Raw genomic sequence first — 56,576 nt, 5'->3', positions numbered from 1 at the left:
GCACCCTCGGCCGCACCCGCCCCCAGCCCGTCCCGGCCGGCGGAGGAACCGCATGTCTACGGTGCCGGGCCGCGCCGCCTTCCAGTCCACCCGCCCCGCCCCGGCCGCCGCCGGGGCGCGGGCCAGACCAGGGGATCGCCATGACCGACTCCGCCCTGCCCGAGAACACCGCCGATCACCCCGATCACCCCGATCACCCCGATCACGCCGGCGCCGCCGTGGTCGACCCCGAACTGCGCGGCCGCGCCCTCGACGGGATCATGCTGCTGCTGCCCCGGGTGCTCAAGCGCGAGCTGCCCCAAGTCGGCGAGAACGCCTGCCTGTTCGACGAGGTCGGGCTGACCTCCGCCGCCACCCTGGAACTCATCCTCGAACTGGAGGACCACCTCGACGTGCAGATCGACGTCGAGGGCATCGACCCGGAGGACCTGCGCTCGATCGGCACCCTCGCCGGCTTCGTCGCCGGACACGTGATCGCCGAGGACTGACGACCGTGCGCGTCCGCGGACCGCTCCCCGCCACCACCCTGCCGCGCACCGCCTCCCCGCTGCGCCTGACCGCCGCCCACGCCCTCGACCTGCCCGGCCACTCCCCGCTCGCCGCCGACCCCGACCTGCGCACCTTCACCGCCGACCTGGCCCGCCCGTACGGGGTCGAACTCGACGAGGACGCGCTGGCCGGGGCCCGCGGCCACTCCTACGACGCGCTGGCCGAACACGCCATCCGCGCCCTGACCGACCCGGCCCGCCCGGTCGACCTGCTGGTCCTGGTGTACGCCGTGCCCGACGTCCGCCCCGGGCAGGCCGTCGCGCTGCGCCTCGCCGAGAGCTGCCCGGGCGAACCGCTGTCCTTCGCGATCTGCGACGAGGGCGCCGGCGCCGCGTTCAGCGCCCTGCTGATCGCCGACGCCTACGCCCGCACCGCGGGCGCCCGGCGCGCCCTGCTGATCGCCGTCGAACAGGCCGACCTGCACCACCGCCCGCACCGCCCGGCCCGGCTCCCCGACCGGCACTCCGCCGCCGCCCTGCTCTGGGAGGCCGACGGCGGCGGCCGGCCGCTGCTCGGCACCGACAGCAGACCCGGTACGACCGACGACCAAGTCGCTCACACGCTAAAGGAGTTGTGCGCCGAGCTGCCCGCGGACGCGTTGCTGCTGCTCGGCCCGGGGCTGACCGGAGCGGTCGGCGCCCGCCCGCACGACGGCCGCACCGCCCGCCCCGGCAACCCGTACACCGGCGGCTGGGCCGCCCTCGCCGCCGCCCTCGCCGACCCCCGGTACGCCGGCCGGCCGCTCGCGCTCGCCGACCGCGAACCGGAGACCGGCCGGATCGACCTCGCCCACTGGGCCGCCGCGGAGCCCGCCCGGTGACCGACGTCTGGCTGATCCGCACCGACATCCTGCTGCCCCGGGGCCCCGCCCTGCTCGACCCGGAGGAACGCGCCCGCGCCGCCCGCCACCCCGAAGGACCCCAGCGCCACCGCTTCGTCACCGCGCACGCCGTCGCCCGGCTGCTCACCGCCGAAGCCGCCGGCCTGCCCCCGGAACGGATCCGCTGGCGCCGCGGCCCGCACGGACGCCCCGAACCCGAGGGCCTCCGGGCCGAGTTGAGCGTCAACCTGAGCACCGCCGGGCCCTGGGCGCTGTTCGCCGTGCAGCACCGGGAGGAGGAGGGGGACGGCGACATCGGCGTCGACCTGGAACCCGTCCCCACCGACCGGGCCGCCGCCCGGCTCGCCGCCCGCTACTACCCGGAAGTCGAATCCGCGTGCGACGCCGAGGAGTTCACCCTCCGCTGGACCCGCAAGGAGGCGTACACCAAGGCCCACGGCGGACGCCTCGCCGACGGGCTGCGCACCCACGCCGGCCCGCCCGGCGACCCGTCCGAACCGCCGGGCCCGCACCGGATGCACGGCCCGCTCGGCCCGTGCACCGTCCACGACCTGCCCGCACCCCCCGGCTACCGGGCCGCCGTCGCCCGCACCGGCACCCACCCGGTCCGGCCGCGGCTGCGCCCCTACCCGGACCCGCGCCCGCGCCCGGAACCGGACGCGGTGCGACCCGCCGCCGACCGCCGACCCCGACCCTGACTGAGGCAACCGAGCCATGAACACCCGCCACCCCGAGGACGCCACCCCGCTGCCCACCGCCGCGCCCGGCGTCCAACTCCAGCCCGCCGCCTACGAGAAGCTGCTCGACGCGCTGCGCGGGTCGATCGCCCGGCTGGCCGCCGACGAACCCTTCGAACGGCTGGTCGTCCCGCCGGTGATCTCCCGCGCCACCATCGAACGCGCCGGATTCGCCGCCTCCTTCCCGCAGCTGCTCGGCACCGTGCACAGCTACGGCGGCAGCCCCGCCGAGTGGCGCCGGCTCTCCCCGCTGATCGCCGAGGACGGCCCCTGGCACGCCCGGCAGGAGATCTCCGACCTGGTGCTGCTCCCCGCCGCCTGCTACCCCGTGTACGCGGGTCTGGTCGGACGGGAGCTGGCCGAGCCCGTCCGCTACAGCGTCGAGGCGCAGTGCTTCCGGCAGGAGGCCACCGCCGAGCCCGGGCGGCTGCGCAGCTTCCGGATGGCCGAACTCGTCACCGCGGGCACCCCCGAGCACTGCCAGGACTGGCGCGAGCACTGGCTGCGGAAGGTCGCCGGCTGGCTGGACGGCCTCGGCCTCAAGGCCGCGGTCGAACTCGCCGACGACCCGTTCTTCGGCGGTGGCCGCAAGCTCTACCAAGCCGCCCAGCGCGCCCAGGAGTTGAAGTTCGAACTGCGCGTCCCGGTGGCCGACGGACTGGTCCAGGCGATCGCCTCCGCCAACATCCACAAGGACCACTTCGGCGAGGTCTTCGAGTTCACCGCCGACGGCGCGACCGGCCACACCGCCTGCACCGCCTTCGGCCTCGACCGGATCGCGCTCGCCCTGCTGCACGCCCACGGCACCCGCCCCGCCGACTGGCCCGAGCAGATCGGCGACGCCCTGCACAACGGCACCGCCCCGAACGGAGACTGACGACGTGTCGAACACCCGAGCCGTCACGCTGCGGTTCCTGGCCGAAGCGCCCGGAGCCGAGGGGCCGGTCACCCTCGGCCAGGACAACGTGCTCCGCTGCCTGCGCAACGAGCAGCCCTCGCGGGAGAAGAACGAACCCTCCTCGCTGAACAAGCAGGCGACCTGGATCATCCCCGACGGCGCCGACGAGGCCCGCTGCCTCGACGCCCTGCGCACCCTCGCCGAACGGCACGCCGCCCTGCGCACGGTCTTCCCCGGCACCGGCGGCGACCAGCTCCCCGAGACCCAACGGCAGAACACGGAAGGGGAGTTCACCGTCCAGGTGATCGCCCTCGATCCGGACGAGGACCCCGCCGCCCGGGCCGAGGCGTTCTGCTGGGACGAGCGCTGCCACCCGTTCGACCTCACCGCCGAATTCCCGCTCCGGCTCGGCCTGCTCACCCGCGACGGCCGCCCGGTGCTGCTCGCCGTGGTCGTCAGCCACGCCCAACTCGACGGCGTGGCAACGGGACTGCTGTTCAAGGAGTGGATGGCGCTGACCTCCGGCGACGAACTGCCGCCGCCCGCCGGACCCACCCCGATCGAGGTCGCCGAACAGGAGCGCTCCAGCAGCGGACAGCGCCGCGGCCGCGCCGCCCTGCGCCACTGGGAGCGCATCCTGGCGGAGGAGCCCTCCGCCGTCTTCGCCGACGACCGGATCCGCTCCCCCGAGAACCTGCTGCACACCCTCGGCATCCGCACCCCGGCCGGCGCCGCCGCCCTGGACCGGGCCGTCCGGCGCACCGCCAGCTCCAAGTCCGCCGTCCTGACCGCCTGTTACGCCGCCCTCGCGGCCCACCGCGCGGCCCGCTCCACCGTGGTGATGGCCGCGCTGTCCGCCAACCGGCACCGCTCCGTCCTCGCCGAGCACATTGGCACCCTCGCCCAGGACGCGCTGCTCGTCCTGGACACCGACTGCCCCGACCTCGACACCCTGATCGCCCGCACCCAGGCCCAGGCGCTCTCCGGCTACTGGCACGCCACCTTCGAGACCGAGCGGCTCTGGAAGATCCTCGACGACTCCTCGCTCGGCCGCGGCGCCCGCTTCGTGCGGGACGTCGTGCTCAACGACGTCAGCGGCACCGTCCCCGAGGAGATCGCCGCGCTGCGCCCCGACCCCGCCGCCGACCCCGACCTGAGCTGGTACCCCACCGAACCGCTCCCCACCCGGCTGATGATCAACATCTGGCGGACCAGCGGCTGCCTGGAGATCAGCCTGCACGCCCACCCCGACGTCCTCGACCGCGAGGAGACCGAGCACTTCGCCCGCGCCCTGCTCCGTCTGATCGACCTCGCCGGACAGCGCAACGTCACCCTCGGCCCCGACGGCGAACTCGCCGCCCTCAGCAACCTGCCCGTCGGCCGCCGCGAGAAGGGCCGCTGGCAGCAGGTCGGCACCAACTGGGTCGACCTGGACGCCCTGGCCGACCGGCTGCGCACCGTCCTGGACGTCAAGGACGTCGAAGTGACCTGGCAGAACGAGGAGTTGACGGCCGTGGTGCGCGAAGGCTGCACCCTCACCCCGACCGAGGCGCACACCGCCGTGGTCGACGCGCTCTCCTGGCGCGACACCCTGATGGCCCCGCAGCGCTACGTCCTGCCCGCCGGCGCCGGCACCGGACGCGACTGAGCCCCCCGGGCACCGGACCGCCCGGCCCGGTGCCCGCCCGTTCACCCGGCGAGCCGGGACTCCAGCCGGCGCAGCCGGTCCCGCTGCCGGCGGTCCAGGACGAACATCGTCGGAAGCCAGCCCAGCAGGAGCACCAGCACGACCGTCCCCACCAGCGGGCCGTGCCGCACCCAGGAGAAGGCCGCCAACCACAGCTCGGACACGCAGATCACCACCCACACCAGCCACCCGCGCCGCCGCTGCTCCCGGTCGGCCCGGATCAGCGTGCGCAGCGCCGCCAGCTGCGCCGGGTCCTCGGGGATCCGCTCCTCCTGGACGGCGCGGCCCAGCTCCACCAGGTCGGAGGCGTCCCGCAGGCCCAGCCGCCGGGCCCGGCGGCGCTGCCCCCAGTGGACGATCGGCAGGAGCAGCAGGGTGCAGAGCACCCCGGAGCAGACCGCGACCGGCCACGGCCTGCTGCTCGTCAGGTACATGGCGGCACTCCAGGCCGTCCCGGAGACCACCGCCACCGCCCACACCCGTGACTGCGCCGGCCACGACCCACCCGTCCGCCGTTCCTCCGTGTCCGTCATGTCCGCCGGGTGCCCGCCCCCGGCCGTTCAACTCCCCCGCGCAGAAGGAAGAACGCGGACGCCCGCCCGGCCCGGGCGGTTGCGCCACCGGGCCCGGGGCACACGGCCGGGCATGACGAAGGACGAGGCGCGCGGCGCACGGACGGACAGCCCGAAAACGGACGGCCCACACACGGGTGGTCCCCAGACGGACGGCCTGGAGCCGGACGGCCCGGGGGACGACGGCGAGACCAGGGGAACGGTGCTGATCGCCCTGGTGGCCAACCTGGTGATCGCCCTGGCGAAGATCGCGGGCGGCCTGGTCGCCGCCTCACCCGCACTGCTGTCCGAGGCGGCGCACTCCGTCGCCGACAGCCTCAACGAGGTGTTCCTGCTGGCCTCGCTGAGCCGCAGCCGCCGCCGCCCGGACGCCCGCCACCCCTTCGGCTACGGCAAGGAACGGTTCTTCTGGTCGATGCTGGCCGCCGTCGGCATCTTCGTCACCGGCGGCTGCTTCTCCTGCTACCAGGGCCTGCACACCCTGCTGAACCCGGAGGCCGAGGAGACCGGCGGTTACCTCGTCGTCTACCTGGTGCTCCTGGTGTCGCTGCTCGCCGAGGGCGCCTCACTGACCAGGGCCGTCCTCCAGGTGCGCCGACAGGCCCGGCAGGCCGGACGCGGCCTGGCGGCCCAACTGCGACGGGGCGACGACCCCACGGTGCGGACGGTGTTCGCGGAGGACGCGGCCGCGGTGCTCGGCGTCCTGCTGGCCCTGGTGGGCGCCGGGCTGCACCAGTGGACCGGCCGGCCCCAGTGGGAGGCCGCCGCGGCCCTGGCCATCGCGGCACTGCTGATGTACGTCGCCTACCGGCTCGGCCGCGACGCCAAGGACCGCCTGGTCGGTCAGGCCGTCGACCCGGCCGTCCAGCAGAAGGCGCTGGACGTGCTCACCGAACGGCCCGAGGTCGACACCGTGACCCGGCTGCTGACCATGCAACTCGGCCCCCGCTCCGCCCTGCTGGCCGCCCGGATCGACCTGGTCGACGGACTGGACAGCAGCGGGGTCGAGGAACTCTGCGTCCGGCTCAAGCAGCGGATCAGGGCCACCTGCCCCGACATCGACCAGGTCTTCCTCGACATCACCGCGGCCGACGAGGACGAACGCCGCCGGGCGGCCGAACGCCGCCGCAAACTGCGCGAGACGGTGCGGCGGCAGGCGGCCGCCGGCAACTGAACGCCCGCCCCGGCACCCTGACGGGAGACCGGTTCGCGGCAGCGGAAAATTCCTCCGCATATCTGCCGGTTCCCGGGGCAGCAGAGGCCGCGACAACGAATCCCAGGAGGTCACGATGGTTCCCCTGTTGCTGGTCCTGCTCCTCGCCCTGCTGCTGTTCGGCGCCGGTTTCGCGGTGAAGGTGCTGTGGTGGGTCGCCATCCTCGTCCTGGCGGTCTGGCTGATCGGCTTCGTGGCCCGCGGTACCCACCCCTCCGGCGGCCGCCACCGCTGGTACCGCTGGTAGGGCGGACGGCCGAGCCGACCGGCGCACCGAACTCCGGCGGGGCCCGCGGACACCACCTGTCCGCGGGCCCCGCCGTTTCGTCGTCCGGTCCGACCGGCCGGGCCGAAATATCCCACCGGTAGCCGGAGTTCGGACGACGGCCGCCTGCGGGCCACCCGCGGGCCGCTCGGGTCTCACACAGCTGGGGCTTCATGGTCCCCGCCCGTCCCCGCCCGTCCCCGCCCGTCCCCGTCCGCCCGTCCGTCCGGCCGCACCCCCGTCCCGTCCCGCCGGGAGCGGCCGACCGCCAGCGCCCCGGAGGTCCCGTTGCACCCGTCCCGCAGCACCGCCGCCCGCCTCGCCGCCGCCGTCCTCGCCGTCGGCGCCGTCCTGCCGCTCGCCGCCCTGCCCGCGCAGGCCGCGCAGGCGGTGCCCGCCGTCGCGGCGGCCACCGCGCCCGCCGCCGTGCCGTTCACCGCGGCCACCGTCACCCTGAACGCCGACGGCAGCCACACCGTCAGTTGGGCCTCGCCCGCCACCGCCGTCACCGTCACCGCCGTGGACTCCGCCGACGCCGCCCCCGGCACCGGCACCCCGGTCGGCCAGGGCCCGGGCAGCGGGACGCTCACCGTTCCGGCCGGCCGCCTCACCGCCGGCACCCACTGGTTCTTCCGCCTCACCCCGGACTCCGGCACCGAACTGACCGTCGCCGACCGCTCGCTCCACTTGCCGGACGCCGCCAACTTCCGCGACGCGGGCGGTTACCGCACCACCGACGGCCACTGGGTGCGGACGGGCCGGGTCTACCGCTCCGGCAAGCTCAGCGGGCTCACCCCCGCCGAACAGCAGCAGCTCACCGCCGCCGGGATCACCCGCGACGTGGACCTGCGCAACGCGAGCGAGCGCAGCGGCGCCCCCGACGCGATCCCCGCCGGCACCGCCTACCAGGTGGCCGACGTGACCTCGCTCGCGCACGGCATCTCCTTCCACAGCAACGCCGTCACCACGCTGCTGGCCGCGCTCGCCGCCGGCCTGTTCAACGGCTCCTCCGACCTCGGCCAGTCCATCGGCTATCCCTTCATGGTCGACTTCACCGGCTCCGACTGGGCCTTCCACGACACCCTGACCGCGATCGGGACCAACCAGGGCGCGCTGGTCTACCACTGCACCGCGGGCAAGGACCGCACCGGCTGGACCAGCGCCGTCCTGCTCACTCTGCTCGGCGTGGACCGCGCCACCGTCAACGCCGACTTCCTGGCCAGCAACACCTACACCGGCCGCCCCGACGCGGTCGAACTCTCCTGGCTGGAAGCCGCGTTCGCCGAGGTCAACCACGTCTACGGCAGCTTCGACGCCTACCTCCACCAGGGCCTGCACCTCACCGACGCCGACCTCGCCGCCCTGCGCGCCCGCCTCCTGGTCTGACCCCCGCCCGGGCGCGGCCGGACCGCCCTCCCGCCCCGGCCGCGCCCGAACTACACTCCCCGCCATGCCATCCCCCGCGTACGAGACCCAGGCCGAACGGGACGCCGCCGCCGCCGAGTTGGGCGCCGAACTGGCCCGAATCGCCGCCGAGGAGGGCCTCCCGCTGCCCGCGCCCAGCGAACTGGCGTGGTTCAGAGCCGGGTTCGAGGGGGAGCACAAGCACCCGGCCGGTTCCGGGCGCCCCGGCGAACCGGTGCCCGACCGGGCCGTCCTCTACCGGAAGCAGGACGGCACCACCCCGTACCTGTACCTGAGCCGCGGCTGGGTGACCCTCGCCCTGGGCCGCACACCGGACCTCGCCGAGGCCCTCCGGGCGGCCGCGCGCTGGCTGGCGGGCGCCCGGCTGCCGGAGATCCGGCGCACCGCACCGTTCCTGCACGTCGAGGACTGGGCACTGGCCCACGAACGGGCACCGCTCACCGCCGCCGAACTGGAGTGGCGGACCCGTCTGCAGCACTTCGACCACGGCTACTACCCCGACCCCGACCACGTCCGGGACCTGTGGCGGGCGGCGTTCGCCGAGCCCCGGCTACGCCGGCTGCTACCGGTCAGCAGCCACTACACGCTGTGGTTCTCCACCCGGCCGCACTTCCCGTTCGAGAACGTCGGCGTGGCCGTCGAACCGCACCCCGACGGGAGCTGCACCGTCCGGCCGTGGCGGGCGGACGGCCCGGTGGCCGACGCGCTCCCCGAACCGGTCACCGTCGCCACCCCCGCCGAGGCCGCAGCCCTCGCCGCGGCCGTCCTGCCCCCCGAACCGCACTGACGGACCGCGCCGGGAACCGCACGGAGAACCGCACGGACGGGCCCGCTCCGGCTCCGACGCCCGGACGGAGCAGCCGCACCTCCGCCCGGGCGCGTCGCGCCCCCGGGACCGGGCCGGGGACGGTGAGGATGGGCAGCGGCCCCCGACCCCTCCCTCACGCCGGAGTGCACCATGGAGCTGTTCCCGCCCCTGCCCCTGGAGTCCTGGCGGGACACCAAGGAGACGCTGCACCGCTTCGCCCAGGTGATCGGCAAGATCCGGCTGGCCGGCAGCGCCCGCCGCAACCACTGGTGGAACGTCCCCTTCCACCTCACCGGACGCGGCATCACCACCCGCCCCACCGGCCCGACCCGCGGCGGCGACGCCTTCACCATCGACTTCGACTTCACCGACCACCGCCTGTACGTCCGCACCCTCGACGGCGCCGAGGACTCCTTCCCGCTCGCCGGACGCTCCGTCGGCGACTTCTACCGCGACACCCTGCGCGCCCTCGTCCACCTCGACATCGACGTCCTGCCCGAGCACCCCTACCCCTACGACCTGCCCGACGCGCACCGCCCGTTCGCCGACGACCACGAGCACCGCAGCTACGACCCGGCCGCCGTCACCACCTACTGGCACGTCCTGAGCCAGGTCGCCCTGCTGCTGGAGGAGTACGCCGCCGGGTACTCCGGCAAGACCAGCCCGGTCCACCACTTCTGGCACACCTTCGACCTCGCCGTCACCCGCTTCTCCGACCGCGAGATCGACCAGCCCGCCGCCGACAGCGTCACCCGCGAGGCGTACTCCCGCGAGGTCATCAGCGCCGGCTTCTGGTTCGGCGACGACAACGTCCCCGCCCCCGCCTTCTACTCCTACACCGCCCCCGAGCCCGCCGGCCTGGACGCCCGCCCGCTGCGCCCCGACACCGCCCGCTGGTCCCCCAACCGCGGCAGCCACCTCGCCCTGCTGATGTACGACGAGGCCCGCGCGGCCGCCGACCCCTGGAACACCGTCCTGGAGTTCCTCGACTCCGCCTACCGCGCCGGAGCCGACCTGGCCGGCTGGGGCCGCACCCGCGAGTGCCCCGGCGGCATCACCGACAGCGAACTGCGCACCCTGCCCGGCGCCGACGGCCGGTGACGCTGCCCTAGCCGGTGACGCGGCCCTAGTAGAAGTGCCGCAGCCGGGGCCACAGCCGGGACCAGGGGGCGACCGTTCCCGTGCACAGCAGGACCGGGGCGTGCTGCTCCTCGTTGGCCAGCCGGTGGCCGTTGTCGACCTCGGCGACCTGGCGGCAGCCGGTGAAGGCCCGTTCGACCGCCGGGTACGGCTTCGGGTGGACCAGCACCACCGGCCCGGTCGCCGAGTCCGGGGGCGGGCCCCAGTCGTAGAAGGACATGTGGCCCGAGTACGGGGTCGGCAGGCCGTAGCGGGCCCCGTAGTGCACCAGGGCCCCGGCCTCGCCGTAGTCGGTGGCGAACACCACCGCCCGCCCGCGCTGCTCCGGCGGGACGGCCGCCCAGCCCGCCGCGACCGCCGCCGTCAGCTCGGGCCACCCCACCTGCTCGGCGGACTCCGGGTAGAGCGCCGACAGCACCGAGAGCTGCCGGGGCGCCAGGACGGGCAGCGTGATCAGTGAGTTGACCAGCGCGGCGACCAGCAGCAGCCCCACCAGCCGGACCCGGCCGCGCCGGTGCTCCGGCCCGGGCCGCCACAGCCGCTCCGCGACCGGCCCGCACCCGGCGGCCATCACCAGCAGCAGCGGCGGCAGCGCGTAGTACGGCTTGCCGCCGAGCACCAGCACCAGCGCGCACAGCGCCAGGTACGCGTACCCCAACGGCCTCGCCCAGCGCACCCGTTCGTCGTCGCGCAGGCGGCGGAACCCGGCCAGCCAGACCGGGACCAGCACGGGGGAGAGGTAGACCAGCTGCATCGGGACGAAGGTCAGCCGGTTGGTCAGGCCGTCCTTGCCGCTGATGCCGGAGGCGACGGTGAGCTGCGGCCAGCCGTGCGCCGCCTCCCAGTACAGGTTCGGCGCCGCCACCAGCAGCGCCAGCAGCGCGCCCGCGGGCAGCCACCCGCCGCGCAGCACCGCGCGCGCGGCGGGCCCGGCGCAGGCGATCGACGGCAGCAGCGCGGCGGCGAGCAGCAGCACCAGGTCCTTGTTCAGCAGGGCGATCCCGCTCACCGCGCCGACCGCGAGCCACCAGCGCCGGTCACCGGTGCGCAGCAGGCGCAGCACCAGCACGCCCAGCAGCGTCCAGACGAACAGGTCGAAGCTCGCGGTGCTCAGCAGGTGGCCGAGCGCCAGCACCAGCGCCGAGACCGCCGCCCCGGCCGCCGCCAGCACCTGGCCGGCCCGGTGCGCCCCCAACTCCCGTGCGGCGAAAGCGACCAGCACGACGGTGGCCGCGCCGAGCAGCACCGCGACCGCCCGCAGCCCCGCCGGGCCGTCACCGAACGCGGCCGTCGACAGCCGCGCCAACAGCGGTGTCAGTGGCGGCTGGTCGACGTACCCCCAGGCCAAGTGCCGTCCGGCGGCCAGGAAGTAGAGTTCGTCCCGGTGGAAGCCGTACCACCCCGCCAGGGCCGCCTGCACCGCCGCGAACCCGGCCGCCACGCCGAGCACCGGGCCGACCGCGAAACGGACCGGGGCAGTTGGGCGGCCCGCCCCGGAGCCGTCGGCGGTGCTGGACGCTTTCCCCCGTGTGTCCATACCGGGGAGTGTGGCAGCGCGGGTCGTCCGTGCCCATCCGGGATGACCCTGAAGGGTCGTCAAGAATTGTTCAAGGAACGGGTGTTGCCCGATCGGGACCAGACCGGCAGGAAACCCTCCCGGTAGCGGGCACCGAAGCCGCCGATCGGCAGGATCTCGCCGACGGCGGCCGAGTCGGCCGGGGTGAGGGCGAGTTCGGCGGCGGCCGCCCTCTCCTCCAGCCGGGGGCGGCACGGGCGGCGGGCGCGTCGCCGGACCCGCCGCCCCCCGACGGCTACATCCGGTCCGGGGCCTGCAGGCCGAGCAGGTCCAGGCCCCGGGCCAGCGTCCGGGCGGTCAGCCGGCACAGCGCCAGCCGGTTCGCCCGGACGCCCGCGGAGTCGGCCTTCAGGACGGGGCACGCCCCGTAGAAGTCGGTCAGCGCCTTCGCCAGCGAGAACAGGTACCCGCACAGCCGGTGCGGCTCCAGCTCCGCCGCGACCTCGCGCAGCGTCGCGTCGAAGCCGTCGAGCGCCAGGACCAGCGCCCGCTCGGCCGGGTGCAGCGCCAGCGAGGTGTCCACCGGGGTGTCGAGGGCCTCCTGCGGCGCCTTGCCCAGGACGGTCCGCACCCGGGCGTGCGCGTACTGCAGGTAGACGCCGGTGTTGCCCTGGAGCGCGACCATCTGGGCGATGTCGAAGACGTAGTTCTTCGCCCGGGACGTGGCCAGGTCGGCGTACTTCACCGCGCCGATCCCGGCCGCCCGGACGACCCGCTCCAGGGCCGCGCCGTCCAGGTCGTGCGGCTTGTCGGCGATGGCCTCCCGGGCCCCCTCGACCGCCGCGTCCAGCAGCTCGGACAGGCGCACCGTCCCGCCGGAGCGGGTCTTGAACGGGGTGCCGCCCGGGCCCATCACCGTCCCGAAGGGGACGTGCACCGCCTCGACCCCGTCGGTGAGCCAGCCGGCCCGGCGGGCGGTGGCGAAGACCATCCGGAAGTGCAGGGCCTGCCGGGCGTCGACCACGTACAGGATGCGGTCCGCCTCCAGCTCCCTGATCCGGTGCCGGAGCGTGGCCAGGTCGGTGGCGGCGTAGCCGTACCCGCCGTCCTTCTTGCGGACGATCAGCGGGACGGGCTCCCCGTCCGGGCCGGTGACGTCGTCGAAGAACACGCACAGCGCCCCGTCGCTGTCCACCGCGATGCCCGCGTCGACCAGCTCCCGCACCACCTCCGCCAGGACCGGGTTGTACGTCGACTCGCCCGCCGAGTCCTCCGGCGTCAGCAGCACGCCCAGCCGGTCGTACAGCTGCTGGAACGCCGCCGTGGACGCCGCGACCAGCTCGCGCCACACCGCCAGCGTCGCCCCGTCGCCCGACTGCAGCGCCACCACCCGCAGCCGGGCCCGCTCGACGAACGCGGGATCGGCGTCGAAGACCTGCCGGGCCGCCCGGTACAGGCCGTCCAGGACCGAGACCTGCTCGCCCGGGTCGACGCCCCGCCACCGCGCCTCGGGGTGCTCGTCGATGTACTGGATCAGCATCCCGAACTGCGTGCCCCAGTCACCCAGGTGGTTCTGCCGTACGACGTCCCCGCCCAGGAACGACAGCACCCGCACCAGGCAGTCGCCGATCACCGTGGTCCGCAGGTGCCCGACGTGCATCTCCTTGGCGATGTTCGGACCCGAGTAGTCGATCACCGTCCGGGTGCCGGCCAACGGCTCGCCCACCCCGAGCCGGTCGCCCGCCAGCCGGGCCTCGACCTGCCGCCACAGCTGCGCGTCGTCCACCGACAGGTTGAGGAAACCGGGCCCGGAGAGCGTGGAGGACACCGCACCGCCCGCCAGCTCCTGCTGGAGCGCCTGCGCCAGTTCCCGCGGGGGCTGCCCGGCCGCCTTCGCCAGGGAGAGGGCGACGTTGGACTGGAAGTCGGCGTGCTCGGAGGGTCGGACCAGCGGGTCCCGCTCGGACAGCCGGCGCGGCAGGACGCGGGCCATCGCCCCCGTCACGGCGTTCTGCGCAAGGACCATCGCTGCGAGTACCTCGGTCACGGGAATTCCCTCTCCGGCGCGGACCCCGGGCCCACCGCCAACTTGCGCAAAGGGTAGTGGCCCTGACGCGCCGTAGCTGCGGATTATCGGCGGGCCGCGGTCCCGCCGCGATCCGGAACGGGCCCCACGCCGCCGAGCCGGCCCGGCGCACGCCGGACAGGGCTCAGGAGCCGGTGCCCCGCCGCACCAGCAGCGAGCCGCCCAGCACGAAACCGGCCAGGATCGACACCAGGCCGAGCACCAGCGACGGGCTGACCGGCCCGCGCCCCGGCCCGCTGCCGGAGAGGTCGGGGGCGGCCAGTCCGGGCGTTCCCGCCGAGGGGGCGGCCCCGGCCAGGGCGGGGGCGGGGGAGTCGGACTCCGGTTCGGGCGTCGTCGTCGGGGTGCTTTCGGCGTCCGCGGAGGGAGCCGCGGAGGGCGTGGCGGACGGCGGGGGAGGCGGGGTGTCGAAGGGGAGGGCCACGGCCTCCGGGGCCGCCTCCGCCGGGACGGACGCCGACGCCGTGGCGGACGGGGACGCGGACGCGGACGCCGAGGGCGAGGGCGAGGGCGAGGGCGGTGCGGAGGGCGAGGGCGCGGCGGCCTCGTACCGGAAGGCGGCCCGGGCCTGCGTCCGCCCGTCCAGCGTGCCCGCGTCCCGTCCCGCGGCGTCGAGCAGCCGGTAGTCCGCGACCCCGTCGGTCTCCACCGCGTACCCGCCGCCGGGCAGCGCCGCGTCCAGCCCGATCCGGGCCCGGAAGGTCAGCGTCCCGCGCGGCTCGACGGCCGGTGGCGGGGAGAGCGTCAGCCCCCAGCCCGTCCCGCTGTGCGTGTCGGAAGTCCGCCAGGCACCGGTGGCAGGATCCTGCCACTCCACCGAGACGCCGTCCGCCGGCCCGGACGGGTCGTCCGCCGACGCGACCCGCAGGAACAGCGAGTCCACCAGGATCCGGTAGCGCGACGTCGACCGCACCGTGAAGACCGCCGTGAACCCGCCCCCGTCCGCCACCCGAGCCGGAACACCGCCGATCACGGTCGCCACCGAGCCGCTGCCCGGTGCCGCCGCAGCCACCCCCTGGACACCGAGCACCGCGCCCAGCAGCGCGAGCACCGACAGCACCACCACCCGCACGACGCGCCGCGCCGCCACCATGGGACCCCCCGAGTCCGAGAGGCGCGGGCGCTGCTGCACCCGTCCCGCGCCGACGCGCGCAGCGTAGCCAGGAGAGCGGCAACGAAGCCACCAAAGCCGGGTCAACTGTCGGCGAACAGGCCCGGAACCGGCCGCCGCGGCGACGCGCTAGCGGCGACGCGCTAGCCTGGGGCCGTGCAGCAGTCCCGCAGGCGCGACCGGCGCCCGCCCCGGCGCGGGGCGGGGAGCGCGGGCCACCCCCAGTGGACTGCGGCCGAGGGGGACCGGGTGGTGCTGGTCGGCCACTTCCCCGCCCGCCGACGGGACTTCGCGGCGGTGATGGACGCGGCCGCCGCCGCCCTGGAGGCCCGCGGGATCCGGGTGGTGGACCAGCTGGTGCAGCGGCGCGGCGTCTCGGCGGGCGGCGCCCGCCGGATGGGCCTGCCGCACTCCGAGCGCACCCTGCTCAGCACCGGCAAGGCCCGCGAGGTGGCCCGGGCCTGCGAACGGACCGACGCCGCGGCGGCCGTCTTCCTCCCCGCCCTGACCGACCGCCAGCGGCACGCCCTGACCGCCCTGCTGGGCCGCCCCGCGCTCGGCCTGCCCGACCTGCTGCCGGAGCCGCCGCCGGGCCTGCTGCCCGCCGCGCCTGCTGCCGCGCCCCCTGCTGCGCCCGCGCCGCCGCCCGGAGTGCCCGCCGCCGCGCCTACGCTGGCGGACATGGCACCGACCCCGCACGCACCGACCCCGCAGCCGGCCGGACCGACCCCGAGCGCACCCGGTACCCCGAGCACACCCGGCACCCCGGACGCCCTGGGCGCCCTGGCGACCGAGGCCCGGCGGCCCGGCGGCGCCGAGATCGACCTGCTGCCGACGCTGGAACTCGCCCGGCTGATGAACGCCGAGGACCGGACGGTGCCGGAGGCGGTGGCCGCCGAACTCCCGGCGATCGCCGCCGCGGTGGACGCGATCGTCGAACGGATGCGCCGCGGCGGCCGGTTGGTGTACGCCGGGGCCGGGACGGCCGGACGGCTCGGGGTGCTGGACGCCGGCGAGTGCCCGCCGACCTTCGGCACCGCGCCCGGACAGGTGGTCGGACTGATCGCGGGCGGCCCCGCCGCGCTCACCTCCGCCGTCGAGGCCGCCGAGGACGACCGGGCCGCCGCCGTCGCCGACCTGGACGCGCTCGACCCGACCCCCGCCGACACCGTGATCGGCGTCTCCGCCTCCGGCCGCACCCCGTACGCGCTGGCCGCCGTCGAGCACGCCCGCGCGCTCGGGGCGCTCACCGTCGCCCTGGCGGGCAACCGCGGCTCCGCGCTCGGGGCCGCCGCCGAGCACCGGATCGAGGTGGTCACCGGTCCCGAACTGCTGGCCGGCTCCACCCGGTTGAAGGCCGGGACGGCGCAGAAGCTGGTGCTCAACACGGTCTCGACGCTGGTGATGGTCCGGCTCGGCAAGACCTACGGGGACCTGATGGTCGACGTCCGCGCGACCAACGACAAGCTGCGCGCCCGCTCCCGCCGGATCGTCGCCCTCGCCACCGACGCCGGACCGGCCGACGCCGACGCCGCACTGGCCGCCACCGGCGGTCGGGTCAAGGACGCGATCCTGCTGCTGCTCGCCGGGGTGGACGCGCCCACCGCCGCCGCGCTGCTGGCGCGCCACGACGGCGTCCTGCGCAACGCCCTCCGGGAAGCCCTGGGTTGAGGAGTCAGAGCTCCTGCTCGGCCCAGATGGTCTTGCCGCGCGGGGTGTGCCGCGTCCCCCAGTTGCGACACAGCTGGGCCACCAGCAGCAGGCCGCGCCCGCCCTCGTCGTCGTTGTGGGCGCGGCGCAGGTGCGGGGCGGTGCTGCTGCCGTCGGAGACCTCGCAGATCAGCACCCCGCCGTCCCGGATCAGCCGGAAGCCGATCGGCGGCCGCCCGTAGCGGACCGCGTTGGTGATCAGCTCGCTGACCACCAACTCGGTGACGAAGGACGCCTCTTCGATCCCCCAGTCGGTCAGCTTCGAGGCCGCCAGCTTGCGGGCCCGGGCCACCTCGGACGGGTCGTGGCGCAGCGGCCAGTCGGCGACGTCCTGGGTGTGCAGGGCCCGGGTGCGGGCCAGCAGCAGCGCGACGTCGTCGGTCGGGGCGTCCGGGCCGAGGGTCGAGGAGAGCACCTGGTCGCACAGGTCCTCCAGCGAACCGGCCGGGGCGGCGAGCGCCGACCCGAGCCGGCCGAGCCCGAGTTCGGGATCGCCGCGCAACTCGGAGGCGCGCAGCAGGCCATCGGTGTACAGGGCCAGCACGCTGCCCTCCGGCACCTCCAACTCGGCCGCCTCGAACGGGAGTCCGCCCAGACCCAGCGGCGGACCGGCTGGCAGTTCGGGGAAGGACACCGTGTTGTCCGGGCCGACCAGGGCCGGCCCCGGATGCCCGGCCCGGGCCAGCGAGCAGGACCGGTTCACCGGGTCGTACACCGCGTACAGGCAGGTCGCGCCGACGCTGCTCCCGGCCCAGGCGGTGCCGCCCTCGGGCAGCTCGTCCAGATCCACCCGCAGCACCAAGTCGTCGAGGTGGGTGAGGAGTTCGTCCGGCGGCATGTCGATGTCGGCCAGCGTGCGCACCGCCGTGCGCAGCCGGCCCATCGCGGCCGAGGCGGGCACGCCGTGGCCCACCACGTCGCCCACCACCAGGGCCACCCGGGCGCCGGACAGCGGGATCACGTCGAACCAGTCGCCGCCGACGCCCTCCCGGCCGCCCGCCGGGAGGTAGCGGAAGGCGACCTCCACGGCGGCCTGCCGGGGCGTCCGGCTGGGCAGCAGGGAACGCTGCAACGCCAGTGCGGTGTCGCGCTGTTGGGTGTACTGGCGGGCGTTGTCGACGGAGAGCGCAGCGCGCGCCGTCAGCTCGGTGGCCAGCAGCAGGTCGTCCTCGTCGAACGGCTCCGGCGAGCGGTGCCGCAGGAAGATCGCCACGCCGAGCGTCGTCCCGCGCGCGGTCAGCGGCACCAGCAGCGAGGAGTGGATGCCGAACTCCTGCGCCAGCCGCTCCCGTTCGGGCTCCTGGGCGAGCCAGGAGCGGATCGCCGGATCCCGGTAGTCGGTGTGCAGCGGACGCCCCGAGGCCAGCACCCGGGCCATCGGCGAGTCCGCCGCGATCACGTCCCCGCGGCCGGACACCACCGCGGACTCCGGGCTGCCCGGCAGCACCGAGCGCTGGGCGACCCGGTAGAACACCAGCCCCGCCTCCGACGGCGGGGCGCCGCCGAACACCGAGTCGAGCAGGTCGACGCCCACGAAGTCCGCGAAGCCCTCGACCGCCACGTCCGCCAACTCCTGCGCGGTGCGCTCCACTTCGAGGGTCGAGCCGATCCGCAGACCGGCCTCGCCGAGCAGCGCCAGCCGCTGCCGGGCCCGCTCCGCCGAGGAGGCCGCGGAGGCTGCGGAGTCGGCGGAGCCCGAGGGGGCGGCGGAGCCGGAGGGGGCGGGCGCCGGCCCGGCCGCCGCCGTGGTCAACGGCCGCAACGGCTGGAGCGGCTGCAAGGGTTGGGCGGACAGCACCCAGGTCGGTTCGCCGCGCGCCGTCCGCACCGGGACCACGGCCAGCTCGACCGCCACCGGATCGTCCTCCGACCGGGACAGCCGCACCATCCCGTCGAACGGCCGGTGCCCAACCACCGCGCGCAGCAAGGCGACCGGCACCCGGCCCGCCAGCAGTTCGACCGCCGGACGCCCGAGCACCCGGCCGGCGCCGAACCCGGTCAGCCGCTCGGCCGCCGCGGACCAGCCGGTGACCAGCCCACCGCCGTCCACCGTCGCGGTCGCCGCCCGGCCCGGAACCCTAGTCGCCATGTCCGTCCATCCCCTCTCGGAGGCAGCAACCGCCAGGCCATTCCTCCCAGCATCACCCCCCGGCGTGGACGCCTCAAACCGCCACGCCGTACGACCGCCCGGCCGGGCCGGTTGACGGGCCCCGGCGGCGGGCAGGCCAGCGGGTGGCGGACGGACGACGACCGAGGAGCGGTACCCATGGCGGCAACGGTGGACGCACCGTGGACGGTCACCCTCGACTACTCGCACGACGCGGCCCTCGCCCTCGCCGTCCGCGACGCGCTCGGCCTCACCGATCCGCTCGGCCTGCCGCCGGTCGACCCGCCCCTCGCCCTCGCGCACCCCGCCGGCCCCGACCCAGCGGCGCAGTGGCCGGCCTGGTGGGACAGCGCACTGACGGACCACTCCCCAGGCGCGCTCCCGCAACTCGACGGCCCGCTGGGGGAGTTCGTCCGGCAGCACGACACCGAACTGCTCGCCTGGAGCTCCGCCCGCAAACGGGAGCTGGCCGCACACTCCCGCCCCGCCCCCGGCCGCCCCCGGCTGGCCGACGCCCTCCGCGAACGGACCGGGCGGACGGGCGTCCGGCTTCCGGCGTTCCGGCTGCTGGTCCTCGCCCTGCCGGTCGCCGGCCCGCTGTTCCGGCCGGTCCGCGACGGTCTGGTCGTTACCAGCACCGCCCTGGTCGGCGACCGCGACGCCTATCTCGCCGCGCTCGCCGACCACCTGGTGCGCACCCACGGCTGAGCGCCCGGGTGGGGTCGGGCTCAGCCGGTCACGACTGCGGCCCCGCTTCGGCGCGGGGCACCCAGCCGTGGTCGGCGCCGGTGCGGATCAGGGTCCGGGCGTAGCTCCACAGTTCGGAGGAGGCGTCGCCGATGACGGACTTGCGGGCCAGCACGTCGGCGTCGGTGACCCCGGGAGTTCGCCAAGTTCCGCCGCGGTTGCCGTAGTTGAGCAGCAGCGGCTGGAGCCGGTCCATCGCCTTGGCGAACCGGGCCTCCGCGCTGGCACGTTCCTCGAACTCGTCCCAGAGTGCCCGGAAGTGGTCGCGCTGGTCGTCCGGCAGGATCGCGAACAGCCGGTCGGCGGCCGCGCGTTCGCGCTCCTCCTGGTCGGCCGAGGCCGCGGTGTCGTAGAGGAAGGTGTCCCCGGCGTAGATCTCGACCAGGTCGTGCAGGACGACCATGGCGAGCACCTTGGACCGGTCGATCGGCTCGTCCGCGTACTCGGCGAGCAGCAGCGTCATCAGGGCGAGGTGCCAGGAGTGCTCGGCGTCGTTCTCCCGCCGGTCGGCGGCCAGCAGCGGGCTCTGCCGGAAGACGTTCTTGAGCTGGTCCACCTCGATGATGAACTCGATCTGGCGGCGCAGCCGTTCGGGCGTTCCGTCGGGCTGCGGCACGGACGCGGCGAGCGTCGGGGCCTGGTCGTCACTGGGCACGGGGCCTCCCTGGGGCGGGCCCCGACGGATCACCGGGGCCGGGGCGTCAGGACTCGGGGTACCGGGTCAGGATACGCACGGACCGCCCCGCGCAAGGCCCGACCGCCCCGCCGGGGGCCGCTGGCCGGGCGCCACTGGCCGGGCGCCGGGCACGCTGCTGCCGACGAGCCGCCGACGAGCCGCCGACGCCGCCACCGACGAGTCGTCAGTGGCGGCGCCGACGGGCACAGCAGGGGTCAGGCGTCCTTGAGACCGGGGAAGTCCTCCTCCCAGAACTCGCGTTCGCCCCGGACCGGGCCGCCGGGGGCGCCGAGACCGGTGGCGGCGCCGGCGGCCGCCGCGTGGCGCTCCTCCTCCAGGCGGCGCAGTTCGATCCGCCGGATCTTGCCGGAGATGGTCTTCGGCAGGTCGGCGAACTCCAGGCGGCGGATCCGCTTGTAGGGGGCGAGCCGCTCGCGGGCGAACGCCAGGACCGAGCGGGCGGTCGCGGCGTCGGGCTCGTGGCCGGGGGCCAGGATCACGTACGCCTTGGGCACGGAGAGCCGCAGCGGGTCCGGGGAGGGGACGACCGCCGCCTCGGCCACCGCCGGGTGCTCGATCAGCACGCTCTCCAGCTCGAACGGCGACAGCCGGTAGTCGCTGCTCTTGAACACGTCGTCCGCGCGCCCGACGAAGGTGTAGTAGCCGTCGGCGTCGCGCTGCGCGACGTCCCCGGTGTGGTAGCGGCCGCCCGCCATCGACTCGGCGTGCCGCTCCGGGTCGTCCTGGTAGCCCGCCATCAGTCCGAGCGGCGCGGACGCCAGCGGCAGGCACAGTTCGCCGTCCACGCCGGTGCCGGTGACCTCCTCGCCGGTGACCGGGTCGACCAGGACGACGTCGTAGCCGGGCAGCGGACGGCCCATCGAACCGGGCTTGACCGGCTGGCCGGGGGTGTTGCCGACCTGCGCGGTGGTCTCGGTCTGCCCGTAGCCGTCGCGCAGCGCGACGCCCCAGGCCCGCTCGATCCGCTCGACCACCTCGGGGTTGAGCGGCTCGCCCGCGCCGACCAGTTCGCGCAGCGGCGGCTGCCACTGCCCCAGGTCCTCCAGCAGCAGCATCCGCCACACCGTGGGCGGCGCGCAGAAGGAGGTCACCCGGTGGCGGACCAGCGCGTCCAGCAGCGGGCGGGCCGAGAAGCGCGGCTGGTTGACGATCAGGATCTCCGCACCGGCGTTCCACGGCGCGAAGAAGTTGCTCCAGGCGTGCTTGGCCCAGCCCGGCGAGGACACGTTGAGGTGGACGTCGCCCGGTCGCAGGCCGATCCAGTACATCGTCGACAGGTGCCCGACCGGGTACGAGCGGTGGGTGTGCTGCACCAGCTTGGGGCGGCTGGTGGTGCCGGAGGTGAAGTAGAGCAGCAGCGGGTCCTCGGCCCGGGTCGGCCCGTCCGGGACGAAACCGCCGGTGTGCTCGGCCGCCCCCGCGTAGTCCGTCCAGCCGGGGACGGGCTCGCCGACCGCGATCCCGCGCCAGTCGCCCTCCTGCCCGGCGAAGCCGCCGGTGAGCGCGGACTCGGCGACCACGTGCCGCACCCTGCCCCGGGACAGCCGGTCGGCCAGGTCGTCCGCCGTCAGCAGGGTGCTGGCCGGGATGACCACCGCGCCCAGCTTGATCGCCGCGAGCATCACCTCCCACAGCGCCACCTGGTTGCCCAGCAGCAGCAGGACCCGGTCCCCGCGGGCGACGCCCTGCTCGCGCAGCCAGCCGGCCGTGCGGTCGGAGCGCTCGCTCAGCTCGGCGAAGGTCAGCGCCGTCTCCTGCCGCGGCGTGCCGTCCGCGTCCAGGTCGACGACCCGCAGGCCGACCGCCTCGTTGCCCGCCGCCAGGACGTCGAACCAGTCCAGCGCCCAGTTGAAGTGCTCGCCGGTGGGGCGCGGGAAGGCGCGGGCGGCGTCGAGGTCGCCGCGCGCCTCCAGCAGGTGGTCGCGCGCCGCGAGGAAGTCGCGGTGCGCGGCGGAGTCCGAGCCCCGTCGGGCGGCCGTGTCCGGTGCCATCTGTGTGTCCGTCCCTGCCTCTTCGACCCCGGCCGCCGCCTCGTTGCCCGGCCGCGGGCACACCAGCACGCTGCCAGCTCCTGTGATCATCGGTCAAGGGCAACACCGCATGTCACCGGGTACGCCCGCCGCCCCCGCCCCCGCCCGCCTCCGGTGCCCGCCCCCGGCCGGGCGAAAGCGGGTCGGTGGATTCGGCGCCAGCGGGAAGGAGGGGCCGTGACCGGAGCGGCGGACACGGAGAACGGGAGGGGACGGGCACGGTGACCGAGGACGACAAGGACGACAAGGACGGCAAGGGCGGTCCGGTGGACCGGGAGGACGGGAACGCGGCGGGGACGGGGACGGGCGAGGACGAGACCTGGTGGAAGTCCGCGGTCGTCTACCAGGTCTACCCCCGCAGCTTCGCCGATTCGAACGGCGACGGGATCGGCGACCTGGACGGCATCACCTCGCACCTCGACCACCTCGTCGGACTGGGCGTCGACGTGCTGTGGCTGTCACCGGTCTACCCGTCGCCGCAGGCCGACAACGGCTACGACATCAGCGACTACCAGGACATCGACCCGCTCTTCGGCGACCTGGCGGCGTTCGACCGGCTGCTGGCGGCGGTGCACGCCCGCGGCATGCGGCTGGTGATGGACCTGGTGGTGAACCACACCTCGGACCGGCACCCGTGGTTCCAGGAGTCCCGCGACCCGGCGAGCCCCAAGCGCTCCTGGTACTGGTGGCGCCCCCCGCGCGCGGCCACCGACCCGGGGGACCCCCGGCCGCACGGCACCGAGCCCAACAACTGGGGCTCGTTCTTCTCCGGCCCGGCCTGGACGTACGACGGGGCGTCCGGCGAGTACTACCTGCACCTGTTCGCCCCCGGGCAGCCGGACCTGAACTGGGAGGAGCCGCAGGTCCGCCAGGCCGTGTACGCGATGATGCGCTGGTGGCTGGAGCGCGGCGTGGACGGCTTCCGGATGGACGTCGTCAACCTGATCTCCAAGGACCCGGCCCTGCCGGACGGTCCGCTGCGCGGCGACGGCCCGTACGGCGACGGCTCGCCGTCCTACCTCTGCGGCCCCCGGGTGCACGAGTACCTCCAGGAGATGCACCGCGAGGTGTTCGCCCACCACCCGGGCCGACTGCTGACGGTGGGGGAGATGCCGGGGGTGACGGTCGAGCAGGCCCGGCTGTTCACCGACCCGGCGCGGGCCGAGCTGGACATGGTCTTCCAGTTCGAGCACGTCAGCCTGGACCACGGCCCCGGCGGGAAGTTCGACCCGCGGCCGCTGCGGCTCACCGACCTGAAGGCGTCCCTGACCCGCTGGCAGCAGGGCCTCGCCGACACCGGCTGGAACAGCCTGTACTGGAACAACCACGACCAGCCCCGGATCGTCTCCCGGTTCGGCGACGACGGCCCCCGCCACCGGGCCCGCTCCGCGACGATGCTCGCCACCGTCCTGCACCTGCACCGCGGCACCCCCTACGTCTACCAGGGTGAGGAACTGGGCATGACCAACGCCCCGTTCGCCTCGATCGGGGACTTCCGCGACATCGAGGCGCTCAACCACTACGCGCAGGCGCTCGCGGCCGGGCAGGACCCGGAGCGGGTGCTGCGCGGGCTGCGCGCCATGGGCCGGGACAACGCCCGCACCCCGATGCAGTGGGACGCCGCGCCCGGCGCCGGCTTCACCACCGGCACCCCGTGGATCGCGGTCAACCCGAACCACACCACCGTCAACGCCGCCGACGCCCGGCGCGACCCCGGCTCGGTCTACCACCACTACCGGCGGCTGATCGCCCTGCGCCACAGCGAACCGGCCGTCGTGCACGGCGACTTCACCCCGCTGCTGCCCGAGGACGAACGGGTGTACGCGTTCACCCGCCACCACCGCGGCACCACCCTGCTCGTCCTCGGGAACTTCACCGGCGAGCCGGTGCCCGTCGACCTGCCGCCGCGCTGGCGGGAAGCCGAACTCGTCCTCGGCAACCTGCCCGAGCCGGGCACCCCCGCCGACCCCGCCGGCCCCGCCGGCCCCGCTGACCCCGCCGACCCCGACGGCCCCGGGCCGGGCACCAGCACCGTCCTGGCGCCCTGGGAGGCGCGGGTCCACCGCATCACCGGCACCGAAGGAGAGCACGCCCGATGAGACTGACCGAGACCGCCGACCTGTGGTGGAGGAACGCGGTGGTGTACTGCGTGGACGTCGAGACCTTCCAGGACGGCAACGGGGACGGCGTGGGCGACTTCCCCGGCCTCACCCAGCGGATCGACCACCTGGTGCGGCTCGGCGTGACCTGCCTGTGGCTGATGCCCTTCCACCCGACCCGCGAACGCGACGACGGCTACGACATCACCGACTACTACGCCGTCGACCCCCGGCTGGGCACCCTCGGTGAGTTCGCCGAGTTCGTCCGCACCGCCCGCGACCGGGGCCTGCGGGTCATCGCCGACCTGGTCGTCAACCACACCTCCGACCACCACCCGTGGTTCCAGGACGCCTGCTCCGACCGCGGCGCCCGGCTGCGCGACTGGTACGTGTGGTGCGACACCCCGCCCGAGGACGGCCCGAAGGACATCACCTTCCCCGACGCCGAGCAGAGCCTGTGGCAGTACCACGAGCCCACCGGCCAGTACTACTTCCACCGCTTCTACAAGGAGCAGCCCGACCTCAACATCACCAACCCCGAGGTCCGCGACGAGATAGCGCGGATCATGGGCTTCTGGACGCAGCTGGGCCTGTCCGGGTTCCGGGTCGACGCGGTGCCGTTCCTGCTGGAGACCGCCGGGCAGGTGGACGCCGACGACCTGCCCGACCCGCACGCCTACCTGGCCGACCTGCGGGCCTTCCTCGGCCGCCGCAACGGCGAGGCCATGCTGCTGGGCGAGGTCAACCTGCCCTACGACGACACGCTCCGGTTCTTCGGCGACCCCGCCTCGGGCGGCGACGAGCTGACGATGTGCTTCGACTTCATCGGCATGCAGCGGATGTACCTGTCGATGGCCAGGCAGCAGGCCGCCCCGCTCGCCGGCGCGCTGCGCGAACGCCCGCAGCCGCCCCGCAACGCGCACTGGGCGACGTTCGTGCGCAACCACGACGAACTCACCCTCGACAAGCTCTCGAAGTCCGAACGCGACGAGGTCTTCGCCGCGTTCGGCCCCGCGGCCGACATGCAGCTGTACGGCCGGGGCCTGCGCCGCCGGCTGCCCCCGATGGTCGGCGGCGACCGGCGCCGGATCGAACTCGCCTACAGCCTGCTGTTCACCCTGCCGGGCACGCCGGTGCTCTTCTACGGCGAGGAGATCGGCATGGGCGAGAACCTGGACGCCGACGGGCGGCTCGCCGTCCGCACCCCCATGCAGTGGACCCCCGAGCCGACGGCGGGCTTCTCCGACGCCGACCCGGCCCGCTACCCCCGGCCGCTGCCCCGGGGCGCCTTCGGCCCCGAACACGTCAACGTCCGCGACCAGGCCCACGACCCGCACTCGCTGCTGGCCCGGATGCGCTCCTTCGTCCAGGGCTACCGCGAGGCCCCCGAACTGGCCTGGGGCCACTGCGAGATCCTCGACCCGGGCGACCCCGCCGTCCTCGCCCACCTCAGCTCCACCGGCGACGGCGCCGTCCTGGTGCTGCACAACTTCGCCGACCGGACGGTCACCGCCACCGCCGCCGGAGTGCCGGACGGCCCGCTGACCGACATCCTCACCGGGGCCGGCGTCGAACGGGCGGCGGGCGCGCCGCGCGTCGAACTGCCGCCGTACGGCTACCGCTGGCTGCGGGTCGGCGGGTCCTGACGCGCGCGCCGGGCCGGGGAACCGGCCCGGCGCCGCCGCTCAGACCCGCTCCTCCAGCCGGATCGCCTCGCGCAACTCCCGGTGCGCCTCGTCGCCGTCGCCCGCGTGCTGCTCCAGCAGGACGGCGGCGATCGCGTCCAGCTTGCGCTGCAGCGCGTGCTCCGCGCGGCGCTCCGCGTTCTTCAGCAGCGCCAGCAGCACCAGGGTGACGGCGGTCATCACGTCACCGGCGAGGATCTGCCACTCGGTCGACAGGCCCAGCGCGTGCACCACCAGGAAACCCGCCACCAGCAGCAGGCAGAACACCGAGAACACCGGCGAGCTGCTCAGGTTGGACGCGGCCTCGGCCAGCCGCTCGAACCGGCCCCGCCCGCCGTCGGTGCGTTCGGCGGGGTGCGGGAAGACGGTCATGCCGCCCTCCCCACCCGGCGGCCCGCCGGCGCGCCAGCCCCGCGCCGGGGCGCGCCCGTCACCGCCGGCGCCCGGCGTACGTGCCGAGGGCCACGGCGGCCGCGGTGGCGGCGAGGGCCCCGGCGACGGCGCCCCGGTGGGTGGTGGCCCACAGCTGCGGGCTCCGGGCGGTGGACCGGTCGGAGAAGCGGCCGCGCGCGCCGTGGTCCTCCCGGTCGTCCGCGGGCTCCCACAGGTTGGCCGGGTCGTCGCCGCCACGCGGCTGGTCGGTCTGCTGGGAGCCGAGCCCGGTCCGGGCCAGGTAGCGGTCCAGCAGCCCCGGCACCACCGCGTTGGCGATCAGGGTGGCCGCCGTGCTGCCGCCCACCCAGTACTCGCGCCGCCCCGGGTGGTCCGCCGCGTGGACGACCGCCCGGGCCGCCACCTCGGGCTGGTAGATCGGCGGGACGGGCTGGGCGCGCTTCGGCAGCCGGGAGAGCACCCAGTCGAACTGCGGGGTGTTCACGGCCGGCATCTGCACCATCGTGGTGCGCACCCCCGAACCGGCGGCCAGCAGCTCGCAGCGCAGCGCCTCGTGCCAGCCCTGCAGGGCGTGCTTGGCGCCGCTGTAGGCGCTCTGGTACGGGATGCCCCGGTAGGCGAGGGCGGAACCGACGTGCACGAGCGTCCCCCGGTCGCGGGGCAGCATGCGGCTCAGCGCGGCCCGGGTGGCGTACACGTAGCCGAGGTAGGTCACCTCGGTGACCCGGCGGAACTCCTCCGCCGAGATCTCGCTGAAGGGCGCGAAGACGGAGGTGAACGCGTCGTTCACCCAGACGTCGATCGGGCCGAGCTCGCGCTCGACGCGTTCGGCGGCGGCTTCGACGGCCTCCGGGTCGCTGACGTCGGCCTCGATCACGACGGCCGTCGTACCGGCCTTCCTGGCCTCGGCGGCGGCTGCTTCCAGCCCCGCGCTGCCCCGGGCGATCAGGGCGAGGCGGTCGCCGCGCGCGGCGAACGCCCCGACGCACGCCCGCCCGATTCCTGCACTGGCGCCGGTGATCACCACGACGCGTGAAGTGGGTGCGGTCATGCCCTGTGGTGTGTCCGGTCCTCCGCACCGCAAACCGGCCGGGCCGTCCGCGCCGCCGTCCGTGCCGTTCTCCGGGCGGCCGTCGCGCCACCGGATCCCGACCGGGCGCGACGGGCGGCGACGAGCAGCGCGACGGCCGGCGACGAGGCGCGCGACGGCCGGCGACGAGGAGCGCGAGGGGGCGGCGGAAACCCGTTTCCGCCCGCTCGCGGCCTGCCGTTATGATCACTGTCACCTCCCGGGCGTGGGCGCAGAGGCAGACGCGCCGCGATCACACCGCGGACCACGCCGGTTCGAATCCGGCCCCCGGGAGGCCCCACGACGGCCCCGTGGCGCAGCGGCAGACGCGCCGCACCGCCCGTGCGGAGCACGCCGGTTCTGATCCGGCCGGGCCCACCACCGCCCGTCGCCCCGCACCACCACTTCCGGAGGACCGCCCGATGAGCACGCCCCTGCCCGGCCCCCGGGAGCCGAACGGATCGGCACCCGGGGCGCCCCAGGCACCGGACGAGGCCGAACTCGCCGCCTTCGAGCGGACGCTGGGCCGGCTGTGGCTGCTGCCCGCCGACCACCCGGTGCGGCTGCGGGCCGAGCGCGGCGCCGAGTCCTTCGTCCGGGACGGGCGGCACGCCCGCCGTCGCACCCGCCGCACCGAGGCCGCCCGGGCCGACGCCGCCCTGGTCGGCGCCACCGCCACCGGCGGCGCCGCCCGCCGCGAGGACGCCCCGCTGCCCACCGCCGACGGGCACGTCCCGATCGGCGAACTCGCCCGCCCCCAGCGCTGCTACGTCTGCAAGCGGCTCTACCGGCAGCTCGACGGCTTCTACCACCGGCTGTGCCCCGACTGCGCCGCCGACCACAGCGCCCGCCGCGCGCTCAGCACCGACCTGACCGGCCGCCGGGTGCTGCTCACCGGCGGCCGGGTCAAGATCGGCTTCCAACTGGCCCTGATGATGCTCCGGGACGGCGCCGAGCTGATCGTCACCAGCCGCTTCCCGCACGACACCCTCACCCGCTTCCGGGCCGCCGAGGGCAGCGAGCAGTGGCTGCACCGGCTGCGGATCGTCGGCATCGACCTGCGCGACCCGCGCCAGGTGCTCGGCCTGTGCGAGCAACTGCGGTCCGAGGGACGGCCGTTGGACGCCCTGGTGAACAACGCCGCGCAGACCCTGCGCCGCCCGCCCGAGTCGTACGCCCTGCTGGCCGCCGGGGAGCACGGCCCGGTGCCCGCGCAGGTCGGCCACGCGCCCGGGTTCCGCCCGATGCCCGCGCTCACCGCCGCCTGGCCCGCCGCCGAACTCGCCCCCGGCGCAGGCGCGTTGCTGCCGGTCGGGCTCGACGCCGGGACGGTCGACGAGGCCGGGCTGCTGCCCGACACCGCGCCGGACAACTCCTGGTCGGCGACGCTCGGCGGCCTCGACCCGGCCGAGGTGCTGGAGACCCAACTGGTCAACGCGCTCGCCCCGGCGCTGCTCTGCGACCGGCTGCTGCCGCTGCTGGAGGCGTCCCCGCACCCCTCCCGCTACATCGTCAACGTCACGGCGGTGGAGGGCCGGTTCGAGGTGCGCAACAAGACGGCCGGGCACCCGCACACCAACATGGCCAAGGCCGCGCTCAACATGCTCACCCGCACCAGCGCCGCCGAACTCGCCACCCGCGGCGTCTACATGTGCGCGGTCGACACCGGCTGGATCACCGACGAGAACCCGGCCCCGAAGAAGTCCCGGCTAGCCGGGCAGGGCTTCCGCACCCCGCTGGACGTCGTCGACGGCGCGGCCCGGGTCTACGACCCGATCGTCCGGGGCGAGGCCGGGGAGCCGTTCGTGGGCGTCTTCCTCAAGGACTATCTGGTGGCGGAGTGGTGAGCGCAGCGTCTAGCATCGCCGCGACGGGGCCGTAGCGCAGCGGCAGGCGCGCCGCACTGCTAATGCGGAGGACGTCGGTTCGAATCCGACCGACCCCGTCGCCCAGGGGTGGGGCCGTAGCGCAGAGGCAGGCGCACCGGTCTCCAAAACCGGAGGACGTCGGTTCGAATCCGACCGGCCCCACTCCCGGGAACGTTCAGCGATGAGCCGCAAGGAGCGGGAACGGCCCAGGAGTTCGCCGGAGTCCCGTCGGTGCTGCCCCGCCCGGTCGCCGAACTCGCCCCGCTGCTCGCCTGGTTGCGCACCGGCACCGGCACCGACCGGCGGATCGATTTCCCGGCCGGCGCCGCCACCCCCACCCGCCACCTGCTCGGCAAGGGCGTCGCCGCCACCGTCCGGCACCGGCTGGGCGCCCTCAGCGCGGCCGTTTCGCCGCCGGTGCCCGCGCCGGACGTGGCGGCGGTGCTCAGCGTCCACCGCACCGCCGCGGCGCCGGAGCGGTGAGTCAGCGGGCGGCCATCCGCAGCGCGCCGTCCATCCGGATGGTCTCGCCGTTCAGGTAGTCGTGCTCGGCGATCATCGCGACCAGCTGGGCGTACTCCTCGGGGCGGGCCAGCCGCTGCGGGAAGGTGACGGTCGCGGCCAGGCCGGAGCGGACCTCCTCGGAGAAGCCCGCCATCATCGGGGTGTCGACGATGCCGGGGGCGACGGTGACCACCCGGATGCCGTACTGGGCCAGGTCGCGGGCGGCCGTGATGGTCATCCCGGCCACGCCCGCCTTGGACGCCGCGTAGGCAATCTGCCCGACCTGGCCCTCGAAGGCGGCGATCGACGCGGTGTTGACGACCAGGCCGCGCTGCCCGGCCGCGTCCGGCTCCTGCCCGGACATCGCCTCCGCGGCCAGCCGCATCACGTTGAAGGTGCCGACCAGGTTGACGTTCAGCACGCCGCGGAACAGGTCCAGGTCGTGCGGGCCGCGCCGGCCCACCACCCGGGCGGACGGGGCGATGCCCGCGCAGCTGACCGCCAGCCGCAGCGGGCGGCCGTCGGCGGCGATCCGCTCCAGCGCGGCGCGCACCGGCTGCTCCTCGGTGACGTCCGCCCCGAGCAGGGTGACGCCGTCGGGCTGCACGGGGGCGGACTCCACGGCCTTCGGCAGGTCGAGGCCGTACACGGTGGCGCCGAGCGAGGCCAGGTGGGCGGCGGTGGCCGCGCCCAGGCCGGAGGCGGCGCCGGTGACCAGAGCGGCGGTTCCGGAGAGCTGCATGGCGGTAAAGCCCTTTCGGTGGAGGGGAGTTCGGTGTCAGCGGGCGGCGAACTGGCGGCTGATCACCAGGCGCTGGATCTGGTTGGTGCCCTCGAAGATCTGCATGATCTTGGCCTCGCGCATGTACCGCTCGACCGGGAAGTCCCGGGTGTAGCCGTAGCCGCCGAGCACCTGCACCGCGTCCGTGGTGACCTTCATCGCGGCGTCGGTGGCGACCAGCTTGGCCACGCTGGCCTGCCGGCTGAACGGGCGGCCCAGGTCGCGGCGGCGGGCCGCGTCCAGGTAGGTGGCGCGGGCCGAGTCGACGGCGGCGGCCATGTCGGCGAGCAGGAAGCCCAGGCCCTGGTGGTCGACGATCCGGCGGCCGAAGGTGGTGCGCTCGTTGGCGTACGCCACGGCCTGGTCCAGCGCGGCCTGGGCCAGGCCGGTGGCGCAGGCCGCGATGCCGAGCCGGCCCGAGTCCAGGGCCGAGAAGGCGATCGGCAGGCCCTGGCCCTCGGTGCCGATCAGCCGCTCGCGCTCCAGCAGCGCGCCGTCCCAGTACGCGGCGGTGGTCGGCACGGCGTTCAGGCCCATCTTCTCCTCCGGCGGGCCGAAGCTCAGACCCTCGACCTGCCCGGGCGCCAGGAAGCAGGACACCCCGTGCGGGCCGGGCGCGGTGCGGGCGAACAGCGCGTAGAAGTCGGCCCGGCCGCCGTGGGTGATCCACGCCTTGGTGCCGGTGATCCGGTACCCCTGCTCCACCGGTTCGGCCCGGCAGGTCAGCGCCGCCGCGTCCGAGCCCGCGTTCGGCTCGGACAGGCTGTAGCCGCCGACCAGTTCGCCGGCCAGCATCCGGGGCAGCCAGCGCTCCCGCTGCTCGGGCGTGCCGTACGCGGTCAGCGGGTGGCAGGCCAGGGTGTGCACGCTGGTGGCCACCGCGACCGCCGCCCAGCGGGCCGCCAGCTCCTCCAGCACCTGCAGGTACACCTCGTACGGCTGCCCGCCGCCGCCGAACTCCTCCGGGTAGGGCAGGCCCAGCAGTCCCGCCTGCCCGAGCAGCGCGAACAGCCCTTCCGGGTAGCGCTCCTCCTTCTCGTGGGAGGCGACCCTGGTCGCGAGCTCCCGGTCGGCGAGATCACGGGTCAACGCGATCAGGTCGGCGGCTTCCTCGGTGGGCAGCAAGCGATCCACGGCCATGTTCCGGCTCCAAGCGGTACGCAAAGCGGTACGTCAGTACCGGTCAGCGTAGCGCAGGGGGACCGGCAGGGGCAGTCCCCGAGCACCGGGCCCGGCGGCGCCGAGCGGCGGACGGGGCGGCGGAGGGGAGCGGTGGCGAGAACGGTGCTCGGGGCGTGGACGGGCGGGAGCCGGGGCGGGCCCGACTGTCATACTGGCCGGGTGATCGACCGCGCAGTCGCCCCCCGGCCCACCGGACGGGGTGCCGCACGCCGCAGTGCGCTCTTCGAGGAACTGGTGGCGCTGTTCGTGGCCGAGGGCTTCGCCCGGTTCACCCTGGACGACCTCGCCGCCCGGCTGCACTGCTCCAAGCGGACCCTGTACGGCCTGGCCGGCTCCAAGGAGCAGCTGGTCCGCGCGGCCGTGGTGCACTTCTTCCGGGAGGCCACCGCCCGGGTCGGCGCCGCGCTGGCCGCCGAGACCGACCCGGCCGCCCGGCTGGCCGCCTACCTGCGCGCCGTCTCCGCCGAGCTCGCCCCCGGCTCGGCCCGGTTCTTCGACGACCTGGCCGCCTTCGAACCCGCCGCCGAGGTCTACGGCCGCAACACCCGGGCCGCCGCCCGCCAGGTCCAGCAGCTGATCGAGGACGGCGTCGCGGCGGGCGCCTTCCGCGAGACCCACGTGGCCTTCGCCGCGGACGTGATCAGCTCGGTGACGGTGCGCATCCAGCAGCGCCGGGTCGCCGAGGCCACCGGCCTGGCCGACGCCGAGGCGTACGGGCACCTGGCGGAACTACTGCTGCACGGCCTGCTGCGCTGAGCCGCACCGGCCCGTACGGTCAGCCCTCCGGCGCGGGCGCCGGTGCGGCGGGCTCGCACTGCGGGCAGCGGCCGTGCTCGCGGACCTTGCCGCACTCCTCGCAGACCAGGTTCAGGAAGCAGGCGGGCTCGCCGCCCTCGGGCTCGGTGGGTTCCATGCCCCCAGTCTGCCCCGCCCCCGCCGCGCCCCGGTAGCGGCCCGGGGCAGCGGCCCCGGAGCCGGCCCCGGCCGCGCTGTTCGCCGACGGGAAGGCGTAGCGGCGGACCCGCCACCGGATCCCCCTTTCGGATAGTCCGACCTGTATCTAGTCCGACCTATGTCCGCCGCACGGGTTCTCGTGCCCGGGCGGCGGTGCGTCGCCGCGCCGTCACCCCTGAGAACGCCCGATCCTGCCGGGAGTTGACGACGACGGGAGGTGGTTGAACGGTGAGCATCGGTCGGCGCGGTTGGTGGCGCATCGGCATCGCGGCCGCATTGTGCGTGGCCGGGACGGGGACCGCCGCGGTGGCGTCCGGCGTGACGCCGCTCGGCGGACGCGCGGCGGTCAGCGCGGACGAGCAGCGGGCCCCGAACAGCGAGGACGGCCTGCAGGTGGTGAACGTGTCGGTGGACCGCACCAAGGTGCGCGGCCTCACCGTGGTGCGGGCCCTGGTGGCCAACCTCGGCCCGAACGAGGTCAGCGACCACTTCCACGCCACGGTCAGGCTGCCCAAGCACGTCACGCTGGAGGGCAGGGCCTACCCCGACAGCTGCCAGTACGACGACGCGCGACGGGAGTTGACCTGCGACTTCCGCAAGGGCCTCAAGCTGCGCCACTCGGCGACGGTGCTCCTCCCGCTGCGGATCGCGGACGACGTGCGGCCCGGCCAGCGGCTCTCCGGCGGCGTGGTCTCCGTCCAGGACCCGGACCGGCCCACCCGGACCGTCCCCACCCGCGCTTTCACCATCGACGTCGAGCAGTAGTCCGGTGCCCGGTCACCGCCCCAGCGCCCCCTCCCTCCTCCCGCACCCCCCGTTTCGACGGCCGATCGGAGCTCCGTGTCCCTGCCCCGCCGCGTAGCGCTGTTGTCGCTGCTGCTCGTCGTCCCGCTGCTGCCCGCCGCACCGGCCTCCGCCGCGCCGCGGATCCAGCAGCGCAGCCTCACCCCGACCAGCGCCCTGCCGGACACGCCGGTCGCGGCGACGCTCTCGGTCGGCTCGCTCTCCACCTGCGTCACCGTCGACGAGGTCGGCGTCGCCGTCCGGGACGCCAACCAGCAGAACCTCGACTTCCCCGGCTCGGCCGGGCGGACCCGGATCTGCCCCGGCGGCTACACCCTGACCACCGCGACCCGCAGCTTCCCGGCCGGGACGTACAGCGAGTTCGGCTTCTACCGGATCGGCTCGACGTACTACAACCTGCCCAGCCAGACCCTGACCGTCGCCGCGCCCACCGTCCGCCAGCTCGCCCTGGTGCCGACCAAGGCCGTCGCCGACACCCAGGTCACCGGCACGCTCGCGGTGAACTCCACCGCCTGCCTGGACGTCGACGAGGTCGGCATCGGCGTCCGGGACGCCGACCAGCAGGTGCTGGACTTCCCCGGCACCGCCTCCAACGTGCGGATCTGCCCGCAGGGGTACGTCCTGACCACGGCCCCCCGGAGCTTCGCCGAGGGCAGCTACACCGAGTTCGGCTGGTACCGGATCGGCAGCGAGTACCACAACCTGCCGAGCAAGACCCTGACCGTCACCAAGTCGGTCACCCCGCCGACCCCGCCGGTCCCGGCCGGACGGCTGGTGTTCAACGAGAACTTCACCAACCCGCCGCTGCTCGGCACCACCTGGAACGCCACCAGCACCAGCGCGTACCGGTACGGCAACCACAACCCGGACGACGACAAGCTCGACTGGCTGCAGTCCAGCGCGCTGAGCACGGGCGACGGCGCCAACACCTTCACCGCCACCCCCGGCGCCAACCGGCTGGAGAACGGCAAGCAGTCCTGGGACACCGGACTGCTCACCACCGAGAACACCCAGCAGGGCTTCCAGGTCCGGCCCGGCGACTACGCGGAGGTCCGGCTGCAACTGCCCAGCGGCAACGGCGCCTGGCCCGCGCTGTGGACCTGGAAGGACGGCGGCAACGAGATCGACTCCTTCGAGTACCACCCGGACAACCCGAACCTGCTGGAGCTCTCCAACCGGATCAACAGCGCCGGCACGTACTACACCGACGCCGACGAGATCTACCCCGGCGCCTGGGTCACCATCGGCGTCCACTACGGGGCGACCAACAACGACTGGTACGTCAACCACAAGCTGGTCTTCTCCGACCGCACCGGCACCGGCCCGAACTGGAGCGCCTACCTGATCCTCAACCTGTCGATCTGCGCGGGCGACTGGCACCCCGCCCCGTCCAACGACAACGCGATCAGCACCGCCGCGGACTACCTGCGGGTCTGGCGGCCCCAGGTCTGAGCGACCGACGCTCCGAACGACCGACGGTCCGAGCGGGGCGGTACACCGGAGGACTCCTCCGGGTACCGCCCCGCTCGCGTGTCCTGCGACAACCTGGGTTGTCATGGCGGAGGGTGGGGGGAGAGGTCAGGGTGACAATCTAAGTTGTCGTGAGGGTGGGAGTGCTCTCCTCGCGGGGCCAGCGCTTGCGGGCGGCCTGGCGGGTGACGCCCAGGAGCTGGCCCACCTCGGCGAAGGAGGCGCCCGCGGCGAGCGCCGCGCGGGCCAGCCGGTCGACGCGCTCGGCGGCGGCCCGCCGCTCGGCCTCGGCGGCGGCCAGCTCCCGCAGCGGGCCCGCCGGGGCGGCGGGGGAGTCGGGGGCGGCAGGGGCGGCAGCGGGGGTGTCCGGGGAGTCGGGGCCGGGCGGGGTCAGCAGCGGGCGCAGGCAGGGGCCGAGCAGGGCGGTGAGCTGCTCGGCGGGGGCCTGCTCGACCTCGGGGACGCGCAGCAGGTAGCGGGAGACCAGCAGGCCCAGCGCGACGGTGCCGACCAGGGTGGCGCGCAGCTGCGCGTCCTCGCCGGTGAGGGCGTCGGCGACCGGGCTGTTGCCGGGGTCGGCGACCGCGCAGCGGACCGCCTCGGCGGCCTGCGGGTGGGTCAGCATCGAGCGCAGCACCGGCAGACTGCGGTCCGGGCGGCCGTCGAGGTCGGCCAGCACGTGCCCGAGCAGGCGCTCGCCGAGCTGCTCGGGGGGCCCGGAGAGCGCGCCGCCGAAGGAGAGGGTCAGCTCGGAGACCGCGTCGAACAGGCCCTCCTTGGAGCCGAAGTACTTCATCACCAGTGCCGGGTCGACCCCGGCCCGGTGCGCCACGGTGCGCACGGTGGTCTGCTCGTAGCCGAGTTCGGAGAACAGCTCGCGGGCCGCCGCCAGGATCGCCTGCCGGGTGCGGGTGCCCCGGCCGCCGGGCCGCTCGGGTGTGGTCACGTCGTCTCCTGTCCTGTTCCGGCTCCGGTCGTCGCGCGGGCCGCGGTGGCGACCGTGTTTCAACGCTTGTTGACCAATTCTCCGGCCGTCCCTACCATCGAAAAGTCTACAAGCGTCGACCGCGGCCTGGCCCTCGGCGCTCCCCCCGTCCTGCCCTCCGGGAGACCGCCGTGACCATCCGAGGCCCATACTCCTCCGTAGTCGAACGAACCCCGCCGCCCGGACCCGCCGGGGCGGGCGGGCGCGCGCTGGCGGTCATCGTCGCCTGCCAGCTGATGGTCGCCGTCGACGGCAACATCGTGAACATCGCGCTGCCCCGGATCCAGGCCGGCCTGGGCTTCTCCCCGGGCGGCCTGGCCTGGGTCTTCAGCGCCTACTCGCTGGCCTTCGGCGGCCTGCTGCTGCTCGGCGGCCGGGCCGGCGACCTGCTCGGCCGCCGCCGGACGCTGGCCGCGGGGCTGCTGGTCGCGGTGGCCGCCTCGCTGCTCGGCGGCCTGGCCCCGAACGCCGGGGTGCTGATCGCCGCCCGCGCCCTGCAGGGCGTCGGCTTCGCGTTCGCCGCACCCGCCGCGCTCTCGCTGATCGCCGTGACCTTCCCCGAGGGCCCCGAACGCCACCGCGCGCTGGGCGTGTTCTCCACCGTCGCCGGGCTCGGCATCACCCTGGGACTCGTCCTCGGCGGACTGCTCGCCACGCTCTCCTGGCGGCTGGTGTTCCTCGTCAACGTGCCGATCGGCCTGGCCGCCGTCCTGCTGGCGCGCCGCCACCTCCCGGAGACCGAGCGGCACCCCGGCCGCCCCGACCTGCTGGGCGCGCTCGCCTCCACCGCGGGCATCACCGCCGTCGTCCACGCCCTGATCCACGCCTCCTCGGCCGGCTGGACCGCGCCCGCCACCGTCGTCCCGCTGCTGCTCGGCGCCCTCCTGCTGGCCGGCTTCGTCCTGGTCCAGGCCCGGGCCGCCCGCCCGCTGATCCCGCTCCGGCTGTTCGCCCGGCGCGACCGCTCCGCCGCCTACGCGATCTTCCTGCTGCTGTTCGCCGCGATGGGCGGCAGCTACTTCCTGCTGTCGCTGTACGTCCAGGACGGCCTGGGCCTGGGCCCGCCAGCCGCCGGGGCGGCCTTCCTGCCGCTGGCGCTCGCCCAGTTCGCCGCCGCCCGCAGCGCGCCCCGGCTGATCCCGGCGTTCGGGGCGAAGCCGCTGATCGTCACCGGCGCCGCGCTGCTCCTCGCCGACAGCCTGTGGCTGGCCTCCACCGGCCCCGCCGACGGCTACTGGAGCGGCCTGTTCGGACCGCTGCTGCTGCTCGGCGCGGGCCTGGGCCTCGGCTTCGTCCCGCTCAACACCACCGTCCTGGCCGGGCTCGCCCCCCGGGACACCGGCGCAGCCTCCGGCCTGCTCCAGGCCGTCCAGCAGGTCGGCCTCTCGCTGGGCGTCGCCGTCCTGGTCACCCGCTACGGCCGCGCCGTGCACGGCACCGCGCACCCCGCCCGGGCCGACCTCGCCCACGGCCTGGCCACCGCCGTGACGGCCGCCGCCGCGTTCAGCGCCCTCGCCGTGCTGCTCGGCCTGTTCGCCGTCACCCGCCCCGAGGGCGCCCGGACCGGCCCGGGCGGCGCCTGACCGCACGGTCCGCGCGCGGGGCCGAACGGAGTTTCCTGCCACGGGACTTGATCGCTCCCCGGTATCGTCGCAGGCGTCGGCCGCAGCGGGCGGCCCCGGGGAACGGACACGGACCGAGCCATGAGCACCACGGGTACGACGGGGACCACGGGCACGCCGGGCGGCGCACTCGACCGGCTGCTGGAACTCGCCCGCGGCCCGATGGGCCCCGGCGTCGACCTCGACTTCGGCACCGCCGACGGCCCGTTCGCCGAACTCGCCGCGCTGCTCGGCCGGATGAACGGCTTCTTCGCCTTCAACGGCGGCATCCAGGTCTACCGGGTCGGCGACGAGGGGCTGGGCCCCGAACTGCTGGAGTGGAACGGCGAGGACGCCTGGAAGTCCAGCTACCAGGGCCTCGCCGACCAGGTGTTCTGCTTCGGGCAGGACCTCTTCGGCGTCCAGTTCGGCATCCTCGACGGCACCCGGGTGGTCCGCTTCGACCCGGAGACCGCCGCCGTCACCGACCTCGGCGGCAGCCTGGAGGACTGGGCCGGCTGGCTGCTCGCCGACCCCGACGTCCGCGGCGCGCACTCCTTCGCCCACGCCTACATGCAGGCCAACGGCCCGCTCCCGGTCGACCAGCGGCTGCTCCCGCGCCGGTTCTTCGCCCTCGGCGGCGAGTACGCCCACGACAACCTGGTCCCGGAGGACGCCGCCGCCGCGATGCGCGTCCGCGGCCCGTTCGCCCACGCCGCCCGCGACCTGCCCGACGGCTCCCGGATCAGCGTCGACGTCCGGCCCGCGCCCACCGAACGCCGAGCAAACGGGGTCTGACGCCCCGTCGAGCCGACGCCGGGTCCGCCCGGCCCCGTCGCCGATCATCGTTACCGAGTCTTTACCCCCGGCCCGCGACCCCCCGGTCGCCCGCGACGTGTCTTCAGGACGTCGACGAAACACCTTTCCATCCGGGGGACCACATGACCGAGGAACTCGGCTTCGACGAGTTCGCGGCCGGCCGGGCACGCCGCCTGTTCCACCTGGCGTACCTGATGTGCGGGGACTGGCACCAGGCCCAGGACCTGGTGCAGACCGCGCTGTCCAAGCTCTACCCGGTCTGGGGGAGGCTGCAGCGCGACGGCGCGGCGGGCCTGGACGCGTACGCCCGCAAGGTGCTGCTGCGCTGCTACCTCTCGCACCGGCGGCTGCGCCGCTCCACCGAGCTCGCGGTCGACGAGTTCCCCGAGGAGCCGTCGATCGGCGCGCAGGAGGGCAGCTCGGCCGCCCTGCGGGTCACCCTGATCGCCGCGCTGCGCCAACTGCCGCCCCGCAACCGGGCGGCCGTGGTGCTGCGCTACCTGGAGGACTACAGCCTGGAGGAGACCGCGGAGGCGATGGGCCTCACCGTCAGCGCGGTCAAGAGCCTCAACTCCAGATCGATGAACCGCCTGCGCACCATCCTCGGCCCCGACCGGGCCCTGCTGCTCCAGGACTGACCCGCCGCCCACTACGCTCCGAACCCCCGCGCCCGCCCGCCCGATCAGCGCGACACCCACCTGCCCGTACGGAAGGCATCGGAACCTTGGACCCGGACCCGGACCTGGACCTGGAGCTCTCCACCCTCATGGAGACGAGCGTCGAGGACCTGTGCGTGCCCGTCGCGGTGATCGTCGCCGAGAGCGGCCGGCGCGGCCGCCGCCGCCGACTGGCCCGGCGGCGGCGGATCGCCGGGACGGCGCTGGCCGTCGCCGCCGTCACCCTCGTCGGGGCCGACCTCGGCCTCCCGCTGATCGAGGCCGCCCCGCGCCCCGCCGTCGCCCCGGCCGCCCCGCCGACCGCCCCCGCGTCCGGCGGGCCGTCCGACGGCGCCACCGGCAGCGTCGGGGCCGACACCGGGGGGCCGCTGAAACTGCCCGAGCTCGCCCCGCTCGGCCGACCCGCTCCCACCGGGAAGCTCGCCGAGGAGGACCTCAAGGACTTCAGCGAGAGCAGCGCGATGAACAACCTGGAGGAGATGAGCCCGGGCTCGGTCGCGGGGATCCGGCACAGCTGGCCGTCCTTCGCCGGGGCGCTCTTCCTCTACCGGGACGCCGACCACCGGGAGGGCGCCCTGGAGCTGACGCTCCACCGGGCCGACCGGCCCTTCCCGGGGGCCGCCGCCCCGCTCTCCGCGCTGCAGAGCCAGTTCCAGTGCGACCGGACCACCCCCGTCAGCGGCAACCGCCAGCGCATCTGCACCTACGGCTACCTGCCCGACGGCAGTTGGGAGATGGTCGAGGCGGACGACATCCCGGCCTACGGCATCTACGGCTACCGCGTCGCGGTGTGGCGCCCCAGCGGCCTGGTCGTCAGGTTCACCGAGTACTGCGGGACGGTCGACAACCGGGGGGTGATCGTCGGGAACGGGCAGCTGCAGCCGCCCATCGCCCTCGACACCTGGCGCGCCCTCGCCGAGAGCCCGAGCTGGGAGTACTACCGGCCGGTCGAGGCCGACCACTCGTAGGCCCGGCGGACTTCCCCGGACCACCGGTCGGCCCCCGCCCGAACGCGTAGGGTGGGCCGGGTGAGCGAGCACACGCACAACGTGGTCGGTGGCGGGGCCCGGGTGGACCACCTGGTGCAGGCCCACCGCATCGACGCCGTCCACGTCCACCAGGCGCCGGTGCTGGTCCACCGCCCCTCCTTCGAACTCCCGCCGGAGAAGGCGCACTTCGTCGACCGCGCCGAGGAGCAGCGCCGGATCACCGCCACCGCCGAGGCCGCCCCGGACGGCGACGGCACCCGCCCCCGGATCCTCACCGTCACCGGCCTGGGCGGCGTCGGCAAGACCGCCCTGTGCGTCCGGGCCGGCCACCGGCTCGCCGCGCGCTACCCGGACGGCGCCCACTACCTCGACCTGGACGAGTACCGGCGCGACGGCCTGACCGACCTCGCCGCCGTCCTGATCGACCTGCTGGGCTCGCTCGGCGTCGAACCCGAGTGGCTGCGCCGCGACTTCCGCGGCCTGGTCCGCCAGTTCTGGGACCGCACCCGGGACAAGCGCCTGCTGCTGGTGATCGACAACGCCCGCAGCGCCGCCGAGGCCGAACCGCTGCTGCCCGCCTCCGCCCGCAGCCTGGTCCTGGTCACCAGCCACGGCCCGCTGTACGACCTCGGCCCCGCCACCGGGGAGTTGGCGCTCGCCCCGCTCAGCACCGAGCAGACCGCCGAACTGCTCGGCCTGTTCTTCGACGGCCGGCACCCGGCCGCCGCCGACCCGGCCGCCGTCCGGGCACTCGCCGCCGCCTGCGGCGGGCTGCCGAAGGCCGCCGAGGTGGCCGGCGAACTCGCCCGCAAGTACCCGCACCGGGGCCTGGCCGCCCTCACCGAACGCCTCACCGCCGACCTGCACGAGCGGGGGAACACGCCCGTGGAAGCCGTCTGGGACGCCGCCTACGCCGACCTCGGCCCGGACGCCGCCCGGTTGTACCGGCTGCTGCCCGAGTGCCCCGGCCCGTTCGTGATCCTGCCGACCGCCGCCGCCCTGCTCGGCCGGGAGATGTTCGACACCGAGGACGCCCTCGCCGAACTCCTCACCGCCGGACTGCTCGACTACCGCTCCGGCGGCTACCGCCAGCACCCCCTGGTCCGCGCCCACGCCCGCCGCACCGGCCGCACCGCCGACCCGGCCGGCACCGAACGCGACGCCGCCCGGGCCCGGCTGCTGCACTGGCTGCGCCGCCAGACCGCCCGCGCCGACCTGCTGGCCGCCGGCCCCCGCGCCACCGTCCAGGACGAACTGCCGCCGCTGCCCGGCGTCCCCGACGCCGACCTCGGGACCGGCCGGACCGACGCGCTGCGCTGGATGGAGGCCAACCGGCACGCCCTGTACGGCGCGGTCGGCCTCGCCCACGACAGCGGCCGCGACGAGGACGCCGTCGCGCTCGCCGAATCGCTGTGGACGCACTTCCTCGACCACCCCCGGCACGCCGGGGGCGCCGACGGCCCCGACGGCCCGGTCGAGGGTCACCGCTCGGACGCGGTGGACGCCTTCCGCACCGCCGTCGCCGCCGACCGCACCGGCCACCTGCCGTCCCGGGTCCGCACCCGCAGCATGCTGGCCCGCCCGCTGTGGGAGCAGGGCTGCTTCGAGGAGGCCGCCGCCGCGCTGGACCGGGCCGCCGCGCTGGCCGACCTGCTCGACGACTCCCACCCGCACCGCAGGCTGGCCGGCTCCGCGATCGACTTCCGCGGCCAACTCGCCCTGGCCCGCGGCGAGTCCGCCCTCCGGCAGGGCGACCGGGCGGCCGCGCTCGCCGACTTCGCCGCCGCCCGCACCGACTTCACCACCGCCCGCGGCATCCAGCTCGGCATCGGCAACGCGTACGGCGCCGCCCTGCAGACCTACCAGCTCGCCAAGACCGCGGCCGCCGCCGACGACCAGCCCGCCGCCGCCGCGCTCTTCGCCGAGGCCCGCACCGAGTTCGCGGCCCTGCCGGGCCGGGCCCGGCTGGTCGCCCGCACCGCCTTCGGCCTGGCCCGGGCGCTGCGGCGGCTCGGCCGCCACCAGGAGGCCGAGCCCCTGCTCGCCGAAGCCCTGGCCGACGCGGTGGCCCGCGGCTCCAGCCACGACGAGGCCCGGATCAGCACCGAGTACGCCGAACTCGCCGACCGCACCGGCCGCCCCGAAGCCGCCGCCCGGTACCGGGCCCGCGCCGCGGCCCTGCGCGCCGAGCACGGCGGCGAGCCGGACGGCGCCGACCCGACCGGGGGTGACCCGACCGGGGCGTGACCCGACCGGGGCGTGACCCCCGGGGCCCGTCGTCAGAACTCGGCGTCCAGCTCCTCCGGCCCGGCCGCCGTCAGCTCCAGTCGGGCCGTCGACCGGCCCACCGCGCAGGTGAGTTCCACCGGGAGCTCACCGGCCGGGTGCGGCCGGGAGACCAGCCAGGCGTACGCGGCGGAGGCCGCCGCGGCCGGGTCGACCCGGCCGACCCGGCCGTCCGCGCGGTGCGGCGGGACGCGCAGGGCGAACGCGCCGAGCCGGCGGTGCACCAGCAGGCAGCGCCCGGGGGAGAGCAGGGCGGCAGCGGCCCGGCAGGACGGCAGTTCGTCCAGGACGTGCGCGGCCCAGCCGGCCGCCGACCAGCGGCCGGTGCCCGGCCGCCGCCACAGCAGTTCGGCGCCGCGCTGCTCGGTCAGGCCCGCCGACCCGTGCTGGGCGGCCCGGTGGTGCACCGGCAGGTCGGTGGCCACCGGGAAGCGCTCCACCCGGACCCGCCGCCCGTCCACCCCGGCGCGCACCGCCAGCGCCCGGTCCGGCGGCCGGGACACCACCGGGTCCGGCAGCAGCGCGGGCGCCAGCGGCGTGCCCGGGGGCGGCAGGCCGATCAGCCGGTACAGCTCGGCGCGCAGCAGCGGCAGCGCCTCGCCCGGGCGGGCGAAGGCGTCGGCGGCGACCCGGGACGGGTCGGGCGGGGCGGCCGCGCGCAGCAGGCCGGGCAGGTCGGCGGCCCCGGTGAAGCGCGGCGCGGCGGCCAGCAGCCGGGCCATCGGGGTGCCGGGCAGCAGTTCCCGGCCGCCGTCGTAGCCGTCCAGGACGACGGTGCGGCCGAGCGCCGCCGCGTACAGCGCGGTCGAGCCGTGGTCGGTGAGCACCGCGTCGGCGGCGACCAGGACGGACGCCCACTCCTGGTGCGCGGCGGGCAGCAGCAGGCCGGCCCGCAGCGCCGGGCCGAGCTGTTCGGCGAGGTCGAAGGGGGTGCGGGCGCTGACCTCGTTGGGGTGCACCACCAGGGCGACCCGGTACTCGTCCACCGGCAGGTGCAGGGCCAGCTCCAGCGGCAGGCCGTGCCGGCGCACCAGCAGGCTCTCCGGACCCCAGGTGGTCAGCACCGCCAGCAGCGTCCGCCCGCCGACGCCGAGCCGGGCCCGGTAGGTGTCGCGGCGGCCGGTCGACTCCCGCATCCGGTCCAGCGTCGGGTCGCCGACCACGACCGCGCGGGCGGCGGCGGGCGGGCAGAACTCGGTGAGCCGGGCGAGCTGCTCGTGGTGCCCGAGGCCGTGCAGGTCGGCCCAGGGCTCGCCCGCGGCGAGCAGGAACGCCGGGTCGAGGCCGGACGGCAGCCGGGGCGAACCCTCGTCCGCCAGCGCCTTGTTGAACCCGGCGCCGTGCGGCAGCAGTGCCCGGGCCCGGCCGGAGAGGCTGGTCAGTTCGCCCTTGGGGCTGGTGGAGAGGATCAGGTCGAAGTGCCGGCCGCGGGCCTCGTCGAAGTCCACCACCCGGGCGCCGGAGCGGTCCAGCGCGGCCAGCGCGTCCGTCCCGAACCGGGAACCGGGCACCAGGGTGAACCAGCGGTCGATCCGCGGGTCGCCCTCGAACACCGGCAGCACGTCCAGCAGCCGGTTCAGCGCCACCGCGGAGCGGAACGCCAGCAGCACCGAGGACCGCTGGTGGCGGGCGGCGTCAGGCATGGGTCGATGCTATCGGCGCCCCGGGCGGCCCGCCCGTCCGGGGCCCGGCGCCGGGCCGGGCCGAACGCGCGTCAGGGCCGGTGCGGGCCGGACGGGAGCCGGGGCCGGTGCGGCCCGAACGCGCGTCAGGGCCCGCCCGGCGGACGGCCGTCGGGCGGGCCCTGATCGGGTGTCAGCGGTCAGCGGTCAGCGGTCAGCGGTCAGCCGTCGGCCGTCAGCAGCCAGCCGTCAGCCGTCAGCCGGAGGTGAGCTGGACGGCGGCCTCCGTGCCGGAGGCGATCGCGCCGGAGATCCACGCGTGGTAGCGCGGCTGGCAGTGGTCGCCCGCGAAGAACAGCCGCCCGTCGACCGGGGCGGGGACGTGCGGGCCGAGGCTGAGCAGCTGGCCGGGGGTCTCGATCACGGCCTCGCCGAGCGCCCAGCGGTTGCGCAGCCAGGACTGCGACACGTGCCGGTCGGTGGCGTAGCGGCGGATCCGCTCGCCGAACAGGCCCGCCAGGTGGTCCAGCGCCTCGGTGTGCCGGTCGGCGGGGGTCAGCGCGTCGAAGCGCAGCGCGTCCTCGGCCCAGTTGTAGGCGGCCAGCACGATGCCGCCGGGCGCGCCGTCGTCGCTCGGGTGCGAGGGGAAGTAGACGAACCGGCTGGCCTCGTCCGAGACGCAGCCGCCGCCGACCGCCGCCACCGCGTCCCCGTGCGGGGCGGGCCGGTAGTCGGCGCCCAGCTTCGCCCGCCAGGCGTCCTCGTCCCACTCCCACCAGCGCTCGGTGAACTCGACCAGCACCTTGTGCGCGGTGTCGTGCTTGAGCTCGGCGATCGCCCGGCGCTTGCCGTACGGCAGGATCGGGTCGAAGTCGACGTGCCGCAGCGCCGCGTACGGCACCGCCAGCACCACCGCGTCCGCCCGGTACTCGCAGCGGTCGCCGCCGACCGCGCCCTCGCACGCCTCGTCCTCCGGGCCGGTCTCCGGCTCGGCGACCACCGTCACCCCGCCGTCGACCAGGCGCACCTGCGTGACCACCTTGCCGCGCTCGATCGGCAGGCCCTTGGCGAGCGCCTCGGTCAGCGCGTCGGTGCCCGCGCTGAACTCGAAGTAGGTGACCGCCGGGTTGATGTCCGAGGCGTCGAACACCGAGTGCAGGAAACCGTACGACAGCCGGCTGGTCAGGTTCTCCAGCGTGCCCACCGCCTGCACCTGGGCGTCGCTCCAGCCCTCGCTCTCCTGCAGGTAGCGCAGCAGCGAGTAGCCGTCCAGGTCGTACAGCAGCTGCGCCATGCCGGTCACCCGCTGCTCGATCGGCTTGTCGCTCCAGGAGCCGTCACCGTTCTTCACCATGGTGTACGCGCGGGCGGTGTCCAGGGCGCGGTCGAAGGCGGCGCCGGTGGTCTGGTCGCTGTCCCAGCCGAAGCTCTTGTTCACCGGCCGCGGATCGGCCGCGTACGCCGCCTTGCTGACGGTCTGCCCGTTCACGTGCACCAGCCGGCCGCCGAGCCCCTTGGGCGCGGTGTACGCGGGCGCGGTGCCGGTCGCGAACTCCTCGCCGGTCCACGACTTGTAGACCACCCGGGCGTCCCCGGAGAGCAGGTCCGGCTCGGGCGGGACGTCCACCAGGTGGAAGGGGCGGCGCGGCACCTTCAGGTGGTCGGCCAGCGCGAGGGTCAGCACGTGGCTGGACGGGATCCGCATCGCGCCCGCCTCCGCGTGCAGCCGCGGATCCTGCCACAGGTCGCCGCGGAAGGTCTTCACCCGGCCGCCGACCCGGCTCCGGTTCGCCTCCAGCACCCGCACCTTGTGCCCGGCCGCCAGCAGCAGCCGTGCGCACACCATGCCCGCCACGCCCGCACCCACCACCAGCACCTCGCGCGAGGCGGTGGGACGCAGCCGCTGACGGCCGGTCAGCAGCTTCAGGTAGTCGAGCGTCAGGTCGCGGTGGTCCGCGTCGGTCAGCAGGATGCGGCGCGCCATGGTCAGCGCCGCCTCCTGGCGGGCCGGGTCGGGCGGCGGGGCGGCCGCACCGGCGGCCCGGGAGAGGCCGGCCCCGGGGCCGGCCAGGGCGGCGGCGGTCATCGCACCGCCGGAGGCGAGGAACAATCCACGTCGAGAGATCACCCGCCACACCCTGGCAGCGCCCACCCGCCCGACACGCCACCTCCGCCCACGAACGACCCGTGCTCACCCGCACGGGGGCGCTCGAAGCACACCCCGGCGCGCGCCCCACCCGCTCACCCCTCCCGGAGCGGCGTCCATCCGGGGTCGTCGGCCTGAGCCGGCATCGCGTCTACCGGCCGAACGAGCCGGGAAGCGGGGGGTACGGGCTGCGCGGGGGCCGGGTCAGGACGCCGATCAGGGCGGTGGCCAGACCGCCGAGGAGGGCGTAGCAGGTGGCCCACCAGCAGGAGGCGGCCCAGGACAGCCGGGAGCCGTCGGGGAGGAACGCGCTCAGGAAGGTCGTGACGCAGACCAGGGCGGCCACCGCCAGCATGCCCACCGTGGTCCCGGGGCCCCGGCCGGAGGCGGGCGGGCGCCGCCACAGCAGGACCGTCGCCGCGAGCGCCGCCGCCGACAGCGGCCAGAGCACCGGCAGCGGCCAGGGCAGCCGGTGCTGGCCGAGGAGCGCCGCCGCCGCGGACAGCCAGCTGAACGGCAGGGCGGCGCGCAGCGCCAGCAGCCACGGCAGGTGCGGCGGGTCGAACGGGCGGACGGCGGTGCGCAGGCGGCGCGCGCCCAGACCGGTGAGCAGCGCCGCCAGCCCCGCCACGAAGGACGCCAGCGCGCCCGCGAGCAGGTGGCTCACGCCGTCCGCCCGGTCCGCCTCGGGCCACGGCGGCAGGGAGCCCTCGCTCCACCGGCCGTCCGTGCTCCGCACCAGCAGGCCGTTCAGCGGGTAGCGCACGACCACCGTGTGCCCGCCGCCCGGGGCGGCCACGACCACCAGCTCGCCCGGCGTCGGCGGTTCCGCGGACGGCGCTCCCGGCGCCCCCGCCGTCGAAGCCCCCGCTCCCGGCGCCCCCGCCGTCGAGGCACCCGCCGTCGAGGTCGGGGGAGCGGCGGTGCCCGGCCACGGCGGGCCGGGCGTCGGGACGCGCACGGCTGTCGACGGGAAGTAGTCCTCCTGCCAACTCGCCCCGCCGTCCCGGCTGATCTCCACCGGCAGCCCGTACCCGAGCAGCCGGAAGCAGACCTGCGGCTGCTCGGGAAGGCACTGCCCGTCCGCCGCGGCGGGGGCGTCGGCGGGCGGTTCGGTGGACTTGTCGCCGCCCGGGTCGGAACGCCAGCTCAGGCCGCCGTCGTCGCTGGTCCAGCGCCGGCCGTCGTACGCCACCGGCTTGCCGTCCTCGCTCCACAGCCGCGGCCGCGGCCGGTCCGCCGCCGAGGTCGCCACCATCGACGCCACCGCCAGCGGCACCGTCAGCAGGGCCAGCGCCCGCCGCGACGGCCGCCGGAGCCGGGAACGCACAGGACGCACGGCACGGTCGGCACGGTCGGGGTGCTCGGGCCGCCGGTGCGCGCTGCGCCGCCACAGCCACCAGGCCACCGCCAGCGCGGGCAGCGCCAGCAGGTCGGTCCGGTCGGCGACCGTGCGGCTCGGCACGCCGGTCAGCGCCGACCAGCCGCGGGAGGCCAGTTCGGCCCCGGCGGCGGAGGACTTGGCCCACCCGAAGCCCAGCGCCGTCAGGGCCACCCCGAGCCGGGCCGCCGGCTCCCCGCGCAGCCGCGGGACGGCCGAGGCCAGCAGGGCCAGGACGGGCGGGACGGCCAGCATCCACGCCACGTCACTGGCCTTGCCGGTCACCGCCCCCGGCCAACTCCGCTTGCCCACCCGGTCGTTGAACGCCAGTACCAGCACCGCCAGCAACGTCCCCGGGTGCCCCGCCCAGCGCAGCACCCGCCCCCCGTCGTTTCGCATGGGCACGAGTCTCCCGACGCCGCGTCACGTCCCGGCCACGGCAGCGTCTCGGCTCGCCCCGTGCCGGAGCCCGGGCCCGGGGCGCGGGCCGGCCCCCGGGCCCGGGGCGCGTCACCCGGCGGTGACCTCCGTCAGGTCGGCGAGCAGCTCGGAGGCGGTGACCGGGTCCAGGTCGCCGTAGCGCAGCGGGTACTCGTGGCTGCTCCAGTGGTCACCGGGCGAGGAGTCCAGCCAGACCGTCTCGAAGGTCTGGTCGGGGAACTCGTCCACCATGCCCACCGCGATGCCCTCGTCGAGCGCGATGACCAGGTGGCAGCCCTCACCGAGCCGCTTGGAGAACCACCGCTCCACCCCGGCGTCCTGCGGCGCGCCGCGCTCCCAGCCGCGCTTGGTCAGCCCGAGCAGCCGGCCCACCGGCACGGTGCGGCCCTCGAAGCGGTGCAGCCGGTTCGCGGCGGCCTCCTCCGGGGTGAACCGGTGGACGGGACGGCCGAGTTGCGGGAACGGCTGGAGCACCTCGTAGTCGGCGAACAGCTCCGACCAGGCCGCCACCGCCCGCTCGCCCAGCAGCAGCGGGTGGACCAGCCGGACGGTCGCGTCGGCGGGCAGCGCGAACGGCCCGTCGTGGACGTCGGCGAAGGTGCGGTCCTCGGCGATCCGGAACGCGGTGCCGTCGTCGCCCCCGGTCGGAGCCGCCGTCCAGACCAGCCGGCGGGCCAGGTGCCACACCAGCGGGTGCTCGACGAACAGCGCGGTGAACTCCTCGGCGCTCCAGGTGCGCCCCGCGACCATCGCGCCCTCCAGGCGGCGGATCTGGTCGGCCGCCAGGGTGCGGGCGTCCTTCTTCAGGGCGGCGAACCGCTTGCGTTCGGCGGGCGCGAGCTCCGGATCGTCCTTGACGCCCGGGGCGGGCAGGTCCTTGCGGCGCTTGCCGTCGGCGTCCTTCACGTACGGGCGCAGCTGCTCGTCGAAGCCGACGGTGAACGTCCGGCTGCCGTAGTCGATGACGGTGCTGCCGTCCGGGTTCAGGCCGAGGTCGGGCACCAGGCGGTCGCCGAGCTGCTCGGCGGTCAGGCCCAGGCCCTCCGCCACCTCGGCGATCTTCTCCTGCGCGCGGGCCTTCAACGCCTTGAACTTCACCCGCTGCGCGATGCCGTGCAGGTGCAGCAGCGCGGCGTCGGTGCCGATCGCGGCCAGCACGTCCAGCCCCTCCACCGCCCGCTGGTGAGCGCCCTGCCCCGGCCACTCGCGCACCACCGGCGTCAGCAGGCGCACCGTCGCGTCATCACCCAGCACCCCCAGCGCGTGCAGCGCCCAGCTCTCCTTGGCGGGCATCCCGGCCTGCCGCCACTGCTCGAACAGCGCCCAGCCGAACGCGGCCAGCCCGTCGGCCCGGCACGCCTGCGCCACCACCGCCAGCCCGGGGTACGGCTCGCCGGGCCGCGACAGCGCCAGCATCGTCAGCACGTGCCCCGCAGCCGCCGCGGGCAGCGCCGTTTCCGGCCCCTCCGCCGGTGCGCGCAGCGGCAGTTGCGGCAGCACGGCCGGCTGCGCCCAGGAGGGCAGCACCGGCATCCGGGCCGGCAGCGCGATCTCCAGCGGGTCGACGGCCAGCACCTCGGCGACCGCCTCCGCCGCCGGGTCGCCGTAGCGGGCGGTGACGGCGGCCAGCAGCTCCGCCCCGCCGACGGTCGCGGCGACCAGCCGCAGCGCGTGCTCGGCGGCCTCCCGCTCCCGCCCGGCCCCGCCGACCGCGTCCGGGACGAGCAGCAGCGCGCCCGCCGTCCCGTGCCGGGCGAACCACGAACGGGCCGTGGAACGCACCGACTTGAGTCGTACCAGGCCGTCCGCCAGCTGTCGGGCCGCCCGCACGTCGAGGAACGGCAGCAGCAGCGACGCGAAGTTCGCGGGCTGGGAACGGGCGACGTGCAGCGCCACCGGCAGCGCCGCCGCACCGTACTCGGCGACCACCGCCGGCAGGCACTCCGTGCCGCCCCACAGGTCCGCGGGGCGCCAGTCGGCGACGAACGGGGCGAGCACCTCCGTCGGGCCCTGCAGCAGCAGCCGGACCGGGTACCAGAGGTTGTGGGACTCGCCCAGCACCTCCTTCGCGGTGGCCGCCCAGTCGGTGTCCCTCGGGTACCGCCACGGGGTGCTGAAGTCGGCCCGGGCCCAGCTCTCCCGCTCACCGTCCCGCCAGAGCAGCCGCACCTCCTCGTCCGGCCGCAGGCCCTCGACCACCAGCGGCTCGCGGCGGGTGCGCGGCCGGGTCCACGGCGGCGAGACCAGCAGCGGCGGCAGCGCCTGCGGACCGGCCTCGGGCGCCTGCGGGCGGGCGCCGTCCAGCTCCGCGACCAGCGCCGCCGTCGCGGCGTCGAGCAGCGGCAGGATCCGTGGCAGCAGCTCCCGGTGCAGCAGGACGTGGGCGTTGAGCATCCGCCGGGCGGCCGCACCGTCCCGCCCGCCCCGCGCCACGACCTCGGCCAGCAGCCGCACGGCCCGCACCGGGTAGCGCCGGACGGCCTCCTGGAGGGCCGGGAGGACGTGCTTGTCGTCCAGCTCGGTCAGCAGCAGCCGCAGGGCGTCGTCGGTCGGGAAGTGCGCCAGCGCGGCGGACAGCTCCCTGACGCCGTCCGCGTTGCGCGCCAGGCCGGCGCCCTCGCCCACCAGGGGGGCGGCGGCCGCGCCGAGGCCGTCGGCGAGGGTCGCGACCAGGGGCAGCGTCCAGCTGCCCCAAGGGACTTCGGGGGCGGAACCGAGCCGCTCCAACTGCGCCGGATCGTCCAGCGCGTACAGCAGTTGCAGGTGCGACTGCAGCCGGTCCTCGCCGTAGCCGGGCAGGTCGGCGAGGCACTCGTCCAGCCAGCCGGGCACGCCCGGGGCCAGGAAGGAGGCGAGCACCCGGCGCCGGGGCGTGTCCCGGCACGCGGAGAGGGCGGTGAGCGCGGCCAGGTACTCCGGCTCCGGTGCGGCGGCGAGCAGGGCGCGCAGCCGCTGCTCGGCCGGGAGGGTCCGGACCCCGTAGTGGTGCGGGGTCGCGGTCCGTCGGCGCAGCGCGATGTCCGACACGCGGTTCCCGGACTGGAAGTAGTGGGTCTCCACGGCGTGCCGCTCCTGCACCGCCCGTACCGCGAAGGCCAGCCCGTGCCGGGCCGTCCAGGCGTCGGCGAACAGCGCCTGCTCCGGCGCCCCGGCCTGCCAGGGGGCCGGCAGCATGCTCGACAGCGCCGCCGCGCCCAGCACGTCCGGCTCGCCGCCCAGGTAGGCGCGGGCGGCCCGGACCAGCTCCGGGTCGGACGCCGGGGCGTCCAGCACCCGCTCCACCCAGTCGGCGCGGTCGGCGATCCGCAGCCGCTCCCGTTCCAGCGCCTCCGGGCCGGGCCAGGTCACCTCCGGCACCCGGATCCCGCGCCGCGGCAACGCCGCCTTCCGCCAGGAGTCCGGCAGCACGAAGGTGTCCTCGTCCGGCAGTTCCCCCGCCCCGGCGCCCCCGGCAGGGGGCGCCACCTCCCCGGCCCGCCGTACTTCCGCGTACCCCTTGCGCTCCTTCTCCGCGACCTGCTTGGCGAAGTGCGCCGCCGCGGCCTCGGCGGAGGCCAGTTCCTTGAGCTGCTCCCGCCCCCCGGTGCCGATCCGCCCGTAGCGCACCCGCACCGCGGAGCCCTCGACGGCCGCCTCCCAGAACTTCGCAGAACCGTCCCCGACGAGCTCCCAGCGCCGCACAGCCCACTCCTCCGCGCCCTGACCATCCGATGATCGACAGCCGGAACCCTAGCGACGCCCCCCGACACCACCCCCCGCCCACCGGAACGAGGAAGCGGCAAGCACGCGGACGGCCCGCGCGCCCTCGGCCAGTGCGGCCGGAAACGCAGAAAGACCCCTGATCAACAGGGGTCTCAGCTGGTGTCCGAGGGGGGACTTGAACCCCCACGCCCGATAAAGGGCACTAGCACCTCAAGCTAGCGCGTCTGCCATTCCGCCACCCGGACCGGGTGTCGTCTGCGTGGGGTGTTCCCCGCGCTGACATGGACAACAGTAGCAAAGATCGACTGCCGGACCCAAAACCGGGGGCGCGGGGCCGGCCGGGGCTTCGAAAGCGGGTGGTGGGGGCGGCGGTAAGGAGTGTCGGGGGACACGCCCTTGGGAGTGGGCGGGTGCTGGGGGGAGGATGGCGGGACGGTGCCCGCGGCCCCCGGCTGGGGTCGGGGCGGCGCGGGCCGCAGCCGCGCCGGCGCGGGCCGACACGAGGTGGGAGCGATGAGCGTGGGCAGCGAGCGCGTGGTGACGGCGGAGTCGGAGGTCGCGGACATCTGCCGGGACCTGATCCGGATCGACACCAGCAACTACGGCGACGGATCCGGTCCGGGGGAGCGGAAGGCGGCCGAGTACGTGGCCGAGCAGCTCGCCGAGTTCGGGCTGGAGCCGCAGATCTTCGAGTCGGCCAAGGGCCGGGCGTCCACGGTGGTGCGGATCGAGGGCGAGGACCGGTCGCGGCCGGGCCTGCTGATCCACGGGCACACCGACGTGGTCCCGGCCAACGCCGACGACTGGCGGGTGCACCCGTTCTCCGGGGAGATCACCGACGGCTGCGTGTGGGGTCGCGGCGCCGTCGACATGAAGGACATGGACGCGATGACCCTCGCGGTGGTCCGCGACCGGCTGCGCACCGGCCGCAAGCCCCCGCGTGACCTGGTGCTGGCGTTCCTGGCGGACGAGGAGGCCGGCGGCACCTACGGCGCCCGGTTCCTGGTGGACCGGCACCCCGAGCTGTTCGAGGGCGTCACCGAGGCGATCGGCGAGGTCGGCGGCTTCTCCTTCACGGTCAACGACCAGGCCCGGCTGTACCTGGTGGAGACGGCGGAGAAGGGCATGCACTGGATGCGCCTGACCGTCGAGGGCCGGGCCGGGCACGGCTCGATGGAGAACAACGACAACGCGATCACCGAGCTGTGCGAGGCGGTGGCCCGGCTCGGCCGGCACGAGTTCCCGCTGCGGATCACCAAGACCGTCCGGGCCTTCCTGGACGAGCTCTCGGACGCGCTGGGCGTCCCGCTCGACCCGGAGGACATGGACGAGACGCTGCGGATCCTCGGCGGCATCGCCAAGATGATCGGCACCACCCTGCGCAACACCGCCCAGCCGACCATGCTCGGCGCCGGCTACAAGGTGAACGTGATCCCCGGCCAGGCCACCGCGCACGTGGACGGCCGCTTCCTGCCCGGCTACGAGGAGGAGTTCCTGGCCGAGCTGGACAGCGTCCTCGGGCCGCGCGTCAAGCGCGAGAGCCTGCACCACGACAAGGCGATCGAGACCAGCTTCGACGGCCCCCTGGTCGAGGCCATGCAGACCGCGCTGCGCGCCGAGGACCCGATCGCCCGGGCCGTCCCCTACTGCCTGTCCGGCGGCACCGACGCCAAGTCCTTCCAGGACCTCGGCATCCGCTGCTTCGGCTTCGCGCCGCTCCAGCTCCCGCCGGAGCTGGACTTCGCCGGGATGTTCCACGGCGTGGACGAGCGGGTGCCGGTGGACGGCCTGAAGTTCGGCGTGCGGGTGCTGGACCGGTTCATCGACCTGGCCTGACCGGGCGGCGCCCGCCGGGGCGGGACACGGGGTGCGGGGCGGCGGCAGCGGAGGCGGCCGGGGCGGCGGAAGTCGGATTAGTCCGTCCAGCATCAGAGCTTTCGAGCATCCGAAATGGCGATCACCTGTTCGCTTGATCACTTCAACGGGTGAATGCGGTTCCGGCCCCGTGTCCCGGCCCCGGCGGCTTCGTTCTTCCGTGTGCAGCCCGGGGGAACGGGCTGGAAACGACCAGGAGGAACAGTTCAGATGAAGGCCAAGAAGATCGCTGCCGTTGTCGCCGCCACCAGTGGCCTGGTGCTCGCGGGTGCCGGTGTCGCCTCGGCGCACGGCGGTGCCGGTGCGGACGGTTCGGCGGTCGCCTCCCCGGGCGTGCTCTCCGGCAACCTGATCCAGATCCCGGTGCACGTCCCGATCAACGTCTGCGGCAACACCATCAGCGTGATCGGCCTGCTCAACCCCGCGTTCGGCAACGCCTGCCAGAACGTCTGAGCCGGTCCCGTCACTGACCGACGGGCCGCTCGACCCCGAGTTCCCGCCCCCGCGCGACCCCTGTGTCGCGCGGGGGCGGACGCGTGTCCGGAGGGGCGCGCGCGTCGGCGCCGACCCGTTCGCGGCCCGGTCGGGTGAACGGCGCGGTTCCCGGGTGAAGCCGCAGCTCACCCGATCGGATGAACTGACTGCAGATGGCTCAACCTTCACCGTTAAGGGTCGTTGAAGTAGTGCTGCCGCCGTCGCGGCGGGCAATTCCGACTATCGGATCGACGTCCGGCCCCGGATTCCGGAGAAACGGAAATCCGGCGCCGTTCGATCGGGTCCGGACCATCGAGCGAGAAACCAAGGGGAGTCAATGCGACAGGTCGCCAGGAAAGGCCTCCTCACGGCCATGGCCACCGGCAGCGTGCTGGCCTCGACCGCGGGCTATGCCCACGCCGCCGCCGACGCGCACGGTGCGGCGGTCAACTCGCCAGGCGTGGGTTCCGGGAACGCGGTGCAGGTTCCGGTGGAGCTCCCCGTGAACGCCTGCGGCAACACGATCAACCTGATCGGCCTGCTCAACCCGGCGTACGGCAACGACTGTTCCAACGTCAGCGCGGGCGGCCACACCGGCGGCAGCCACGCCGGCGGCAGCCACGCCGGTGGCGGTCAGGCCGGCGGGCAGACCGGTGGCGGCCACGCGGGGGCGGGGTCCGGCGCGAGCGGCACGGCGGCCGGTTCGCCCGGCGTCGCCTCGGGCAACAACGTGCAGGTGCCGGTCACCGCGCCGGTCGACGCCTGCGGCAACTCGGTCAGCGTGGTCGGCCTCGGCAACCCGGCGTTCGGCAACGACTGCGCGAACGCCGGCACCCCGCACCAGCACCAGCACCCGACCACCCCGCCCACCACCACCCCGCCGAGCACCCAGCCCCCCGGTCACGACTGCCCGCCCGAGCAGACCGGCGGCGAGCACGGCACCCCGCCCACCGACCGCAACGGCGGCCCCAACGGCGACCAGCCCTCCACCCCGACCACCCCCGGCACCCCCGGCACCACGACCACGGTGAACACCCCGGCCACCCCGGCCACCGTGACCCAGGCCCGGGCCGCCGCCCCCGCCGTCGCGGACCGGGCGCAGCTGGCCTCCACCGGCGCGTCCGGCCTGGAGGTCATCGCCCCGGCCGGGATCGCGCTGCTGCTCGGCGGCGGCGTGCTCTACCGCCGCTCGCGGGCCCTCGCCCGCCGCTGACACCGGCGGCACCGGACGGCCGCCGCACCGGACGGCCGCCGCACCGCACGCCCGCGCCCGGGCGCCCCACCGCACGGAAGGCGGTGGGGCGCCCGGGCGCGGGCCCGGGTGGTTCCCGGAGGGCGATCGCTACCAGGTGGAACGGACCTGCCGGATGATCTTCCGCTTCAGCCGGACCGTGCGGCTGCCGTCGGGGAACAGCCGGAGCCGGTCCAGCTCCCAGTTCCCGTACTCGGCGTGCTCGGTGAGGAGCTGGCGCGCGGCGTTCCTGGTGGTGCCGCGCGGCAGGCGGAGCGACTGGTACTCGTACTCCGGAAGCCGGACCGTTTTGGTAGGGATCAAGGCGTCTCCTCCGCTGCTGTGCTGCCTGCAAGCCTACGGCGCGTCGCCGACAGGTGGCCGGTTCGGGTACGGCCCGTCCGCACGGACGGTCCGAGCCTCGTCCCGGCCCGAGCTGATCGTCAATCAGTTTTCCGCTACCGGAAGGGATACCCGCGCCGGACCGCGCCGATGCGCGCCCCCGACCCCGGTCCGGGGACCCGCGGCGGCGGCCCGGGCCGGAGCGCGGGCCGAAGCGGAACCCGTCCCCCCGGGGCCGGACGGGCGCGAACCCGAGCGGAGCGCGGTCGGGACGGGGTCGGGAAACGCCCCGCGGCGGTGGGCGCAGAAGCACCCGGAACGGACATCGGGGGTGAACTTGCCCGGTTTTAGCGGCTGTAGGTGACAACCGCTGTGCGTGTCGTCGCCGGGTGGGGATAGCGTCTGCACCATGTCTGATGCCGCGCAGCTGACCATCACCGAGGTACGGGCCGCCGCAGAGGCGGTCAAGGCCGCCATCGACCGCCACCTGCAGGCCGTCTCCAGCTCCACCGAACCCGGCGATCCGGTCGTCGTCCACGCGTACGAGGAGCTCGCGGCGGCAGCCATCGCCTACGACCAGATCCTCTACGAGGTCTACGACGAGGTCACCCCGTTCGAGATCCCCGGCGACGACGCCGGGTCCGGCTACCAGGGCCCCGAGCACCCCGAGGCGATCAGCGTGCTGATCCGCCGGGACTACCTGATCGCCGACCCGAAGCGGCTGCGCGCCCAGGCCGAACGGGTCGACGAGTCGCTCGCGCCCGGCGCGGGCGCCGAGGGCGAGGTGACGGCCGCGATCGGCGTGCTGTTCGGCGAGTACGAGCCGGACGAGATCGCCGCCCGCGCCGAGGAGTTCGGCCTGGAGGAGGGCGACTCCACGCTGTGGGTGTCGGCCGCCGACCCCTCCGACCCCGGCGAGTGGCTGCCCGAACCGTTCGACGGCGCCGACCCGGAGCTGCTGATCTGCCGCTTCGATGTCAGCGAGGTCTACGACGACGAGATCGACGAGCTCTGAGCCGCCCGGCCGCCGCCCGCCCCGGGCGGCGGCCCGCGCCCG

46 protein-coding genes and 5 tRNA genes are annotated in these 56,576 nt (G+C 75.4%); 32 read left to right on the top strand and 19 right to left on the bottom strand.

Features of this window, described 5'->3' with window-relative positions:
- The first annotated feature begins 140 nt into the window (after positions 1 to 140).
- From ACWEO5_RS14395 to ACWEO5_RS14375, 5 genes are read left to right on the top strand one after another with little or no spacing between them, the layout of a single operon-like run.
- Entirely contained in the window at positions 141 to 488 is a 348-nt protein-coding gene (locus ACWEO5_RS14395; RefSeq protein WP_452162703.1) for an acyl carrier protein, read from the top strand.
- Positions 489 to 493: 5 nt separating this feature from the next.
- On the top strand, positions 494 to 1,369 hold the full coding sequence (locus ACWEO5_RS14390; RefSeq protein ID WP_452162702.1) for a hypothetical protein: 876 nt from the start codon (positions 494 to 496) through the stop codon (positions 1,367 to 1,369).
- Positions 1,366 to 2,088, top strand: coding sequence for a 4'-phosphopantetheinyl transferase family protein (locus ACWEO5_RS14385; RefSeq protein ID WP_452162701.1), 723 nt, complete (start codon positions 1,366 to 1,368; stop codon positions 2,086 to 2,088). The genes ACWEO5_RS14390 and ACWEO5_RS14385 overlap by 4 nt, the downstream gene beginning before the upstream one ends.
- A gap of 16 nt (positions 2,089 to 2,104) precedes the next feature.
- Positions 2,105 to 3,004: a hypothetical protein gene (locus ACWEO5_RS14380; protein WP_452162700.1), complete on the top strand. Its 900-nt coding sequence runs from the start codon at positions 2,105 to 2,107 to the stop codon at positions 3,002 to 3,004.
- Between the two features lie 4 nt (positions 3,005 to 3,008).
- Positions 3,009 to 4,673, top strand: coding sequence for a condensation domain-containing protein (locus tag ACWEO5_RS14375; RefSeq protein ID WP_452162699.1), 1,665 nt, complete (start codon positions 3,009 to 3,011; stop codon positions 4,671 to 4,673).
- Positions 4,674 to 4,714: 41 nt separating this feature from the next.
- On the opposite strand, the gene ACWEO5_RS14370 is transcribed toward ACWEO5_RS14375, so the two are convergent.
- Positions 4,715 to 5,146: a hypothetical protein gene (locus ACWEO5_RS14370; protein WP_452162698.1), complete on the bottom strand. Its 432-nt coding sequence runs from the start codon at positions 5,144 to 5,146 to the stop codon at positions 4,715 to 4,717.
- A 211-nt stretch (positions 5,147 to 5,357) separates the two neighbouring features.
- Between ACWEO5_RS14370 and ACWEO5_RS14365 the strand changes: the two genes are divergently transcribed.
- The 5 genes from ACWEO5_RS14365 (at position 5,358) to ACWEO5_RS14345 (ending at position 10,096) form a co-directional block, all read left to right on the top strand.
- Positions 5,358 to 6,458 carry a cation diffusion facilitator family transporter gene (locus ACWEO5_RS14365; RefSeq protein WP_452162697.1) on the top strand — a complete coding sequence of 367 codons (1,101 nt, stop codon included), beginning with the start codon at positions 5,358 to 5,360 and terminating at the stop codon, positions 6,456 to 6,458.
- A 115-nt stretch (positions 6,459 to 6,573) separates the two neighbouring features.
- A complete protein-coding gene (locus ACWEO5_RS14360; protein WP_344554875.1) occupies positions 6,574 to 6,744 on the top strand; it encodes a hydrophobic protein in 171 nt (56 codons plus the stop codon).
- Between the two features lie 306 nt (positions 6,745 to 7,050).
- Positions 7,051 to 8,148: a tyrosine-protein phosphatase gene (locus ACWEO5_RS14355; RefSeq protein WP_452162696.1), complete on the top strand. Its 1,098-nt coding sequence runs from the start codon at positions 7,051 to 7,053 to the stop codon at positions 8,146 to 8,148.
- 64 nt (positions 8,149 to 8,212) lie between these two features.
- Positions 8,213 to 8,974: a DUF6193 family natural product biosynthesis protein gene (locus ACWEO5_RS14350; RefSeq protein ID WP_452162695.1), complete on the top strand. Its 762-nt coding sequence runs from the start codon at positions 8,213 to 8,215 to the stop codon at positions 8,972 to 8,974.
- 171 nt (positions 8,975 to 9,145) lie between these two features.
- Positions 9,146 to 10,096: a DUF5996 family protein gene (locus tag ACWEO5_RS14345; protein ID WP_452162694.1), complete on the top strand. Its 951-nt coding sequence runs from the start codon at positions 9,146 to 9,148 to the stop codon at positions 10,094 to 10,096.
- 25 nt (positions 10,097 to 10,121) lie between these two features.
- Here ACWEO5_RS14345 and ACWEO5_RS14340 read toward each other — a convergent pair whose 3' ends face one another.
- The 3 genes from ACWEO5_RS14340 to ACWEO5_RS14330 all read right to left on the bottom strand — a co-directional run bounded on the left by ACWEO5_RS14340 (position 10,122) and on the right by ACWEO5_RS14330 (position 14,830).
- Positions 10,122 to 11,672, bottom strand: coding sequence for an ArnT family glycosyltransferase (locus ACWEO5_RS14340; protein ID WP_452162693.1), 1,551 nt, complete (start codon positions 11,670 to 11,672; stop codon positions 10,122 to 10,124).
- 274 nt (positions 11,673 to 11,946) lie between these two features.
- Positions 11,947 to 13,698, bottom strand: coding sequence for an arginine--tRNA ligase (gene argS, locus ACWEO5_RS14335; RefSeq protein WP_452162692.1), 1,752 nt, complete (start codon positions 13,696 to 13,698; stop codon positions 11,947 to 11,949).
- 163 nt (positions 13,699 to 13,861) lie between these two features.
- Positions 13,862 to 14,830, bottom strand: coding sequence for a hypothetical protein (locus ACWEO5_RS14330; protein ID WP_452162691.1), 969 nt, complete (start codon positions 14,828 to 14,830; stop codon positions 13,862 to 13,864).
- A 699-nt stretch (positions 14,831 to 15,529) separates the two neighbouring features.
- On the opposite strand from ACWEO5_RS14330, the gene murQ reads away from it, so the two are divergent.
- Positions 15,530 to 16,519, top strand: a complete 990-nt coding sequence (murQ, locus tag ACWEO5_RS14325; protein WP_452162704.1) for an N-acetylmuramic acid 6-phosphate etherase — start codon at positions 15,530 to 15,532, stop codon at positions 16,517 to 16,519.
- Positions 16,520 to 16,523: 4 nt separating this feature from the next.
- Here the strand turns inward: murQ and ACWEO5_RS14320 are convergent, their stop codons facing one another.
- Positions 16,524 to 18,647, bottom strand: coding sequence for a SpoIIE family protein phosphatase (locus ACWEO5_RS14320; protein WP_452162690.1), 2,124 nt, complete (start codon positions 18,645 to 18,647; stop codon positions 16,524 to 16,526).
- 177 nt (positions 18,648 to 18,824) lie between these two features.
- On the opposite strand from ACWEO5_RS14320, the gene ACWEO5_RS14315 reads away from it, so the two are divergent.
- Positions 18,825 to 19,373: a hypothetical protein gene (locus ACWEO5_RS14315; protein ID WP_452162689.1), complete on the top strand. Its 549-nt coding sequence runs from the start codon at positions 18,825 to 18,827 to the stop codon at positions 19,371 to 19,373.
- A 28-nt stretch (positions 19,374 to 19,401) separates the two neighbouring features.
- Here ACWEO5_RS14315 and ACWEO5_RS14310 read toward each other — a convergent pair whose 3' ends face one another.
- Complete coding sequence (locus tag ACWEO5_RS14310; RefSeq protein ID WP_452162688.1) at positions 19,402 to 20,067, bottom strand: HD domain-containing protein; 666 nt, start codon at positions 20,065 to 20,067, stop codon at positions 19,402 to 19,404.
- 236 nt (positions 20,068 to 20,303) lie between these two features.
- A complete protein-coding gene (locus ACWEO5_RS14305) occupies positions 20,304 to 22,100 on the bottom strand; it encodes an AMP-binding protein (protein WP_452162687.1) in 1,797 nt (598 codons plus the stop codon).
- Positions 22,101 to 22,360: 260 nt separating this feature from the next.
- On the opposite strand from ACWEO5_RS14305, the gene ACWEO5_RS14300 reads away from it, so the two are divergent.
- Together ACWEO5_RS14300 and ACWEO5_RS14295 are read left to right on the top strand one after the other, a co-directional pair.
- A complete protein-coding gene (locus ACWEO5_RS14300; protein ID WP_452162686.1) occupies positions 22,361 to 24,238 on the top strand; it encodes a glycoside hydrolase family 13 protein in 1,878 nt (625 codons plus the stop codon).
- Positions 24,235 to 25,884 carry an alpha-amylase family protein gene (locus ACWEO5_RS14295; RefSeq protein WP_452162685.1) on the top strand — a complete coding sequence of 550 codons (1,650 nt, stop codon included), beginning with the start codon at positions 24,235 to 24,237 and terminating at the stop codon, positions 25,882 to 25,884. Before ACWEO5_RS14300 ends, ACWEO5_RS14295 begins: the two co-directional genes overlap by 4 nt.
- 39 nt (positions 25,885 to 25,923) lie before the next feature.
- Here ACWEO5_RS14295 and ACWEO5_RS14290 read toward each other — a convergent pair whose 3' ends face one another.
- Positions 25,924 to 26,295: a low affinity iron permease family protein gene (locus ACWEO5_RS14290; protein ID WP_452162684.1), complete on the bottom strand. Its 372-nt coding sequence runs from the start codon at positions 26,293 to 26,295 to the stop codon at positions 25,924 to 25,926.
- A gap of 58 nt (positions 26,296 to 26,353) precedes the next feature.
- On the bottom strand, positions 26,354 to 27,367 hold the full coding sequence (locus ACWEO5_RS14285) for an SDR family oxidoreductase (protein WP_452162683.1): 1,014 nt from the start codon (positions 27,365 to 27,367) through the stop codon (positions 26,354 to 26,356).
- 237 nt (positions 27,368 to 27,604) lie between these two features.
- On the opposite strand from ACWEO5_RS14285, the gene ACWEO5_RS14280 reads away from it, so the two are divergent.
- The 6 genes from ACWEO5_RS14280 to ACWEO5_RS14255 all read left to right on the top strand — a co-directional run bounded on the left by ACWEO5_RS14280 (position 27,605) and on the right by ACWEO5_RS14255 (position 29,736).
- Positions 27,605 to 27,679, top strand: a tRNA-Val gene (locus ACWEO5_RS14280).
- A gap of 11 nt (positions 27,680 to 27,690) precedes the next feature.
- A tRNA-Gly gene (locus tag ACWEO5_RS14275) sits at positions 27,691 to 27,766 on the top strand.
- A gap of 41 nt (positions 27,767 to 27,807) precedes the next feature.
- Positions 27,808 to 29,232 carry an SDR family NAD(P)-dependent oxidoreductase gene (locus ACWEO5_RS14270; protein ID WP_452162682.1) on the top strand — a complete coding sequence of 475 codons (1,425 nt, stop codon included), beginning with the start codon at positions 27,808 to 27,810 and terminating at the stop codon, positions 29,230 to 29,232.
- 25 nt (positions 29,233 to 29,257) lie between these two features.
- Positions 29,258 to 29,330, top strand: a tRNA-Ser gene (locus tag ACWEO5_RS14265).
- A gap of 12 nt (positions 29,331 to 29,342) precedes the next feature.
- Positions 29,343 to 29,415, top strand: a tRNA-Trp gene (locus ACWEO5_RS14260).
- 69 nt (positions 29,416 to 29,484) lie between these two features.
- Entirely contained in the window at positions 29,485 to 29,736 is a 252-nt protein-coding gene (locus tag ACWEO5_RS14255; protein WP_452162681.1) for a hypothetical protein, read from the top strand.
- Position 29,737: 1 nt separating this feature from the next.
- On the opposite strand, the gene ACWEO5_RS14250 is transcribed toward ACWEO5_RS14255, so the two are convergent.
- Positions 29,738 to 30,499, bottom strand: a complete 762-nt coding sequence (locus ACWEO5_RS14250; RefSeq protein WP_452162680.1) for an SDR family NAD(P)-dependent oxidoreductase — start codon at positions 30,497 to 30,499, stop codon at positions 29,738 to 29,740.
- 36 nt (positions 30,500 to 30,535) lie between these two features.
- Positions 30,536 to 31,678, bottom strand: a complete 1,143-nt coding sequence (locus tag ACWEO5_RS14245) for an acyl-CoA dehydrogenase family protein (RefSeq protein WP_452162679.1) — start codon at positions 31,676 to 31,678, stop codon at positions 30,536 to 30,538.
- A 201-nt stretch (positions 31,679 to 31,879) separates the two neighbouring features.
- On the opposite strand from ACWEO5_RS14245, the gene ACWEO5_RS14240 reads away from it, so the two are divergent.
- On the top strand, positions 31,880 to 32,476 hold the full coding sequence (locus tag ACWEO5_RS14240) for a TetR/AcrR family transcriptional regulator (protein WP_452162678.1): 597 nt from the start codon (positions 31,880 to 31,882) through the stop codon (positions 32,474 to 32,476).
- A 19-nt stretch (positions 32,477 to 32,495) separates the two neighbouring features.
- Here the strand turns inward: ACWEO5_RS14240 and ACWEO5_RS14235 are convergent, their stop codons facing one another.
- Positions 32,496 to 32,633 (bottom strand): hypothetical protein, encoded by a 138-nt coding sequence (locus tag ACWEO5_RS14235; RefSeq protein WP_452162677.1) that lies wholly within the window; start codon positions 32,631 to 32,633, stop codon positions 32,496 to 32,498.
- Between the two features lie 269 nt (positions 32,634 to 32,902).
- Between ACWEO5_RS14235 and ACWEO5_RS14230 the strand changes: the two genes are divergently transcribed.
- Together ACWEO5_RS14230 and ACWEO5_RS14225 are read left to right on the top strand one after the other, a co-directional pair.
- Complete coding sequence (locus ACWEO5_RS14230; protein WP_452162676.1) at positions 32,903 to 33,439, top strand: hypothetical protein; 537 nt, start codon at positions 32,903 to 32,905, stop codon at positions 33,437 to 33,439.
- A 75-nt stretch (positions 33,440 to 33,514) separates the two neighbouring features.
- Positions 33,515 to 34,930, top strand: a complete 1,416-nt coding sequence (locus ACWEO5_RS14225; protein ID WP_452162675.1) for a glycoside hydrolase family 16 protein — start codon at positions 33,515 to 33,517, stop codon at positions 34,928 to 34,930.
- Positions 34,931 to 35,069: 139 nt separating this feature from the next.
- Here ACWEO5_RS14225 and ACWEO5_RS14220 read toward each other — a convergent pair whose 3' ends face one another.
- Positions 35,070 to 35,894, bottom strand: a complete 825-nt coding sequence (locus ACWEO5_RS14220) for a TetR/AcrR family transcriptional regulator (RefSeq protein ID WP_452162674.1) — start codon at positions 35,892 to 35,894, stop codon at positions 35,070 to 35,072.
- Positions 35,895 to 36,064: 170 nt separating this feature from the next.
- Here ACWEO5_RS14220 and ACWEO5_RS14215 point away from each other — a divergent pair, with 170 nt between their 5' ends.
- The 5 genes from ACWEO5_RS14215 to ACWEO5_RS14195 all read left to right on the top strand — a co-directional run bounded on the left by ACWEO5_RS14215 (position 36,065) and on the right by ACWEO5_RS14195 (position 42,266).
- Positions 36,065 to 37,516 carry an MFS transporter gene (locus ACWEO5_RS14215; RefSeq protein WP_452162673.1) on the top strand — a complete coding sequence of 484 codons (1,452 nt, stop codon included), beginning with the start codon at positions 36,065 to 36,067 and terminating at the stop codon, positions 37,514 to 37,516.
- A gap of 120 nt (positions 37,517 to 37,636) precedes the next feature.
- A complete protein-coding gene (locus ACWEO5_RS14210) occupies positions 37,637 to 38,332 on the top strand; it encodes an SMI1/KNR4 family protein (RefSeq protein WP_452162672.1) in 696 nt (231 codons plus the stop codon).
- Positions 38,333 to 38,475: 143 nt separating this feature from the next.
- The gene (locus tag ACWEO5_RS14205; protein ID WP_452162671.1) at positions 38,476 to 38,991 is read left to right on the top strand and encodes a SigE family RNA polymerase sigma factor; all 516 of its coding nucleotides are present in this window, start codon (positions 38,476 to 38,478) and stop codon (positions 38,989 to 38,991) included.
- Positions 38,992 to 39,077: 86 nt separating this feature from the next.
- Positions 39,078 to 39,998: a hypothetical protein gene (locus ACWEO5_RS14200; protein ID WP_452162670.1), complete on the top strand. Its 921-nt coding sequence runs from the start codon at positions 39,078 to 39,080 to the stop codon at positions 39,996 to 39,998.
- A 60-nt stretch (positions 39,999 to 40,058) separates the two neighbouring features.
- Positions 40,059 to 42,266 carry an AAA family ATPase gene (locus tag ACWEO5_RS14195; RefSeq protein WP_452162669.1) on the top strand — a complete coding sequence of 736 codons (2,208 nt, stop codon included), beginning with the start codon at positions 40,059 to 40,061 and terminating at the stop codon, positions 42,264 to 42,266.
- A gap of 32 nt (positions 42,267 to 42,298) precedes the next feature.
- Here ACWEO5_RS14195 and ACWEO5_RS14190 read toward each other — a convergent pair whose 3' ends face one another.
- The 5 genes from ACWEO5_RS14190 to ACWEO5_RS14170 all read right to left on the bottom strand — a co-directional run bounded on the left by ACWEO5_RS14190 (position 42,299) and on the right by ACWEO5_RS14170 (position 51,842).
- Entirely contained in the window at positions 42,299 to 43,948 is a 1,650-nt protein-coding gene (locus ACWEO5_RS14190; RefSeq protein WP_452162668.1) for a translation initiation factor 2, read from the bottom strand.
- 235 nt (positions 43,949 to 44,183) lie between these two features.
- A complete protein-coding gene (locus ACWEO5_RS14185) occupies positions 44,184 to 46,055 on the bottom strand; it encodes a flavin monoamine oxidase family protein (RefSeq protein ID WP_452162667.1) in 1,872 nt (623 codons plus the stop codon).
- Positions 46,056 to 46,224: 169 nt separating this feature from the next.
- On the bottom strand, positions 46,225 to 47,853 hold the full coding sequence (locus ACWEO5_RS14180) for a hypothetical protein (protein WP_452162666.1): 1,629 nt from the start codon (positions 47,851 to 47,853) through the stop codon (positions 46,225 to 46,227).
- Between the two features lie 111 nt (positions 47,854 to 47,964).
- Positions 47,965 to 51,576, bottom strand: a complete 3,612-nt coding sequence (locus ACWEO5_RS14175) for a DUF4132 domain-containing protein (RefSeq protein ID WP_452162665.1) — start codon at positions 51,574 to 51,576, stop codon at positions 47,965 to 47,967.
- A 178-nt stretch (positions 51,577 to 51,754) separates the two neighbouring features.
- Positions 51,755 to 51,842 (bottom strand) — tRNA-Leu (locus ACWEO5_RS14170).
- Positions 51,843 to 52,110: 268 nt separating this feature from the next.
- On the opposite strand from ACWEO5_RS14170, the gene ACWEO5_RS14165 reads away from it, so the two are divergent.
- From ACWEO5_RS14165 to ACWEO5_RS14155, 3 genes are all read left to right on the top strand, one after another.
- Positions 52,111 to 53,433: a M20/M25/M40 family metallo-hydrolase gene (locus ACWEO5_RS14165; RefSeq protein ID WP_452162664.1), complete on the top strand. Its 1,323-nt coding sequence runs from the start codon at positions 52,111 to 52,113 to the stop codon at positions 53,431 to 53,433.
- A 249-nt stretch (positions 53,434 to 53,682) separates the two neighbouring features.
- Positions 53,683 to 53,925, top strand: a complete 243-nt coding sequence (locus ACWEO5_RS14160) for a chaplin (RefSeq protein ID WP_344554920.1) — start codon at positions 53,683 to 53,685, stop codon at positions 53,923 to 53,925.
- Positions 53,926 to 54,319: 394 nt separating this feature from the next.
- A complete protein-coding gene (locus ACWEO5_RS14155; RefSeq protein ID WP_452162663.1) occupies positions 54,320 to 55,159 on the top strand; it encodes a chaplin in 840 nt (279 codons plus the stop codon).
- Positions 55,160 to 55,288: 129 nt separating this feature from the next.
- On the opposite strand, the gene ACWEO5_RS14150 is transcribed toward ACWEO5_RS14155, so the two are convergent.
- The gene (locus tag ACWEO5_RS14150; protein ID WP_033251932.1) at positions 55,289 to 55,498 is read right to left on the bottom strand and encodes a DUF5703 family protein; all 210 of its coding nucleotides are present in this window, start codon (positions 55,496 to 55,498) and stop codon (positions 55,289 to 55,291) included.
- Positions 55,499 to 55,928: 430 nt separating this feature from the next.
- Here ACWEO5_RS14150 and ACWEO5_RS14145 point away from each other — a divergent pair, with 430 nt between their 5' ends.
- Positions 55,929 to 56,534, top strand: coding sequence for a hypothetical protein (locus ACWEO5_RS14145; RefSeq protein WP_344554924.1), 606 nt, complete (start codon positions 55,929 to 55,931; stop codon positions 56,532 to 56,534).
- Positions 56,535 to 56,576: the final 42 nt, after the last annotated feature.

The organism is Kitasatospora sp. NPDC004272, from assembly GCF_053603035.1.
The sequence above is the reverse complement of the archived record's forward strand: the minus strand, read 5'-3'. Positions and strand labels throughout refer to the sequence as shown.

Bases quoted from the DNA above. Each gene is read 5' to 3' on its own strand.
- ACWEO5_RS14395 (WP_452162703.1), top strand. From the start codon at position 141: ATGACCGACTCCGCCCTGCCCGAGAACACCGCCGATCACCCCGATCAC.
- ACWEO5_RS14380 (WP_452162700.1), top strand. From the start codon at position 2,105: ATGAACACCCGCCACCCCGAGGACGCCACCCCGCTGCCCACCGCCGCG.
- ACWEO5_RS14370 (WP_452162698.1), bottom strand. From the start codon at position 5,146: ATGTACCTGACGAGCAGCAGGCCGTGGCCGGTCGCGGTCTGCTCCGGG.
- ACWEO5_RS14365 (WP_452162697.1), top strand. From the start codon at position 5,358: ATGACGAAGGACGAGGCGCGCGGCGCACGGACGGACAGCCCGAAAACG.
- ACWEO5_RS14360 (WP_344554875.1), top strand. From the start codon at position 6,574: ATGGTTCCCCTGTTGCTGGTCCTGCTCCTCGCCCTGCTGCTGTTCGGC.
- ACWEO5_RS14350 (WP_452162695.1), top strand. From the start codon at position 8,213: ATGCCATCCCCCGCGTACGAGACCCAGGCCGAACGGGACGCCGCCGCC.
- ACWEO5_RS14345 (WP_452162694.1), top strand. From the start codon at position 9,146: ATGGAGCTGTTCCCGCCCCTGCCCCTGGAGTCCTGGCGGGACACCAAG.
- ACWEO5_RS14340 (WP_452162693.1), bottom strand. From the start codon at position 11,672: ATGGACACACGGGGGAAAGCGTCCAGCACCGCCGACGGCTCCGGGGCG.
- ACWEO5_RS14330 (WP_452162691.1), bottom strand. From the start codon at position 14,830: ATGGTGGCGGCGCGGCGCGTCGTGCGGGTGGTGGTGCTGTCGGTGCTC.
- murQ (WP_452162704.1), top strand. From the start codon at position 15,530: ATGGCACCGACCCCGCACGCACCGACCCCGCAGCCGGCCGGACCGACC.
- ACWEO5_RS14320 (WP_452162690.1), bottom strand. From the start codon at position 18,647: ATGGCGACTAGGGTTCCGGGCCGGGCGGCGACCGCGACGGTGGACGGC.
- ACWEO5_RS14315 (WP_452162689.1), top strand. From the start codon at position 18,825: ATGGCGGCAACGGTGGACGCACCGTGGACGGTCACCCTCGACTACTCG.
- ACWEO5_RS14305 (WP_452162687.1), bottom strand. From the start codon at position 22,100: ATGGCACCGGACACGGCCGCCCGACGGGGCTCGGACTCCGCCGCGCAC.
- ACWEO5_RS14295 (WP_452162685.1), top strand. From the start codon at position 24,235: ATGAGACTGACCGAGACCGCCGACCTGTGGTGGAGGAACGCGGTGGTG.
- ACWEO5_RS14290 (WP_452162684.1), bottom strand. From the start codon at position 26,295: ATGACCGTCTTCCCGCACCCCGCCGAACGCACCGACGGCGGGCGGGGC.
- ACWEO5_RS14285 (WP_452162683.1), bottom strand. From the start codon at position 27,367: ATGACCGCACCCACTTCACGCGTCGTGGTGATCACCGGCGCCAGTGCA.
- ACWEO5_RS14270 (WP_452162682.1), top strand. From the start codon at position 27,808: ATGAGCACGCCCCTGCCCGGCCCCCGGGAGCCGAACGGATCGGCACCC.
- ACWEO5_RS14250 (WP_452162680.1), bottom strand. From the start codon at position 30,499: ATGCAGCTCTCCGGAACCGCCGCTCTGGTCACCGGCGCCGCCTCCGGC.
- ACWEO5_RS14245 (WP_452162679.1), bottom strand. From the start codon at position 31,678: ATGGCCGTGGATCGCTTGCTGCCCACCGAGGAAGCCGCCGACCTGATC.
- ACWEO5_RS14235 (WP_452162677.1), bottom strand. From the start codon at position 32,633: ATGGAACCCACCGAGCCCGAGGGCGGCGAGCCCGCCTGCTTCCTGAAC.
- ACWEO5_RS14210 (WP_452162672.1), top strand. From the start codon at position 37,637: ATGAGCACCACGGGTACGACGGGGACCACGGGCACGCCGGGCGGCGCA.
- ACWEO5_RS14205 (WP_452162671.1), top strand. From the start codon at position 38,476: ATGACCGAGGAACTCGGCTTCGACGAGTTCGCGGCCGGCCGGGCACGC.
- ACWEO5_RS14190 (WP_452162668.1), bottom strand. From the start codon at position 43,948: ATGCCTGACGCCGCCCGCCACCAGCGGTCCTCGGTGCTGCTGGCGTTC.
- ACWEO5_RS14180 (WP_452162666.1), bottom strand. From the start codon at position 47,853: ATGCGAAACGACGGGGGGCGGGTGCTGCGCTGGGCGGGGCACCCGGGG.
- ACWEO5_RS14165 (WP_452162664.1), top strand. From the start codon at position 52,111: ATGAGCGTGGGCAGCGAGCGCGTGGTGACGGCGGAGTCGGAGGTCGCG.
- ACWEO5_RS14160 (WP_344554920.1), top strand. From the start codon at position 53,683: ATGAAGGCCAAGAAGATCGCTGCCGTTGTCGCCGCCACCAGTGGCCTG.
- ACWEO5_RS14155 (WP_452162663.1), top strand. From the start codon at position 54,320: ATGGCCACCGGCAGCGTGCTGGCCTCGACCGCGGGCTATGCCCACGCC.
- ACWEO5_RS14145 (WP_344554924.1), top strand. From the start codon at position 55,929: ATGTCTGATGCCGCGCAGCTGACCATCACCGAGGTACGGGCCGCCGCA.